The organism is Streptomyces sp. NPDC001717, from assembly GCF_042892775.1.
Classification (GTDB): Bacteria; Actinomycetota; Actinomycetes; order Streptomycetales; family Streptomycetaceae; genus Streptomyces.
In genome coordinates this window covers 1-56,286 of sequence record NZ_JBIAUK010000014.1, presented here as the reverse complement: position 1 = coordinate 56,286, position 56,286 = coordinate 1, and the positions used below count along the sequence as shown (strand labels likewise).

Sequence of the window (56,286 nt, the reverse complement as noted above, 5' to 3'; positions counted from 1 at the left end):
CACGCCGCCGGCCGAGGTCGCGGGGCTCTGTGCGGCGCTGCACGGGGAGCTCCCGGAAACGGTGGCCGGTCAGGCCCGGACCGCAACCGAACCGGAGTCCCCGCTCACCGCCGCGTGGGGCGGCTCGGCGATCGTACTGCGGTGCGGTATCCCCAGGCCCCCGGCGATGGCCGATCCGGAGCAGGAGGGCGTCCAGGTGAACGGCGTCTCCTGGCTGCTGGAGAAGCTCGACGACGGGGGTTTCCGGTTCACCACCGGTATGCGGAAGGCGTACACGGAGGTCGTGGTCGACAAGGAGCATGCCACGGACGCGGGAATGCTGGTGGGGTTGTCCACGGCCGTGGCCAAGACGGTGCCCGAGGGCATCTCCTCGTACTGAACCCGCCGCCGCACCGCCCTCACAGCGACCGCCCGCCGACCGGCCCTTTTCGGGGCGGGTCGGCGGGCGGTCTGCCGTACGGGGTCCGGTGCGGCTAGCGCAGGCCGGTGGAGCGGCGCAGGGCGGCCTGGAGCAGGCGGTCGACCAGCTCCTGGTAGCCGATGCCCGACTCCTGCCACATCAGCGGGTACATCGAGATCGGGGTGAAGCCCGGCATCGTGTTGATCTCGTTGATGACGAACTCGCCGTCCTCGGTGAGGAAGAAGTCGGCGCGCACCAGGCCCTCGCAGGACGCTGCCTCGAAGGCCTCGATCGCCAGGCGCTGGACCTCGGCGGTCTGCTCCGGGGTGAGCGGGGCGGGCACGATCCCGGAGGCGGAGTCGATGTACTTCGCCTCGAAGTCGTAGAAGTCGTGGCTGGAGACCGGCGGGATCTCCGCGGGGGCGCTCGCGCGCGGCCCGTCCTCGAATTCCAGCACGCCGCACTCGATCTCGCGGCCGCGCAGCAGCGCCTCCACGATGAACTTCGGGTCGTGGCGGCGCGCCTCGCGGATCGCCGCGTCGAGACCGGAGGGGTCGTCGACCTTGGTGATGCCGATGGAGGAGCCGGCCCGGGCGGGCTTGATGAACAGCGGCCAGCCGTGCTCGGCGGCGAAGTCCAGGATCCGGCCCTTTGCGGCGGCCTGGTCGGCCTCCCACTCGCGGGGGCGGATGGTCACGTACGGGCCGACGCTCAGCCCGAAGGAGGTGAACACCCGCTTCATGTAGTCCTTGTCCTGGCCGACGGCCGAGGCGAGGACGCCCGAGCCGACGTACGGGATCCCGGAGAGCTCCAGGAGGCCCTGCAGGGTGCCGTCCTCGCCGTACGGGCCGTGGAGGACGGGGAACACCACGTCGACCTCGCCCAGGGCCTTGGGGACGGCGCCGGGCTCGGTGTAGACGACCTGGCGGCTGGCGGGGTCCACCGAGAGGACGACGGAGCCGTCCTCGGAGTCCGCGAGCTCCTCGACGCTCGGGAGCTGCCGGTCTGCGATGGCCATCCGCTCGGGCTCGTCGGCGGTCAGCGCCCACCGGCCGTCCGTGGTGATGCCGATGGGCAGCACCTCGTACTTGGACCGGTCGATGGAGCGCAGGACGGCGCCCGCCGTGACGACCGAGATGGCGTGTTCCGAGCTGCGGCCGCCGAACACGACGGCCACGCGGGGCTTGCGGCCCTGCTGCTCAGGGGTCTGGGGGAGGTTCTCGCTGCTCATATCGCCACGAGGGTACCCGCTCATGCGTGCGGAAGGGTGTCAGCGACGTTCCGGTTTGGCGCTGCGACCCATCAGTTCCTTCAGCGCGACCAGGGTGGGCTTGCCGTGGTGGACGATGTCGACGACGGTGTCGGTGATCGGCATGTCCACCCCGTGCCGGCGCGCCAGATCGGCCACGGACTGGCAGGACTTGACCCCCTCGGCGGTCTGCTTGGTGACCGCGATGGTCTCCTCCAGGGTCATCCCGCGGCCCAGGTTGGTGCCGAAGGTGTGGTTCCTGGAGAGCGGCGAGGAGCAGGTGGCGACCAGGTCGCCGAGGCCCGCGAGGCCGGAGAAGGTGAGCGGGTCTGCGCCCATCGCCACGCCCAGGCGGGTCGCTTCGGCGAGTCCGCGGGTGATGAGCGAGCCCTTGGTGTTGTCGCCGAGGCCCATGCCGTCCGCGATGCCGACGGCGAGGCCGATGACGTTCTTGACGGCGCCGCCCAGTTCGCAGCCGATGACGTCCGTGCTCGTGTACGGGCGGAAGTACGGGGTGTGGCAGGCGGCCTGGAGGCGCTGCGCCACGGCCTCGTCCACGCAGGCGACGACGGAGGCGGCGGGCTGCCGGGCGGCGATCTCGCGGGCCAGGTTGGGGCCGGTGACCACGGCGATGCGCTCGGCGGGGACCTTGGCCACCTCCTCGATGACCTCGCTCATCCGCTTGGCGGTGCCGAGTTCGATGCCCTTCATGAGGGAGACGAGCACCGTGTCGGGGGCCAGCAGCGGCGCCCAGGAGGCGAGGTTGCCGCGCAGCGTCTGGGAGGGGACGGCGAGGACGGTGAAGTCGGCGTCGGCCGCGGCCTCGGCCGGGTCGGTGGTGGCCCGCAGGCCCGCGGGGAGTTCGACTCCGGGGAAGTAGTCCGGGTTGGTCCGGCCGGTGTTGATGGCGTCGACCAGCTCCCGGCGGCGGCCCCACAGGGTCACCTCGCAGCCCGCGTCGGCGAGCACGATGGCGAAGGCCGTGCCCCACGAGCCTGTTCCGAAGACGGCCGCCTTCACGGGACGTGTCACTTCTTGCCCTCCCCCGCGGCCTTGCGCCGCTGTTCCGCCCTGGCCTTGCGATGGTCGTACGGCTGCTCGGGCGCCTTTTCGCCCCGCAGCTCCTCCAGCAGCCCGGTGATGGCCGCCATGATGACCTCGGTGACCTCCTTGAGCACGTCCGGGGTGGGTTCCCGGTCGTAGAAGGCGGAGAGGTCCACCGGCGGTCCGGCGAGCACCTGGAGGGTCTTGCGCGGGAAGAGGCTGACCTTGTTCTCCTTGGCGTAGGGCGGCATGGCGAGATTCGCGCCCCACTGCGCCACGGGAATGACGGGCGCCTTGGTGATCAGTGCGACACGGGCGGCGCCGGTCTTGCCGGCCATCGGCCACATGTCGGGGTCGCGGGTGAGGGTGCCCTCCGGGTAAAAGGCCACGCATTCGCCGCGCTCGATGGCGTCCACGGCGGCCCGGAATGCGTCCAGGGCGTTGGTGCTCTCCCGGTAGACCGGGATCTGCCCGCTGCCGCGCAGGATCGAGCCGACGAAAGGCACCTTGAAGAGGGCGGCCTTCGCGAGCAATCGGGGCACGCGGCCGGTGTTGTACTGGAAGTGCGCGTAGGAGAGCGGGTCCAGATACGAGTTGTGATTGACGGCGGTGATAAATCCGCCCTCGACCGGAATGTGCTCCATTCCCCGCCAGTCCCGCTTGAAGAGCACTACCAACGGCGGTTTTGCGATGACCGCAGCCAGGCGGTACCAGAAGCCGATTCTGCGGCGGGACACTCGGACACCTTCCTCTAGGACCGGTGCGCGGCTTGGGCACCTCGTCGGCCGGACAAGTGTGGCCCCCGGTCCGGTCTCTGTCGAGAACACCGTACGCCCCGCTCGCGACAGGCGGCCCCGGGGTCGCCTCGGCCGAGGTGACAATGGGGGCCGAGTGCGCCGGAGGGAAACCCGAGGGAAGGGGGCGGCCACGAACGCCGTCTGGAGTCTGGTGGTCCCGCTGAAGCCTCTGGCGGTGGCCAAGAGCCGTCTCGCCGCGTCCGTGGGCGCGGCCCGTCCCGGACTCGCCCTCGCCTTCGCCCTGGACACCGTCGCCGGGGCGCTGGCCTGCGCCGCCGTCGCGGATGTGGTGGTCGTCACGGACGACGCGGCGGCCGGGGCGGAACTCGCGGGTCTGGGGGCCCGGATCGTCCCGGACACCCCGGGGGCCGGTCTCAACGCGGCCCTGGCCCATGGGGTCCGGGCGGTGAGGGCGGGGCGGCCCGGGGCTGCGGTGGCCGCGATGAACGCCGATCTGCCCGCGCTGCGACCCCCTGAATTGCTACGCGTGCTCGATACGGCCGCCGCATTTCCCCGGGCATTTCTGGCGGATGCCGCCGGAATCGGGACGACCTTGCTTTCGGCGGCCCCGGACGTGGAATTGGCACCCTCGTTCGGAGGGCCGTCGCGGGCCAGGCATTCGGCCTCGGGGGCGGTGGAAATCGCACTGGCGGGCGTCGACAGCGTGCGGCGCGACGTGGACACGGCGGCGGATCTGCGGACCGCCCTCGCCCTCGGCGTGGGCCGCCACACGGCCCGATACAGTTCCGGTATGCAGGCGACCGCGTACACGTACGATTCCGAGACCCGAAGCGGCAGTGTGCTGCTGGACGACGGCACCCCGGTGCCCTTCGAGACAGCGGCCTTCGACGCGGGGGGCCTGCGGATGCTGAGGCCCGGGCAGCGGGTCCGGATCGAGACGGACGGCGAGGGCCCGGCGTTGCGGATCACCCTGGTCACGCTGCAGACCTTCTGAATTCCGTCCCTCCCACGCTTCCGACCTGCGAGAACCCCGCGGGAACCCGCGGTACGGAAAGCGGCAGGGGCAACGCACCGCGGGCCGGCTCCCCCATGGGGAACCGGCCCGGCGTGTGTGACTCGTACCCCTGATTACTTCTTGCGGGCGGTCGTCTTCTTCGCGGTGGCCTTGCGCGTCGTCGTCTTCTTGGCGGGCGCGGTCGTCTTCGCGGTGGCCTTCTTGGCCGCCGGAGCGGTCTTCTTGGCGGCGGCGGTGGTCTTCTTCGCCGCCGTCGCGGCCTTCTTGACCGCGGTGGCCTTCTTCGCCGGGGTGGCCTTCTTGGCCACGGCGGTCTTGGCGACGGCCTTCTTCGCGGTCGCGGTGGTCTTCTTCGCCACGACCTTCTTTGCGACCGCGGTCTTTGCCGCGGCCTTCTTGGCGGTGGTGGCCTTCTTCGCGGCGGCCTTCTTGACCGTCGCGGAGGCACCGCCGGTGAGGCTGCCCTTGGGCGCCTTCTTCACCGAGACCTCGCCGCCCTTGGGGAGCTTCTTGGTGCCGCTGACCAGGTCCTTGAAGCCCTGGCCCGCGCGGAAGCGGGGCACCGAGGTCTTCTTGACCCGGACGCGCTCACCCGTCTGGGGGTTGCGGGCGTAACGGGCCGGCCGGTCGACTTTCTCGAACGAGCCGAAGCCCGTGACCGAGACCCGGTCGCCCGCGACGGTAGCGCGGACGATCGCGTCCAGTACCGCGTCGACAGCGTCCGCGGCCTGCTGGCGGCCGCCCAGCTTGTCGGCAATCGCTTCTACGAGCTGCGCCTTGTTCACGTCTTCCCCTTCGGAGACTTCGCCAGAACGAATGTGTTCAAGCTTATTTCGCACGTTAGGCGGATATATACCGCAAATCAAACACGAAACGGGCTAATCACCCTAGTGCCGCAACGCCGGAGGACGTTACGGAGTTCCTTCGCATCAGTCGCCTTCAGGGAATCGACCCTCGTCGAGGTCCTTCATCAACCTGTCCAGGCGCCTTGCCGCATCGGCGAGATCGTGCTTCGCCGCGGCCGTGACGACCAACAGCTTCCGGGACAGCGCCATCCTTACGCCCTCCGGGACTTGCAGTGAGCGCACCCGTGTGTGTGCTTCTTTCAATCGGTCCGCGACGAGTTCGTAGAGCTCAAGTTGAGTGTCGCGTTCCATGCACAGATTGTGCCATCTGGGGCGAGTTGTCGCCTCACGGGGCCTCAACACACAGCTGTGCCCCCCACCATCCGGTGGGGGGCACAGTGTTGTCGATGTGATCACCCAAAGGTGAATAAGCGCTGATCAGGCAGGAATCAGGCCTGAACGGTGCGCGGCTTGAAGGCCGGGCGGGCGCTTTCGTACGTGGCGATGTCCGCTTCGTTCTGAAGGGTGAGCGAGATGTCGTCCAGCCCCTCCAGCAGGCGCCAGCGGGCGTTGTCGTCGAGCTCGAACTCCGCTACGACGCCCTCCGCTCGGACCTCGCGGGCGACCAGGTCGACCGTGATCTCGGCGGCCGGGTCGGCCTCGGTCAGCTCCCACAGCTTGTCGACCGTCTCCTGCGGGAGGACCACGGTCAGCAGGCCGTTCTTCAGCGAGTTCCCGCGGAAGATGTCGGCGAAGCGTGCGGAGATGACCGTCTTGAAGCCGAAGTTCTGCAGGGCCCAGACGGCGTGCTCGCGCGAGGAGCCCGTACCGAAGTCGGGACCGGCGACCAGGACGGTCGCGCCGGCGCGCTCCGGACGGTTCGTGACGAACTCCGGGTCCTTGCGCCAGGCCTCGAAGAGCCCGTCCTCGAACCCGTCGCGGGTGATCTTCTTCAGCCAGTGGGCCGGGATGATCTGGTCGGTGTCGACGTTGCTGCGGCGCAGCGGGACGGCCCGGCCGGTGTGGGTGGTGAAGGCTTCCATGGTTCAGACTCCGGCGGTCGCGTCGGCGGCGGACAGGTCGGCGGGCGAGGCCAGGTGGCCCAGCACGGCGGTGGCGGCGGCCACCTGCGGGGAGACCAGGTGGGTGCGTCCACCCTTGCCCTGCCGGCCCTCGAAGTTGCGGTTGGAGGTGGACGCGGAGCGCTCACCGGGCGCCAGTTGGTCGGGGTTCATGCCCAGACACATCGAGCAGCCCGCGTGCCGCCACTCGGCGCCGGCCTCCTTGAAGACCTTGTCCAGGCCCTCTTCCACGGCCTGGAGGGCGACCCGGACCGAGCCCGGGACGACCAGCATCCGTACGCCGTCGGCGACTTTGCGGCCCTCGACGATGCCGGCGACGGCGCGCAGGTCCTCGATGCGGCCGTTGGTGCAGGAACCTACGAAGACGGTGTCGACCTTGATGTCGCGCAGCGGCTGCCCGGCGGTCAACCCCATGTACTCCAGGGCCTTTTCCGCGGCCAGGCGCTCCGAAGCGTCCTCGTACGAAGCCGGGTCGGGGACGTTGGCCGACAGCGGCGCGCCCTGGCCCGGGTTGGTGCCCCAGGTGACGAACGGGGACAGCGAGGCACCGTCGATGACGACCTCGGCGTCGAAGACCGCGTCGTCGTCGGTGCGCAGCGTCCGCCAGTACGCGACGGCGGCGTCCCAGTCCTCGCCCGCGGGGGCGTGGTCGCGGCCCTCGAGGTAGTCGAAGGTGGTCTGGTCGGGGGCGATCATGCCCGCGCGGGCACCGGCCTCGATCGACATGTTGCAGATGGTCATGCGGGCTTCCATCGAGAGCTTCTCGATGGCCTCGCCGCGGTACTCCAGGACGTAGCCCTGGCCGCCGCCGGTGCCGATCTTGGCGATGATGGCCAGGATCAGGTCCTTGGCGGTGACGCCCTCGGCCAGCGCGCCGGTGACGGTGATCGCCATCGTCTTCGGGCGGGCCAGCGGCAGCGTCTGGGTGGCCAGCACGTGCTCGACCTGGCTGGTGCCGATGCCGAAGGCCAGCGCACCGAACGCGCCGTGCGTCGAGGTGTGCGAGTCACCGCAGACCACGGTGGTACCGGGCTGGGTCAGACCCAGCTGCGGGCCCACGACGTGCACGACACCCTGCTCGACATCGCCCAGCGAGTGCAGCCGCACGCCGAACTCGGCGCAGTTCCTGCGCAGCGTCTCCAGCTGAGCCCGGGAGACCGGGTCGGCGATCGGCTTGTCGATGTCCAGGGTGGGGGTGTTGTGGTCCTCGGTCGCGATGGTGAGGTCGAGGCGTCGGACCTTGCGGCCGGCCTGGCGCAGGCCCTCGAAGGCCTGCGGGCTGGTCACCTCGTGCAGCAGGTGCAGATCGATGAAGAGGAGGTCGGGCTCGCCTTCGGCGCGCCGGACGACATGGTCGTCCCAGACCTTCTCCGCGAGTGTCCTACCCATCGCTTTCCCTCCGACCGGCCGGTTGTGCCGGCACTTCATAGAGATCTGTTGCGCCTGATCGCCCGTACCGCACGTCTCGGACAACGGCTCGGACCCAGTGGTTCGTGGACCCGCACATACAGACTCGCTTGTTCTTGGAAAATTTGAACTTGCGTTTCACAGTGTGAGACGCGAATATCGTTTCATGGACAACTCTAGCGGCGTCGGCGTTCTCGACAAGGCAGCTCTCGTATTGAGCGCACTGGAGTCCGGTCCGGCCACCCTCGCCGGGCTGGTCGCGGCGACAGGGCTCGCACGACCCACGGCACACCGGCTGGCCGTGGCACTGGAACACCACCGGATGGTGGCGAGGGACATGCAGGGCCGGTTCATCCTCGGTCCGCGGTTGGCGGAACTCGCCGCCGCGGCCGGCGAGGACCGACTGCTGGCCACGGCGGGACCGGTACTGACACACCTGCGCGACGTGACGGGCGAGAGCGCGCAGCTCTACCGCCGTCAGGGAGACATGCGCATCTGCGTGGCGGCCGCCGAGCGGCTGTCGGGCCTGCGGGACACCGTCCCGGTGGGCTCCACGCTCCCCATGAAGGCCGGCTCGGCCGCGCAGATCCTGATGGCCTGGGAGGAGCCCGAGCGGCTCCACCGCGGCCTCCAGGGCGCGCGTTTCACGGCGACGGCCCTGTCGGGCGTACGACGCCGCGGCTGGGCGCAGTCGATCGGCGAGCGGGAGCCCGGTGTGGCCTCCGTCTCGGCGCCCGTACGCGGGCCGTCGAACCGCGTGGTGGCCTCCGTGTCGGTCTCCGGGCCGATCGAGCGCCTGACCCGCCACCCGGGCCGTATGCACGCCCAGGCCGTCATCGACGCGGCCGCCCGACTGTCGGAGGCCCTGCGCCGCTCCGGCTGACCCCTGCCCTGTTCCCACCCAACCCCCGGGCCCGGGGGCGCGTTCGACGCCGCACACGTCCGAACACGCGCCTCCGGGCCCGTACTTGTAGGCGTGCGGGCCGAGCCCGGACACAGCGAAGAGGCCCTCCGCGATGAACGCGGAGGGCCTCTTCTGTGCGTACCCCCGACCGGATTCGAACCGGCGCTACCGCCTTGAGAGGGCGGCGTGCTAGGCCGCTACACAACGGGGGCTTGCAGGTACTGCGCTGGGCTACCAGGACTCGAACCTAGAACAAAGGAACCAGAAACCTTCGTGTTGCCAATTACACCATAGCCCAAGGGTGGTCTAGACCAGACCACAGTACCCCCGACCGGATTCGAACCGGCGCTACCGCCTTGAGAGGGCGGCGTGCTAGGCCGCTACACAACGGGGGCCCTAGCGATCCTGCATCAAAATGTCCGGGTGCGACCCTGGAGATCTCGCGGGAAGGATCTGTACCCCCGACCGGATTCGAACCGGCGCTACCGCCTTGAGAGGGCGGCGTGCTAGGCCGCTACACAACGGGGGCTAAGCACTGCGTTACTGCTGCACTGCGCTGGGGTACCAGGACTCGAACCTAGAATAAGGGAACCAGAAACCCTCGTGTTGCCAATTACACTATACCCCACCGAAAGTCAACCCCTTGGGGGGCTTTTCTTTCGAGTGGCGCCTCCGTCCGGCCTTTCGGCCCGCTCCGGCGGCGCAGAAAGAACATTACCGGATGCCTGACCGTGCTCCAAAACGGGTATCTGCGGCCAGCAGCTGGGGGAGCCGGTCAAGGCCCTCGATCCTGTGTGCGCCATCGGGTCCCGGGCCCCGACCGCCGTCCCGGTCGAGCCAGAAAGCCATCAGCCCGGCGTCGCGGGCGCCCCGCGCGTCGATCTCGGGCTGGTCCCCCACGTACGCCACTTCGTCCGGAGCCAGGCCCAGCGCCTCGCAGCCGGCGAGGAAGGCCGCCGCCTCGGGCTTGCTCACCCCGAGTTCGACGGCACAGACCAGCACCTCGAAGCGGTCGCGCAGGCCGAGGTCGCGCAGCTTGGGGTCCTGGTTGACGAGGGAGGAGTTGGAGAGCACCCCGTGCCGGTAGTCGACGGCGAGGGCGTCGAGCACGGGCACCACGTCGGGGAAGACCGTCCAGGCCGCCTTGTAGTGGGCGACGTACTGGTCGAACCAGGCGTCGGCCTGGCCGTCGGTCATCACGGGCCGCCCCAGGAACTCCCGCACCCGGTCCCGCCGCTGCCCCTGGAAGGTGCCCTCGCCGGCGGCGAAGCGGGCCCAGTGCCGGTCGGTGATGCGCCGCCAGAGCGCGAGCGCCTCGGCGGGGGTTCCGTACCGCTCGGCGATCCCCTCGACCTCCAGGTGCCGCGCGAGCCCCGCGGCGTCGGCCCCGGTGTAGTCGAACAGGGTGTCGTCGATGTCCCAGAGCACGGCGCGGATCGGCATGGGGCCGAGGCTACGCCGCTTCCGCCTCCGGCGGAGGCACGACGAAGAAGTCCGTGACGAAGCAGGTGATCTCCCCCTCGGCGTCGCGGCCCACCCAGGTCGGGTACGAGCCGTCGCCCCAGCCGGAGGAGAAGGCCACGAGGTCGTGCCCCGCCTCGCCCTCGACGCGGTGGGCGCCGGGGGCGTGGCCCGTCTTCTCGAACGCGTCCCACAACGGCCCCACGTCGCCCTCGCAGTCGGGGAAGGACTCGTCGGCGGCGGCGTCGTAGAAGCAGCCCGTACCGGCGTCCACGCCGTAGCCGAAGTACTCGCCGTCACCGAGCCCGGACGGGTCCTGGCCGCCCCGCAGCGCCAGTTCCCAGGAGGCGGCCGGGGTGTCGCGGATCACCAGCCGGGCGGCGGCGACCCTGTGGTGCCCCTCGCCGGGCGCGGGCTCGGGCTCCCCGGCCGGGGTGAGGGTGGCCATGGCGACCTCCACGCGGTAGCGGCCCGGCTCCACCTGCGCGGTGAAGGCCGCCGGGTCGCCGCCGCCGACGTAGACGAAGGGGTCGCAGGCCACGACGCGGCCGGTGGGCAGCCACAGGGAGCCCCCTTCGGCCACCGCGAGGGTGCCGGTCGACCCATCCTCGTACGAGAAGGTGGCACCGGGGGTGAAGAACCCGGCGAGGTCCGGGGCGGCGAGCGGCATGGCGGGGCCTTTCGTACGGCGCGGGGCTCTGGTCGGTCTTCGAGCGTGGACGACCATAGCGGCGGCCCCCGACAACGCCGCAGGGGGCGGCGGCCGGAGGTCCGGCCGCCGCCCCCTGCGGGACGCGCGGGTGTTACGCGGCGAGCTTCGCCAGGGCCGCGTCGATGCGGGCCAGGGAGCGCTCCTTGCCCAGGATCTCCAGGGACTCGAAGAGCGGCAGGCCGACCGTGCGGCCGGTGACGGCCACGCGGACCGGGGCCTGGGCCTTGCCGAGCTTGAGGCCGTGCGCCTCGCCGGCGGTCAGGACGGCCTGCTTGAGGGACTCCGGGTCGGACCAGTCGGCCGACTCCAGGTTCTCGCGCGCCGTGGTCAGCAGGGCCGCCGGCTCGCCCTTCATCGCCTTGTCCCAGGACGCCTGGTCCTCCACCGGCTCCTTCAGGAACAGGAAGTCGACGTTGGCGGTGATCTCGGAGAGGACCGTCACACGGGTCTGGGCGTACGGCGCGATGCGCTCCCAGGCCTCGGCGTCGAACTCCTCGGGCGCCCAGTTGGCGTGCGGGGCCTGCAGCCACGGGGCGCAGCGGTCCGCGAAGACCTTCGGGTCGAGCAGGCGGATGTGGTCGCCGTTGATCGACTCGGCCTTCTTCAGGTCGAAGCGCGCCGGGTTGGCGTTGACGCCGTCGATGTCGAACTTCGCCACCATCTCCTCGATCGAGAAGACGTCCTGGTCCTTGGAGAAGGACCAGCCGAGCAGCGAGAGGTAGTTCAGCAGGCCCTCGGGGAGGAAGCCGCGCTCGCGGTACAGGTTGAGCGAGGCCTCGGGGTCGCGCTTGGAGAGCTTCTTGTTGCCCTCGCCCATCACGTACGGCAGGTGCCCGAACGCGGGGGTGGTCTTGGCGACGCCCAGCTCGATCAGCGCCTTGTAGAGGGCGATCTGGCGGGGGGTGGAGGAGAGCAGGTCCTCGCCGCGCAGGACGTGCGTGATCTCCATCAGCGCGTCATCGACCGGGTTGACCAGCGTGTACAGCGGGGCGCCGTTGGCCCGGACGATGCCGAAGTCCGGCACGTTGTCCGGGGTGAAGGTGAGCTCGCCGCGGACGAGGTCCGTGAAGGTGATGGGCTCGTCGGGCATCCGGAAGCGGACGATGGAGGTGCGGTGCTCGCCCTCGTACGCCTCGACCTGCACGGTGGTGAGCTCGCGGCAGTGGCCGTCGTACCCGGAGGGCTTGCCGGCGGCGCGGGCGGCCGCGCGGCGGGCGTCGAGCTCCTCGGTGGTGCAGTAGCACCGGTAGGCGTAGCCGCCGTCGAGGAGCTTGGCCGCGACGTCCTTGTAGATGTCCATGCGCTCGGACTGGCGGTAGGGGGCGTGCGGGCCGCCGACCTCGGGGCCCTCGTCCCAGGTGAAGCCGAGCCAGCGCAGCGAGTCGAGCAGCTGGCCGTACGACTCCTCGGAGTCGCGGGCCGCGTCGGTGTCCTCGATGCGGAAGACGAACGTGCCGCCGTGGTGGCGGGCGAACGCCCAGTTGAAGAGGGCGGTTCGGACCAGGCCCACGTGGGGGTTGCCGGTCGGGGAGGGACAGAAACGTACGCGGGGGGTCGCGTTAGCCACGCTTGATCACCTTGTTGGTGAGAGTGCCGATGCCTTCGATGGTGACGGCGACCTCGTCGCCGACGTGTAGGGGGCCGACTCCGGCCGGGGTCCCCGTGAGGATGACGTCGCCCGGGAGCAGCGTCATGGCCTCGCTGATGTGCACGACCAGGTCCTCGATGGAGCGGACCATGTCGCTGGTGCGGCCGAGCTGGCGTTGTTCGCCGTTGACCGTGCACTGGATGGTCAGGTCGCTCGGGTCCAGGTCCGTCTCGATCCAGGGGCCGAGAGGACAGGAGCTGTCGAAGCCCTTGGCCCGCGCCCACTGCTTCTCGCGCTGCTGGACGTCGCGCGCGGTGACGTCGTTGGCGCAGGTGTAGCCGAGGATGACGTCCTTGACGCGCTCGCGCGGGACCTCGCGGCACATGCGACCGATGACCACGGCCAGCTCGGCCTCGTGGTGGACGTCCTGGGAGAAGGAGGGGTACGCGATCGGGTCGCCGGGGCCGACCACCGAGGTGGAGGGCTTGAAGAAGGTGATCGGCGCGTCCGGGACCTCGTTTCCGAGCTCCGCCGCGTGCTCCGCGTAGTTGCGGCCGATGGCCACGACCTTGTTGGGGAGCACGGGCGGCAGCAGCCGGACCTTGCTCAGCGGGACCTTCGTGCCGGAGAGCTCGAAGTCCGCGAACGGGATGCCCTTGATGATGTCGAGGACGAGCTCACCCTCGGACGCCGCGAGGGCTGCGTCGCCCTCGACCGCGCCGAAGGCGACATTTCCGTCGATCGAGAACCTGGCGATGCGCACGTGTTGCGTCTGCCCCTCTGTATTTCCGCCTGCCGGAGTCTGCGGACCCAGGCTAACGCGGTGGGCAGCGGCGCTCCGCGCTGTTTCGCGCGGCCGCTACTGCGCCGGGGTGACGACCGGTGCGTCCATGAGGACCGTGCGGCGCGGGTTGGCCGTCTGGGTCGGCAGCTCGACGGCGTGCTCCGGAGCGGCCGGGGCCGCCTGCAGCTCCTCGGCGTCCTTGAGGTGCGCGAGGGTGGTGCGGCGGGGGTTGGCTATGTTGCGGAACATCGTGGTCGTCTTCATGGGGGTTTCAGGCCTCAGCTGGTCTGTGGGTGCCGGTTGACGCGGCCGTCAACCCTGTAAAGGGCAAGGCTAAACATCCAAATCCCTCGCCGAACCGGTAAGTAATGGCCACGGCTATGTGAGTTTGCTCACCAGGCACCCGGCAATACCGGCATAACGGACAGTCAAAATGAGCCGAAGAAACGGACATTGCGCCACTGAATGTTCCATTCCGCTGCTGATCATCTCGACTGGGACACCTTGACATCCCCGGCGTTTGGGCGGTGTAAGTCCGGTTTCGACCGAAAGGACGTCTACATCGCGTAGTGCCGCAGTCACATGTCGTCACCGACTCTCCGGGCCGACACGCGCACCTTGTTGGAGATCCGCCACTGTGCTGGAATTCGCGGGACCACCGCGGGAATCAACCGGCGCGCAGGTGGCGCGACTGGCGCCGAGCGCGGTGGCAGTCAGTAGGAGACGCGCCGGTCACCGACGACCGCCATGGGGCCGTTAGTGCCCCACGACTCGACACCGTTCCGCCGGTCTCCCGGTGGGACGCCTGGTCCAGAGGTTGCGACGCTAGTGCAGGGACGATTCAAGAGGGACGGCAAGGGGTCTCCCCAGGCCCGCCAGGGCCGTGGCGATGCCGCCGCCGAGCAGGAGCCGCGCGGGACCGACCGTGGCACCTCGCCCCAGCACGCCCAGAACCGCGGGCCGGCTGTCGAAGGCGCCGGCCGCGACGCCTCCGCCACGGTGAAGGCGAAGGGCCGCGGGAAGTCCGCCAAGGCCGGTGAGGCCGAGCCACAGGACACGGCGATACCGAAGGCCCCCAGCGGGCCCGGTTCCCGTCTCGCCATGCAGAACTGGCGAATCAGCACGCGACTGGTGTCGCTGCTGACCCTGCCGGTCGTCGCCGCCACCACCCTCGGTGGCTTCCGCATCAACGACTCGCTCAACGACATCGCGCAGCTCGAGCACATGCAGCTGCTGACGACGATGACCCGGCAGGCCACCCACCTGGCCGCCCAGCTCCAGGAGGAGCGGGACATCTCGGCGGGTCCGCTCACGCTCTCCAAGGGCAAGAGCAACACCACGGTCGACGCGAAGCGCCTGGACACCGACAACGCCGTCAAGGCCTTCGCCGCCGCGACGGAGAAGGTCGACGACGTCGAGGGCAAGGACGACACCCTCAAGTCGATCCGCAACAACATCCTGCAGATCGGCCGTCAGATCGCCAACATCGGCGACATCCGCGAGCACGCGTACGCCAGCGGTGCCCAGCAGACCGTCACCGAGTACAACGCGATCATCGTCTCGCTCCTCTCCCTCTCCCAGGACATGGCGCAGGCCACCTCCAACCCGGAGATGATCAAGCGCACGCGCGCCCTGGCGGCCTTCTCGGCCTCCAAGGAGTACGCCTCCATCCAGCGCGCGATCATCGCCGCCTCGCTCCCCGAGGGCACGGGCGGTCAGGGCTCGCTGAAGGAGAACGACCGCCTCTACGCGCTCTCCGCGCAGCGCGGTGAGGCGCAGGCGAAGAAGACCTTCGAACTCGTCTACCAGGGCCGGTCCGAGGAGCTCCTCGCCGCCCTCGGCGACGGCAACGCCGAAATCGCCAGTGCCGACCACTACGCGCGCCGCGTCCTCGGCAGCGAGACCCAGTTCGCCAAGGAGACGCAGTACCGCTCCTGGCTGGACTGGTACGACGCCGACGGCATCAAGCTCTCGGCCATGAAGCAGATCGAGCTCAGCCTCCTCGAGGACATGGAGCAGAAGGCCCGCGAGCTCAAGCAGGAGTCGCAGCAGGACGCCATCATCAACGGTGCCCTGATCCTCCTGGTGCTCGGCGTCTCGCTCGTCGGCGCCTTCGTCATGGCCCGCTCGATGATCCGCTCGCTGCGCCGTCTCCAGGACACCGCCACCCGCGTCGCCCAGGACCGTCTGCCCGAGCTCGTCAAGCAGCTCTCCGAGTCCGACCCGCAGGACGTCGACACGTCCGTGGAGTCGGTCGGCGTGCACACCCGCGACGAGATCGGCCAGGTGGCCGCGGCATTCGACGACGTGCACCGCGAGGCCGTCCGCCTCGCCGCCGAGCAGGCCCTCCTGCGAGGCAACGTCAACGCGATGTTCACCAACCTCTCGCGGCGTTCGCAGGGCCTCATCCAGCGTCAGCTCTCGCTCATCTCCGAGCTGGAGTCGCGCGAGGCCGACCCGGACCAGCTGTCCTCGCTCTTCAAGCTCGACCACCTCGCGACCCGCATGCGCCGTAACGGCGAAAACCTCCTCGTCCTCGCGGGCGAGGAGCCCGGTCGCCGCTGGACCCGCCCCGTCCCGCTCGTCGACGTGCTCCGCGCCGCCGCGTCCGAGGTGGAGCAGTACGAGCGCATCGAACTGGCCTCGGTGCCGGGCACCGACGTCGCCGGCCGAGTCGTCAACGACCTCGTGCACCTCCTCGCCGAGCTGCTGGAGAACGCCACCTCGTTCTCCTCCCCGCAGACCAAGGTCAGGGTCACCGGTCACGCGCTTCCCGACGGCCGTGTGCTCGTCGAGATCCACGACACCGGCATCGGCCTGTCCCCCGAGGACCTCGCCGCGATCAACGAGCGCCTCGCGGCGCCGCCGACCGTGGACGTCTCCGTCTCCCGCCGCATGGGCCTGTTCGTGGTCGGCCGCCTGTCCCTGCGACACGGCATCCGCATCCAGCTGCGCCCCTCCGACTCGGGTGGTACGACGGCCCTCGTCATGCTTCCGGTGGACGTCGCCCAGGGCGGCAAGAAGCCGGGCGGTCCCGGTGCTCCGGGCGGCCAGGCTCCGGCCGGTGGCCCGGCCGCGGGCGCGCAGGGCTCCGTCCCCGGTCCCGCCGGGCGTCAGCCCGTGGGTGCCCCTCCGCAGCGCGGCCAGGTCGGCGCGGGCGGTCAGCGCGCCGCACTGCCGGGTCGTGACGGCGCCGCCGGTCCGCAGCGTCCGCAGGGCGGCCGGCCCCAGCAGCCGGGCGGCCAGGGCGGCTTCGGCGGCGGTGCTCCGACCGGTCCGACCGGCCAGGGTCAGGGACAGGGCGGCTTCGGCGGCGGTGCTCCGCTGCCGGGTCGCGGCGCGGCCGGCGCGGGCGCCGGCGCCGCGAACTTCGCGGGTGCCGGACTCTCCGGCGGCCCCCAGGCCCGACCGACGGGCGCGCCCTCGGGATTCCAGCAGGGCAACGGCTTCGAGCGCCCGCAGCAGCCGCAGCCGCAGCAGCCGCAGCAGCCCCAGGCCCAGCAGCCCCAGCAGCAGCCGCAGTCCTTCCAGCAGCCGGCCGCCCCCACGGCGCCCGGGCACAACGGCGGGCGGCCGCAGCTCCCGCCGCGCGGCGGCGCCCCGCGTGCGGAGCTTCCCGCCCCGCAGACCACCAGCTGGGGTACCGACCAGGCACGCGGCCACGACGAGCTGTCGGGCCCCGGCTCCACGTCCGAGTTCCCCCGCCCCGACTTCAACGCCCCGCTCCCCCAGGGGAACGGCGGCAACAGCACGACCGGGCAGTTCGAGCGTCCCGACGTACGGAACTACCAGGACCAGTCGACCACCGGCCAGTTCGAGCGCCCGGGCGGTTTCCAGCCCCAGCGTCCGGGCGGCCCGGGGGTGGGCGGGTTCCCCCGTTCGCCGCAGGCCCCGCAGCAGCAGCCGCAGGCTCCGCAGCCCGGCGGCGACTACCTGCCCGTACCGCCTCCGCGCCCCGAGGCCCCGAGCCTGCCGCAGGCCCCGCAGCCCGAGGCCCTGCCTCCGGCGACGGGCCACGGCCAGGACCGCAGCCCGATCTTCGACACGCTGGAGTCGAACTGGTTCCGCGAGGAGGGGCAGCAGCCCCCCGCGCAGGTACCCGCCGTGCCCCAGCAGCCGCAGCAGTCCGCTCCGGCGGCCCCGGCCCCGCAGCAGCACCAGCTGCCGCAGCGCGGCCAGGAGCTCGCGGCCGAGCCCGCCCAGACGACGACCGGCGCCATGCCGACCGTCAGCTGGAAGTCCTCACCGAACGACGAGCTGATGCGCCAGGCCGAGCGCGTGCGCCAGCCCGCCGCCGGCGGCATCACCACCTCGGGTCTGCCCCGCCGGGTTCCGCGGGCCAACCTCGTGGCCGGTACCGCGCAGCAGCAGGCGGACGCACAGGCCGGTCCTCAGGTTTCGCGGGCACCCGATGACGTCCGCGGCCGTCTGACCAACCTCCGACGGGGTATCCAGCAGGGTCGCCAGGCCGGCAACAGTGGTCCGGCGACCGGCAGTTACCACATCGACCCCACTTACCAGCAGGAGCGTTAGTTGAGTTCGATGAGCCAGGCGGCACAGAATCTGAACTGGTTGATCACCAACTTCGTGGACAACACCCCCGGGGTGTCCCACACGGTGGTGGTCTCCGCCGACGGCCTCCTTCTGGCGATGTCCGAAGGTTTCCCGCGCGACCGCGCCGATCAGCTGGCGGCCGTGGCCTCCGGTCTGACCTCGCTGACCGCCGGAGCCTCCCGCATCTTCGAGGGCGGCGCCGTCAACCAGACCGTGGTCGAGATGGACCGGGGATTCCTCTTCCTCATGTCCGTCTCCGACGGATCCTCGCTGGCCGTACTGGCGCACCCCGAGTGTGACATCGGCCTCGTGGGCTACGAGATGGCCCTCCTCGTGGACCGCGCCGGCAGTGTCCTCACCCCGGACCTGCGCGCGGAGCTGCAGGGAAGCCTGCTCATCTGACCGTCCATCTCCCGGTCGGCCGGTACTGCCGGCCGGGAGACCGGGGCTCCCCACCCCGGTACCCAGTACCCCCAACAGGCCGTCATACCGTCCCCCCACCGGCCGCCCCGTCAGACGGCACGCTGACCACTGCTGTCCAGCCCGGAGGATCAATGACCCCGCCCCCCGCCTACCCCGATGCGTACGGAGATTCGTACTCGGAAGGCGAACAGCCGCTGGTGCGTCCGTACGCGATGACCGGCGGCCGCACCCGGCCCCGCTACCAGCTCGCCATCGAGGCCCTGGTCAGCACCACGGCCGATCCGATGCACCTGTCCGGCCTGCTGCCGGAGCACCAGCGCATCTGCACCCTGTGCCGTGAGGTCAAGTCGGTCGCGGAAGTCTCCGCGCTGCTGTCCATGCCGCTCGGTGTGGCCCGGATCCTCGTCGCCGACCTGGCGGAGGCCGGCATGGTGGCCATCCACCAGCCGGGCAATGGAGAGGCCGGCGGCACGCCGGACGTCACGCTGCTGGAAAGGGTGCTCAGTGGACTTCGCAAGCTCTAACGGCGGAGCGGCTCCCGCCCGCTCGACCACCTCGGCGAAGATCGTGGTGGCGGGTGGCTTCGGCGTGGGCAAGACCACGTTCGTCGGCGCCGTGTCCGAGATCAACCCGCTGCGCACCGAAGCCGTCATGACCAGCGCCTCCGCCGGGATCGACGACCTGACCCACACCGGGGACAAGACGACCACCACGGTCGCCATGGACTTCGGCCGCATCACGCTGGACCAGGACCTGATCCTGTACCTCTTCGGTACCCCGGGCCAGGACCGCTTCTGGTTCATGTGGGACGACCTCGTCCGCGGCGCCATCGGCGCGATCGTGCTCGTCGACACCCGCCGCCTCGCGGACTGCTTCCCCGCCGTCGACTACTTCGAGAACAGCGGCCTGCCGTTCGTCGTGGCGCTCAACGGTTTCGAGGGGCACCAGCCGTACACGCCGGAGGAGGTCCGCGAGGCCCTGCAGATCGGTCCGGACGCCCCCATCATCACCACCGACGCCCGCCACCGCGCGGACGCCAAGAGCGCGCTCATCACGCTCGTCGAGCACGCGCTGATGGCGCGGCTCAAGTAAGACCGCTTCAACCACCGCCGGAGGGGCGGGCTGTGTCCTACGACACGGCCCGCCCCTTTGGTTCATAACGTTTCGACAGAGAATTGGCGGCAGTTGGCGACAGGGCGCGTTCGGTCGGTGCCGCTACGCGCACAACTCCCCCTATTTTTGCCGCAGGAAGCTCTTTATGTCCGATTTATGTGAGGCGTAGGTCTCGGGGACTGGCCGGTTTCAACTGTTTGGAACACGGCCGTTAACCGTGCTGGAATTCAACGAACTAGCTAGTAGTACCGCCGAGAGGTTGTTGGTCGAGTGAGGCGAAGCAACGCAAGCCCCGCGGATGAACCCGCGCGCGGCAACTTCACCCCGCCGCCGCGAGCGGCCGCGTCGGTCGACGTTCCCGTGACCCCGCCCGTGAGCAGCGGGAGCACCAGCAGGTTCTCCCCCCGCAACTGGCGCGTGCCGACCCGTCTGAACGCGATCCTGCTCGTACCCGCCCTCGTCGGGCTGGTCATGGGCGGTTTCCAGGTGAAGGGCTCCATCGACACCTGGAACGAGGCCAAGGACGCCGAGAAGATAGCCAGGGTCGTCCAGGCCGCCTCGGAATACAGTCAGGCGCTGCTCAACGAGCGTGACCTCACCGCCGAGCCTCTGCTGAGCGGCGACGCCAAGAACGAAGTCATCACCAAGGTCCGCGGGACGACCGACGCGGCCAAGGTGAAGTTCGACCAGGCCGTCAAGGACCTGCCCGAGAACCAGGGCATGGAACGTCGTCTGGACCTCTTCCGCGCGGAGGAGCCCAAGCTGACGCAGGTCCGCGAGAAGGCCTACCAGCAGGCGCTCGAGACCGCGAAGAAGAACCTCCAGGCCGGCCAGCCGGGTCCCATCCCGACTGAAGAGGGTTACGTGCTCGTCGAGCACTACCTGATGCAGTTCTCGAACGAGCTCGGCCTCGGCACCGGCAACGTGACCTCGTACGGCCGCATGGTCTACGCGATCGAGCTCGCCAAGGCGGCGAACTCGCTGCAGCGCTCCGTCGGCACCCACCTGCTGGTCCGCCCGAACCCCGACGAGAACATACGCAAGGGCCAGATCGTCGCCTTCTCCTCCTACGCCTACCTCGAGGAAATCGCCATCGGCGAGTACGTCGCGGCCGGTACCGAGGAAGACGTGAACCGCCTCAAGCAGGTCATGGCGGAGAAGTCCAAGGCGGGCGAGGCCCGGCTCACCGAGGCCAAGCGCCAGGCCGAGCAGGCGGGCGTCAAGTTCGTGCCGCCGCCGGCGGGGCCCACCGGCTCCCCGCTCGCCGGCATGACCGACGCGATCGCCAGCGGTGCGTCCAAGAAGCAGCTGGCCGAAGGCGGCACCACGCCCGCCGCCTGGCAGGCCGCCGCCACCGCGAAGTTCGACGGCTACGACGAGGTCGAGAAGGAACTCCTCGACAAGGCCGTCAAGGACGCCGTCGCGGTCTCCGACGAAGCCCGCACCGAGGCCATCACCAACGGCGCCATCGTCGTCGTGGCCCTGCTCGCCGCCTTCATCCTCGCGGGCCTCATGGCCCGCCAGATGGGCCGCGCGATGCGCCGCCTGCGCTCCGCCGCCTTCGACATCGCCGAGCAGCGCCTGCCGTCGCTCGTCGACCAGCTCTCGCGCACCGACCCCGGCAAGGTCGACACCCGCGTGCAGCCGATCCCGATCGACTCCGCGGACGAGATCGGCGAGGTCGCCCGGGCCTTCGACCAGGTCCACCGCGAGGCGGTCCGGCTCGCGGCCGAGCAGGCGCTCCTGCGAGGGAACGTCAACGCGATCTTCACGAACCTCTCCATGCGCAACCAGTCGCTGATCGAGGGCCAGCTGACCCTCATCACCGACCTGGAGAACAACGAGGCCGACCCGGACCAGCTGGAGAACCTCTTCCGCCTGGACCACCTGGCCACCCGTATGCGCCGCAACGGCGAGAACCTCCTCATCCTCGCGGGTGAGGAGCCGGGCCGCCGCTGGGACCAGCCGGTGCCCCTCGTCGACGTCCTGCGCGCCGCCTCCTCCGAGGTGGAGCAGTACGAGCGCATCGAGCTCTCCGGCGTCTCGGACGCCGAGATCCACGGCCAGGCCGTGACCGACCTCGTGCACCTCCTCGCGGAGCTGCTGGAGAACGCCACCACGTTCTCCTCCCCGCAGACCAAGGTCCGCGTCACGGCGACCCGTCTGCCGGACGGCCGCGTGATGGTCGAGATCCACGACAAGGGCATCGGCCTCACCGCCGAGGACTTCGCGGACATCAACCACAAGCTCGCCAACCCGCCGACCGTGGACGCCGCGATCTCGCAGCGCATGGGTCTGTTCGTGGTCGGCCGGCTGGCGGACCGCCACAGCATCCGCGTCCAGCTGCGCCCCTCGGGCGAGGCGGCCGGCACCACGTCGCTGATCATGCTCCCGGACGCCATCACCCACGGTGGCGGTGGCGAGGGCATCCCGGACGACGACTTCACCGTCTCCTCGATGATCCCGCAGCAGCAGGCCCAGCAGGCCGCTCCGATGCGCACGGCGGCCGAGCTCGGCTTCGACGACTCGCGCTACGACCAGCCGGGCGCCGAAGGCCGTGACCTCGACCCGGTCGGCCGCTCCCTCGTCCGCGAGGAGCGCCGCGCGGCGCTGGAGGCCCAGGCCCAGGGCGGCTACCCGCAGGACCGGCAGCCGCCGTTCGAGGGCCAGGCCGCACCGGCCGGTCAGGGCGGTTATCCGGAACCCCAGCCGGAACACGGGTACCAGCCGTACCAGGGCTACGAGCAGCAGCCCGAGCAGGGTTTCGAGTCCCCCTACGAGGCACAGCAGCCGCAGCAGGGCTTCGACGCGTACCAGCAGCAGGACTACGGCTATGCGGAAGCCGGCTACCAGGAGCAGCAGCAGGCCGAGCAGCCCTACGACGGCGGCTACGAGGCCCGGTCGGAGCAGGCCGAGTGGCCGGCGCAGAACTCCTACCAGCCCGCATACGAGCAGGACTACGGCACCGAATCGGAATCGCCCGCCGTACCCGAACAGGCCCCGGAGCGCGTAGGCTTCGACCGTTCGGGCACCGCTGCGGACACCGGTCACGCGATGACCGGAGCGGGCCTGCCGCGCCGCGGCAGCCAGCAGCAGTGGCAGCCGGCACAGCAGGAAGCGGAGTCCTCCGGATCCCTCTTCGAGCAGCGGCCGCCGCGTCAGCAGCAGCCCGCGGCTCCGGAGCGGGAAGCGGAGACCACGGATGGCAGCGGCGGCTGGCGCTCGGGCAACGACGAGCGCTGGCAGCAGGCAGCCAAACTCCGTGAGCCGAAGGCGGGCGGGGTCACCCCGTCCGGTCTCCCTCGGCGAGTGCCCAAGGCCAACCTGGTCGAGGGCGCGGCGGAGACGACCCCGCAGGGAGGCCCCCAGGTCTCCCGCGCCCCGGAGGACGTCCGCGGCAGGTTGAGCAACCTGCGGCGGGGTGTCCAGCAGGGACGCAACGCGGGTTCCGAGCAGTCAAGTAACAGCTATGACCAGGAGCGTTAGTGTGAGCGCGATGAGCCAGGCGGCGCAGAACCTGAACTGGTTGATCACCAACTTCGTGGACAACACCCCTGGGGTGTCCCACACTGTGGTGGTCTCCGCCGACGGCCTTCTGCTGGCGATGTCCGACGGATTTCCGCGCGACCGCGCCGATCAGCTGGCGGCCGTGGCCTCCGGTCTGACCTCGCTGACCGCCGGAGCCTCCCGTATCTTCGAGGGCGGCGCCGTCAACCAGACCGTGGTCGAGATGGACCGGGGATTCCTTTTCCTCATGTCCGTCTCCGACGGATCCTCCCTCGCAGTGCTGGCGCACCCCGAGTGCGACATCGGCCTCGTAGGCTACGAGATGGCCCTTCTTGTGGACCGAGCGGGCAGTGTCCTTACCCCGGATCTGCGTGCGGAGCTGCAGGGAAGTCTTCTCAACTAACAGACAGGCAGTGTGTTTCGCGCCATCGCACCGTAGGGTGCGGTGGCGCGGTTCCACAGGGAGTACTGCGTTCTTGGAGTCGGAGGAGGAAACGTGACAACACCCGGAGGACATCCTTATGGCGGCGCTCAGCCGCAGGGTGGGCACGACCAGAACCGCTTCAACTTCCCCTCCGCTCCCAGCCGGCCCGTGCCGGAGCACAACCCGTACCAGCAACAGCCGTACGGGCAGCCCCAGCAGCCTCAGCAGCCCTCCATGCCGGCGCAGCAGCCCCCGCGCGCTTCCCGGCAGCCGGCTCCCAAGGCCCACAACCCGCTGGTGCGTCCGTACGCGATGACCGGCGGCCGTACCCGGCCGCGCTACCAGCTCGCCATCGAGGCGCTGGTCAGTACCACGGCGGATCCCGCGCGTCTGCAAGGGCAGTTGCCCGAGCACCAGCGCATCTGCCGCCTGTGCCAGGAGATCAAATCCGTCGCGGAGATCTCGGCACTTCTCTCCATTCCTCTTGGTGTCGCCCGCATCCTCGTCGCCGACCTGGCTGAGGCGGGCCTTGTCGCCATTCACCAGCCCGGCGGCGACGAGTCTGCCGGCGGCCAGCCAGATGTGACACTGCTCGAAAGGGTGCTCAGTGGACTTCGCAAGCTCTAACGGCGGAGCGGCTCCCGCCCGCTCGACCACCTCGGCGAAGATCGTGGTGGCGGGTGGCTTCGGCGTGGGCAAGACCACGTTCGTCGGCGCGGTCTCCGAGATCAACCCGCTGCGCACCGAAGCCGTCATGACCAGCGCCTCCGCCGGGATCGACGACCTGACCCACACCGGGGACAAGACGACCACCACGGTCGCCATGGACTTCGGCCGCATCACGCTGGACCAGGACCTGATCCTGTACCTCTTCGGTACCCCGGGCCAGGACCGCTTCTGGTTCATGTGGGACGACCTCGTCCGCGGCGCCATCGGCGCCGTCGTGCTCGTCGACACCCGCCGCCTCGCGGACTGCTTCCCCGCCGTCGACTACTTCGAGAACAGCGGCCTGCCGTTCGTGATCGCCCTCAACGGCTTCGACGGCCACCAGCCGTACACGCCGGAGGAGGTCCGCGAGGCCCTGCAGATCGGCCCGGACGCCCCCATCATCACCACCGACGCCCGCCACCGCGCGGACGCCAAGAGCGCGCTCATCACGCTCGTCGAGCACGCGCTGATGGCCCGCCTGCGGTAGCCGCGCCGCCCGAACCGGCCGAAGGCCCCCGTGTCGTACGACACGGGGGCCTTCCGCGTGCCGTACACGGGCCCGTACGCGGGCCGTACACGGGTGCCGTGAGGGTTCTTGTCCACGGCATGCGGAAGGCCCCGCACCCTCCGGGGTGCGGGGCCTTTTCGGCTTCGGGGCTCAGCCCTGCCAGCTGTGCGGGGCGCGGAAGCCCGGGGTGCGCTCCAGACGGCGCCAGCCGGCCTGGGAGCGGGGGGTGGCGGCGGTCTCGGGGGTGGCGGCAGCGCGGGCGAGCAGGATCGCGGTGATCGCGGCCAGCTCCTCGGGGGCGGCGTTGCCCTTTTCGACGCGCAGCAGGGTGTCGGTGCTCATCGGTGGCTTGTCTCCTCTTACTGCGGCGGGTTGCCGTGCTTGCGGGACGGCAGGTCGGCGTGCTTGTTGCGGAGCATCGCGAGGGCGGCCACGAGGGTCTCGCGGGTCTCGGCGGGGTCGATGACGTCGTCGACGAGGCCGCGCTCGGCCGCGTAGTACGGGTGCATCAGCTCGGCCTTGTACTCCTTGACCATGCGGACGCGCATGGCCTCGGGGTCCTCGGCGTCCGCGATCTGCTTGCGGAAGATGACGTTGGCCGCGCCCTCGGCGCCCATGACGGCGATCTCGTTGGTGGGCCAGGCGTAGGTGATGTCGGCGCCGATGGACTGGGAGTCCATGACGATGTACGCGCCGCCGTAGGCCTTGCGCAGGATCAGCGAGATCCGCGGGACGGTGGCGTTGCAGTACGCGTACAGCAGCTTGGCGCCGTGGCGGATGATGCCGCCGTGCTCCTGGTCGACGCCCGGCAGGAAGCCGGGGACGTCGAGCAGGGTGATGATCGGGATGTTGAAGGCGTCGCACATCTGGACGAAGCGCGCGGCCTTCTCGGAGGCCTCGATGTCGAGGACGCCGGCGAGGTGGCCGGGCTGGTTGGCGACGATGCCGACGACCTGTCCGTCCATCCGGGCCAGGGCGCAGATGATGTTGCGGGCCCAGCGCTCGTGGATCTCCAGGACGTCGCCCTCGTCGACGATCTCCTCGATGACCTTGAGCATGTCGTACGGGCGGTTGCCGTCGGCGGGGACCAGGTCCAGCAGGACGTCGCTGCGCCGGTCGGCCGGGTCGCTCGACTCGTGGACGGGCGGGTTCTCGCGGTTGTTGGAGGGCAGCATCGAGATGAGGTAGCGGACCTCGGAGATGCAGGTCTCCTCGTCGTCGTACGCGAAGTGCGCGACGCCCGAGGTCTCGGCGTGCACGTCGGCGCCGCCGAGGCCGTTCTGGGTGATCTCCTCGCCGGTCACCGCGCGGACCACGTCCGGGCCGGTGATGAACATCTGCGAGGTCTCGCGGACCATGAACACGAAGTCCGTGAGGGCCGGGGAGTACGCGGCGCCACCGGCGCACGGGCCCAGCATGACCGAGATCTGCGGGATGACGCCCGAGGCCTTGGTGTTGCGCTGGAAGATGCCGCCGTAGCCGGCGAGGGCGGAGACGCCCTCCTGGATGCGGGCGCCGGCGCCGTCGTTCAGGGAGACCAGCGGGGCACCGGCCGCGATGGCCATGTCCATGATCTTGTGGATCTTGGTGGCGTGGGCCTCGCCCAGGGCGCCGCCGAAGATGCGGAAGTCGTGGGCGTACACGAAGACCGTGCGGCCCTCGACCGTGCCCCAACCGGTGATGACACCGTCGGTGTACGGCTTCTTGGCCTCCAGGCCGAAGCCGGTCGCGCGGTGGCGGCGGAGCTGTTCGACCTCCTTGAAGGAACCTTCGTCGAGCAGCAGCGCGATGCGCTCACGGGCGGTGAGCTTGCCCTTGGCGTGCTGGGTCTCGGTCGCGCGGTCACTGGGGCCGCGCCGCGCCTGCTCGCGCAGGGAGTGCAGCTCGGCCACGCGCCCGCGGGCGTCCGTGGGCTCGCTCGGGGTCTGGTCCACAACGGTCATGTACCGACCTTACGAAGCGGGCCGTCAAAAACCTCCGTTCATTCCGCACAGTCTCCGGAGTGTTCCGCTGTCCGGCCCGCACAGTACGGCGAAGGGATGCATGGACTTCACCAGACGGGACCTTCGTCCTTTGTACGACTCCCACAAAACCGCGTGACACCCCGGCAGAGATGTTGAAATTTGAACGGAATGGGCCTAACGTCGTTCCCGTTGAAGTCGTTGAACATTCAACAGACCCGCGCAGAGCGTGCGGGAACCTACCGAGGAGCAAGTCATGGGTCTCTTCACCCGCCGCAACCAGTCCGCCGCCACCGCCACCGTCACCGCCGCTCCCGCGGTGGACCCGGCGCTCGCCGCCCTCACCGGCGACTACGCCATCGACCCGGCCCACAGCAGCATCGGCTTCACCGTCCGACACGCCATGGTCACCAACGTCCGCGGCGCCTTCGAGGCGTTCGAGGGCAGCCTGCACCTGGACGGCGGCGCGCCCGCCCTGTCCACCGCCTCCATCGACGTGACGATCGGTTCGGTCAACACCGGCATCGCCGACCGCGACGCCCACCTGCTGGGCAGCGACTTCTTCGACGCCGAGCTGTTCCCGAAGATGACCTTCCGCTCCACCTCGGCGGCGCAGCTGGGCGGCGACAAGTACCGCATCACCGGCGAGCTGACCATCAAGGACGTGACGCGGCCGCTCTCCATCGACCTGGAGTTCAACGGCTCCGCCACCGACGTCTACGGCAGCGAGCGCGTGGGCTTCGAGGGCTCCGCCGAGATCCTTCGCTCCGAGTGGGGCCTGACCTGGAACGCAGCGCTGGAGGCCGGCGGCGTGATGGTCAGCGACAAGGTGAAGCTGACCTTCGACATCTCCGCGATCAAGCAGGCCTGACCGGAGCCCGGGGGCGGCTAGAAGCCGCCCCCGCCGTCGAACCCGCCCCCGCCGTCGAAGCCGCCACCGCCACCGAAGTCCCCGCCGCCGAAGTCGGACGGGTTGAAGTCGGCCCCGGACACGTCCCCGCCGTCGAAGCCGCCGTCGAAGCCGTTGCCGCCGCCGAAGTCGGAGGCGTAGGCCGGGCTGGACATCATCGAACCGAGCATCGTGCCCATGAGCAGACCGGGCAGGATTCCGCCGCCGAAGTAGCCGCCGACCCAGGGACCGTACGCCGGGCCGGCGTCGTAGTAGGGGCGCGGCCCGTGCTCGGTGTCGACCGTGCGCACCGCCGGGTCCAGGCCGTCGCGCAGCCGTACGGCGTCCGCCGCGCAGACCGGCACGGTGCGGGCGGCGCCGCCCGCGGGAGCCCAGGTGGCGTCCTCGGTGCTCGGCCCGTGGCGCGGGTCGAAGAAGCACGGCGCACGGCGCTCGGGCAGCGGCCTGCCCTGCCGGCGCGCGTCCAGACGGGCCAGCGCGTACCGGCCGTCCTCCAGGGCCTGCGTGGCCCCCTTGACCTCCTCCGGGTACCGGACCGAGGCCATGATCTGCTTGGCCTTCTCGTACGAGTCGAGCCCCTGCTCGTAGTCCCCCCGCATGGCGTCGTCGGCGCCGGGCTCGCCGGGGTGGAAGTCGAGCCGTTCCAGCTCCTCGCCGAAGGCCGTGATGTCCTCGTCGACGACCACGCCGAGCCGCTCGATCGCCTCGCGCCGGGCCTCTTCCTTCTTCTTCCGGTTGCGCCGCACCAGCGCGTACGCACCGCCGCCGCCGACCGCGGCGACCGCGGCGAGGGTGATCAGCCCGCCGACGGGGGCGCCGGAGTCGGCCCCGGTGCCGCCCCAGGAGGCGGGGGCGCGGCCCTTGGCCTGGCCGAGCGCCTGGTCCACGAAGTTGTCGAGCTGCGTGCTCGCGTCCGGCGACCCCACCTTCACCGCGTCGGTCAGGTTGCGCACGGCGTTCGTGGGCATGACGGCCCGGTCGGCCCCGGCGTTGAAACCGTCGCCGAGCCGGATCGCGTAGAGCCCGGTGATCCCGGTCTCGGCGCGGACCGCGCCGAGCACCTTGTCCGCGGGGTACTCGGCGGTGTTCGGCAGCACGGCGACGAAGACGGGCTTGTCGGCGTCCTTGATCTTCTTCGCCAGCGCGTCCGCCCGGGCCTTCGGCAACTGGGCCTCGGCCCGGGGGTCGACGTAGACGGGCCCGCGCTTGAGGGCCTCCCCCACGGCGGCGACGCCCGTGTCGGCGGACGCCTGCGGGGCGACCAGCAGGGCGGTCGCCGACAGGGCCAACAGCAGACCGGACAGCACCGATCCCATGCGTACGGTTATCAGCCTGGTCCTCATACACATGAAGCTACCCGAATGGGCTAACTCTTGTGTGAATGGGACATAAGCCCGCCCTGGCGGGCGGGCACGGGGACTACTCGGTCGGCTCCACACCCGCGTGGAGCAGGCCGTAGGTGAAGGCGTCCTCCAGGGCCTGCCAGGAGGCGGCGATCACGTTCTCCGCGACGCCGACCGTGGACCACTCGCGGCTGCCGTCCGTCGTGGAGATCAGGACGCGGGTCGTGGACTCCGTGCCGTGCTTGCCCTCCAGGATGCGGACCTTGTAGTCGATCAGCTCGAACTTGGCCAGCTGGGGGTAGAAGCGCTCCAGGGCGACCCGCAGCGCGCGGTCCAGCGCGTTGACGGGGCCGTTGCCCTCCGCCGTGGCGACGATCCGCTCGCCCTTGGCCCACAGCTTGACCGTGGCCTCGTTGGCGTGGGTGCCGTCCGGGCGGTCCTCGACGATCGCGCGCCAGGACTCGACCCGGAAGTACTTGCGGGCCCGGCCCTCGGCCTCCGCGCGCAGCAGCAGCTCGAAGGAGGCGTCGGCCGCCTCGTACGTGTAGCCCTGGAGCTCCCGCTCCTTGACCCGCTCCACGACCCGGGAGATCAGCGCGCGGTCCCCGTTGAGGTCGACGCCGAGCTCCTTGCCCTTGAGCTCGATGGAGGCCCGGCCGGCCATGTCGGAGACCAGCATGCGCATGGTGTTGCCGACCCGCTCGGGGTCGATGTGCTGGTAGAGGTCCGGGTCGACCTTGATGGCCGAGGCGTGCAGGCCGGCCTTGTGCGCGAAGGCGGAGAGGCCGACGTACGGCTGGTGCGTGGAGGGGGTGAGGTTCACGACCTCGGCGATGGCGTGCGAGATACGGGTCATCTCGGCCAGCGCGCCCTCGGGGAGGACCTGGCGCCCGTACTTGATCTCCAGGGCGGCGACGACGGGGAAGAGGTTGGCGTTGCCGACGCGCTCGCCGTAGCCGTTCGCCGTGCACTGGACGTGCGTGGCGCCGGCGTCGACGGCCGCGAGGGTGTTGGCGACGGCGCACCCGGTGTCGTCCTGGGCGTGGATGCCGAGGCGGGCGCCGGTGTCGGCGAGGACGGTGGCGACGGTCGCGGTCACCTGGGCGGGCAGCATGCCGCCGTTGGTGTCGCAGAGGATGACGACGTCGGCGCCGGCCTCGTGGGCGGCACGCACGACGGACTTGGCGTACTCGGCGTTGGCGCGGTAGCCGTCGAAGAAGTGCTCGCAGTCGACGAAGACGCGGCGCCCCTGGCCGACCAGGTAGGAGACGGTGTCGCGGACCATCTCCACGTTCTCGTCGAGGGTGGTGCGCAGGGCGAGCTCGACGTGGCGGTCGTGGGACTTGGCGACGAGGGTGATCACCGGGGCGCCGGATTCCAGCAGCGCCCGAACCTGCGGGTCCGTGGCGGCCGAACCGCCGGCGCGGCGGGTCGCGCCGAAGGCGACGAGCTGGGCGTTCTTGAAGTCGATCTCCGCCTGGGCGCGGGCGAAGAACTCCGTGTCGCGGGGGTTGGCGCCGGGCCAGCCGCCTTCGATGAAGCCCACGCCGAACTCGTCCAGGTGCCGGGCGATCGTCAGCTTGTCCGCGACCGTGAGGTTGATGCCCTCGCGCTGGGCGCCGTCGCGCAGGGTGGTGTCGAAGACGTGGAAGCTGTCGTCCAGGCCCCCGGACAGCACGGCTGCCGCCTCTGGTGTCGTCGTCATGCTGATCTGACTCCTGTCGGATGAGTGGTTCCGGATGTCCGGGATCCACTGCCCCCATCATCGCGCGCGTTCACGTCCCGGCATGGATGAGGCCGGGAAACGAAAAAACCTCTCGCGGGTGCGAGAGGTTTGCGCGCGGGTCTGGGGCACGGTGGCCGCATCCCGCGAAGGTCTTCCACGGTTCAGCGGCCACTGAGGACCGGCGCGCTGCTGGCGATAATCATGAGCTGAGCAGGCACGCTCGCAGTGTGCCATACCGCTCGCCGCGGATGGACAGCGATCTCAGCATGCGGGCACCGGGCTGCCCGCACCCTGACACGCGCCGTCGCCGGGCGCGGGGGCCGATCCGGCCCCGCCGGCCTGAGGCGACGGCGGCGGCTACGGGGTCAGGGCTTCCGTGAGGTATTCGCGGACGTGGTCCAGGATCCCGGCGCGGTCGACCGTCGGCAGACCCACCGCCAGCTGGATGCTGAAGCCGTCCAGCAGCGCCCGGGTGCGCGCCGCGAAGCGATCGGCGTCCACCGGGCGGAACTCGCCGCGCGAGATGCCCTCCGCGAGGAGGGCCACCAGGTCGCGGTGCCAGGCGCCCTCGATGGCCGCCTGCCGGTCGCGTTCCTCGGGTCCGGCGTTCTGGGAGCGGTTCCAGACCTCCAGCCACAGCGTCCAGTGCGGGTCGCGGGCCCGCGTGGGCACGTAGAGGTCCACGTACGCGGCCAGCCGCTCCCGCACCGGGCCGCGCCGGGACAGCAGGGCGCGCCGCTCGGTGCCCAGTTCCGCCTCGCTCCACTCCAGGGTCTGCAGCAGGAGCTCGTCCTTGCTGCGGAAGTAGTAGAGGAGGTGGCCGCTGCTCATGCCGACCTCGCGGCCCAGACCGGCCATGGTCAGGCCTTCCAGCCCGCGCTCGGCGATCGTGGCCATGGCGGCGACGAGTACGTCCTCGCGCGGGGGCGCGTTCTTGCGCGCCGCCCGTACCGGTACTCCACCCGCCGCCATGGTCACTCCTTCGAACGTGGTGCCTCGGGTCAGACCTTCGGCTGCTGCTGGGTGATGCAGTGGATACCGCCACCCCCGGCGAAAATCGTACGTGCGTCGACGAGCGTCACCGTCCGCTCGGGGAACAGTCCGCGGAAGATCTCGGCGGCCTCCTCGTCGCGCGGGTCGTCGAAGGAGCACAGGACCACGCCGTCGTTGCACAGGTAGTGGTTGATGTAGGAGTAGTCCACCCACTCCCCGTCCTCTTCCAGCACGGTCGGCGCCGGGATCTCCACGACCTCCAGCCGCCTGCCCTGCGCGTCCGTGGACGCGCGCAGGATGGCCGCGATGGTCTTGCAGCGCTCGTGGTCCGGGTGGGCCGGGTCGGGCTGGCTGTGGACCATGACGACGCCGGGGCGGGCGAAGGCGGCGACGATGTCGACGTGGCCCTGCGTGCCGTAGGTGCCGTAGTCGCCGGCCAGGCCGTAGGGGAGCCAGATCGCCTTGGTGGTGCCGAGGTGGGCGTGGATCTCGGCCTCGACCTGCTCGCGGGTCCAGTCGGGGTTGCGGCCCTTGCCCAGCTGGACGGTGTCGGTGAGGAGCACGGTGCCCTCGCCGTCCACGTGGATGGCGCCGCCCTCGTTGACGAGCGTGGTGCTGTAGGTACGGGTGCCGACCAGGTCCGAGATGTGCCGGGCGATCTTGGAGTCGTGCTCCCAGCGGGCCCATTCCTGGGCGCCCCAGCCGTTGAAGGTCCAGTCGACGGCCGCCAGCTCGCCCGCGTCGTTGGTGACGAAGGTCGGGCCGATGTCGCGCATCCAGGCGTCGTCGAGGTCCCGCTCCACCAGTTGGATGTCGTCGCCGACGATGGCGCGGGCGCTCTCGGCGTCACCGGGCGAGACGACGAGGGTCACGGGCTCGTACGTGCGTACCGCGCGGGCCACGGCTCCCCAGGCCTCGCGGGCCTCGGCGAGCTCCTGCTCGTTGGTGAAGGTGGGGTTGGGGCTCGGCCAGGCCATCCAGGTGCGCTCGTGGGGCGTCCACTCGGCGGGCATCCGGAATCCGTCGTTCACGGGCTTGTTCGTGGTCATGAGGGGTCCTTACGGGCTTGCTGGCAGGCTGCTCAGAGGAAGTACAGGCGGTTGAGGGAGACCGAATCGGCCGCTTCGGAGCGCAGCGGTTCCCCGTCCAGGGAGACGAGGCCGCTGCGCGCGTCCACATCGACCGCGCCCACCCGGGAGTTGAGGAGCAGGTCCTTGGGGCCGATGCCGCGGGTGCCCCGGACGGCGACCCGGCGCCTGCGGGTCGGCATCTCGTCGCTGCCCAGGGCCGCCGCGGCGGCCGAGACGAAGGCGACGGAGATGTCGGCGGCCGTGGCCCCGTACGAGCCGAACTGCGGTCCGAGGACCAGCGGTTCGCAGGTGTCGGTGGCCGCGTTGGGGTCGCCGGTGACCCCGTACGCCGGGAAGCCGGACTTGAGGACCAGCTGCGGCTTGGCGCCGAAGAACTGGGGGCGCCACAGCACGATGTCGGCGAGCTTGCCGACCTCGATGGAGCCGATCTCGTGGGCGAGGCCGTGGGCGATGGCCGGGTTGATGGTCAGCTTGGCCATGTAGCGCAGCACGCGGGCGTTGTCGTCGCCCTCGCCGTCGCCGTCCAGGGGGCCGAGCTCGCCCTTCATCTTGGCGGCCATGGCGAAGGTCCGACGTACGGTCTCGCCCGCGCGGCCCATGCCCTGGGCGTCGGAGGAGGTGATGCCGATCGCGCCCAGGTCGTGCAGTACGTCCTCGGCGCCCATGGTGCCCGCGCGGATCCGGTCCCGGGCCATGGCGGCGTCGCCGGGGAGGTCCGGCTTGAGGTCGTGGACGGAGACGATCATGCCGTAGTGCTCGGCGACCGCGTCCCGGCCGAAGGGCAGGGTGGGGTTGGTGGAGGAGCCGATGACGTTCGGCACGCCCGCCATCTTGAGCACGTTCGGGACGTGCCCGCCGCCGCAGCCCTCGATGTGGAAGGCGTGGATGGTCCGGCCCTCCAGCACCCGCAAGGTGTCCTCGACGGAGAGGCATTCGTTCAGGCCGTCGCTGTGCAGGGCGACCTGTACGTCGTGCTCCTCGGCCACGCGCAGCGCGGTGTCCAGGGCGCGGGTGTGGGCGCCCATGTCCTCGTGGACCTTGAAGCCGCAGGCGCCGCCCTCGGCGAGGGCCTCGACGAGGGGAGCCGCGTCGGAGGAGGAACCACGGGCGAGGAAGCCGATGTTGACGGGCCAGGCGTCGAAGGCGCCGAAGGCGTGCTTCAGGGCCCACGGGGAGTTCACGCCGACGCCCCAGACCGGGCCGAACTCCTGGCCGATGATCGTGGTGACGCCCGCGGCGAGCGAGGCCTCCATGACGCGCGGGGAGAGCAGGTGCACGTGGGTGTCCACGGCGCCGGCGGTGGCGATGAGGCCCTCTCCGGAGACGATGGACGTGCCCGTGCCGACGACCACGTCGACACCGTCGAGGGTGTCGGGGTTGCCGGCCCGGCCGATCGCGTGGATCCGGCCCTCGCGGATGCCGATGGAGACCTTCCGGATGCCGAGCACCGCGTCGATCACCAGCACGTTGCTGATGACCACGTCGCAGGTCTCGCGGACCGCGGCGGCCTTCAGGTGCAGGCCGTCACGGGCGGTCTTGCCGAAGCCGGCCAGGAACTCGTCCCCGGGCTTCTGCGCGTCGGACTCCACCCGGACGGTGAGGCCGGAGTCGCCGAGCCGCACCCGGTCGCCGGCGCGGGGGCCGAAGACGGAGGCGTACTCGTGGGGGTCGATGTGGCGGCTGCCGGGGGCGCAGTGCGCGCTGTGGTCGGTGTGGGGGGTCTGACGGCTCACGCCTGATCTCCTTCCGGGGCGCCTGCGGTGGTGTCGGCCACGCCCAGGTAGCCGCAGGCGGCGGCCCGGCGCAGGGCCTCGGCCTTGGCGCCGGGGGCGTCGAGCGGGCCGTCGACCAGGCCCGCGAAACCGATCGCGATGCGGTCGCCGCCGATCGGGACCAGGCCGACCTCGCCCTCGCCGTGGGGGTCGAACCGGACGGACGAGCCGGCCGGAACGCACAGCCGCATGCCGTAGGCGGCGGCGCGGTCGAAGTCGAGGCGGGGGTTGGCCTCGAAGAAGTGGAAGTGGGAGGTGACGCTGACCGGCACGGGGGCGGTGTTGCGCACCCGCAGGTTCAGCACCGGTTCCGGCTGGGGGACGCCGGGGCCGGGCACGACCGCGCCGGGGGCGTCGTCGCCGAGCCGCACGGCGCCCTGGATGGGCGACGAGACCACCGCGAGACGCGATCCGTCGTCGAAGACGGCCTCCACGTGCACCTCGGTGACCACGTCGGCCACGCCGGGCAGGACGTCCTCGGGGCCCAGCACGCCGCGGGCCTCCTCGATCGCCTCCGCCAGCCGCTTGCCGTCGCGCGCCGCCTCGCAGACCGTGTCCGCGATCAACGCGGTGGCCTCCGGGACGTTGAGCCGCAGGCCCCGGGCCCGGCGGGCCCTGGCCAGTTCAGCAGCGCTGCGGAGCAGCAGCCGGTCGCGCTCCGTAGGGGTCAGCCGCACGCCGATCCACCACCTTTTGAGTCGATGGGTTAGAGCATCACTCTAACTCTTCATTTCCTCGCAAGGAATCATTGACCTGAGACCAGGGAGTAAGTCACATTGAGTGTCGCTCAAACGAATGCACAACCGCCCCCCGCCCTGCCAAGGGAGTCCCCCCATGCCCATCGAACAGCGCGGAGTCGACACCATCCCGGAGGAGGAACGGACGAGCGGTCCCCGTGACCTGATCTCGATCCTCCTCGGCTCCAACCTCTGCCTCGGTGTGATCGTCTTCGGTTGGCTGCCCCCGTCCTTCGGGCTGGGGCTGTGGCCCTCGGTCACCGCCATCGTGACCGGCACCCTCGTCGGGATCGCCTTCACCGCGCCGTTGGCACTCGTCTCCCTGCGCACCGCCACCAACCTCTCCACCTCCAGCGGCGCCCAGTTCGGTGTCCGCGGCCGGCTGGTCGGCTCGATCGTGGGCCTGCTGCTCGCACTGGGCTATACGGCCCTCACGCTGTGGATCGGCGGCGACGTGATGGTCGGCGTACTGTCCCGGCTGACCGGGCTGCCGAACACCGGCGTCTCCCGGGCCGTGATGTACGGCGTACTGGCCGCGTGTACCGTCGTCGGGGCCGTCTTCGGCTACCGACTGCTGCTGCGCATGAGCAAGGTGCTGTCCATCGGCATGGTGGTCCTGCTGGCCATCGGCATCTACGCGTACGCCCCGGACTTCACCACCGCCGCGCCGCCGGAGACCTCCTACCTGCTGGGCTCCTTCTGGCCGACCTGGCTGCTGGCCGCCGTCGCCGCCGGTCTGAGCGGTCCCGTCGCCTTCATCACCCTGCTCGGCGACTACACCCGCTACATCTCCCCCACCAGGCACAGCTCCCGCAAGGTGTACTGGGCCACCTGCCTCGGCCTGCTCGTCGGCCTGCTGGTGCCGCAGCTCTTCGGCACCTACACCGCGCTCGCCGCGAAGGCCGGTGCCGACTACGCCGGGCCGCTGGTCGACGCCTCGCCGGTCTGGTACCTGCTCCCGCTGTTCGCCGCCGCCGCGGCCGGCTCCGTGGGCAACGCCGGACTGATGCTCTACTCCATGGGCCTCGACCTGGACGCGATCGTCCCCAAGGCCACCCGCACCAAGGCCACCGTGATCGCCGCGTCCGTCGCCACCGCTTTCGTCTTCATCGGCTCCTTCGAGTGGGACGTCCAGTCGGCGATGACCTCGTTCGTGCTGGTGCTGACCGCGATCGGCACCCCCTGGGCCGTGATCACCCTGATCGGTTACGTCCGCTGCCGGGGCCGGTACGACGCCGACGCCCTCCAGGTCTTCAACCGCCGTTCGGTCGGCGGGATCTACTGGTACCGCGGCGGCTGGAACGTCGCCGCCACCGCCTCGTGGGCGATCGGCGCCGTCGCCGGCCTGCTCGCGGTGACCACCCCCTTCTACGAGGGCCCGCTGCTCGCCCTCACCGGCGGCGTGGACTGCTCCTTCGTCCTCTCCGGTCTGGTCGGCGGCCTGGTCTACACGGTCCTGACCGCCCGTACGGCCCCGGCGACCGTCCCCGCACCGGCCGCCGAGGAGCCGGAGCCGGTGGCCGCCGCCGTCTGAGCCCGCCCCGTACACACGAAGGGCCCGCCTCCCGATCGGGAGGCGGGCCCTTCTCGTGTTCCACCGCGGGACTAGCCCAGCGGGTGCATCCAGCCGTGGGCGTCGGAGGCGCGGCCCGTCTGGAGGTCCAGGAGGGCCTTGCGGAGCTTCATGGTGACCTCGCCCGGCTCGCCGTCGCCCTGGATCCAGTTGGCGCGCGCGGACTTGACCGAGCCGACCGGGGTGATCACGGCCGCCGTGCCGCAGGCGAACACCTCGGTGAGGGTGCCGTTCGCGTTGTCGCGCTCCCAGTCCTCGGTGGTCAGGCGGCCCTCCTCGGCGGTGTAGCCGAGGTCGCGGGCGATGGTGAGGAGGGAGTCGCGGGTGATGCCCGGGAGGAGGGAGCCGGTGAGCTCGGGGGTGACGATGCGGTCGCCGTACACGAAGTACAGGTTCATCCCGCCCATTTCCTCGATCCAGCGGTGCTCGACGGCGTCGAGCCAGACCACCTGGTCGCAGCCGTGCGAGGCGGCCTGGGCCTGGGCGACGAGGGACGCCGCGTAGTTGCCGCCGGTCTTGGCCGCGCCGGTGCCGCCCTTCGCCGCCCGGACGTACTCCTCGGAGAGCCAGACGGAGACGGGCTTCACGCCGCCGGGGAAGTACGCGCCGGCGGGCGAGGCGATGACGATGAAGAGGAACTCGTTCGCCGGGCGGACACCGAGCCCGACCTCGGAGGCGAACATGAAGGGCCGCAGGTACAGCGAGGCCTCGCCGGAGTCCGGCACCCAGGCCCGGTCCTGCTGGACGAGGACGTCGCAGGCTTCGATGAACAACTCGGTGGGGAGCTCCGGCATCGCCATGCGGCGCGCGGAGGCCTGGAAGCGCTCGGCGTTGGCCTCGGGGCGGAAGGTGGCGACGGTGCCGTCGGGCTGCTTGTACGCCTTGAGGCCCTCGAAGATGGTCTGCGCGTAGTGCAGGGTCATGTTCGCCGGGTCGATCGACAGCGGCGCGTACGGGACCAGCTCCGCGTCGTGCCAGCCGCGCCCCTCGGTCCACTTGACCGTCACCATGTGGTCGGTGAAGTGGCGGCCGAAGCCGGGGCTGGCCAGGATCGCCTCGCGCTCCGCGTCGGACAGCGGGTGCGAGGAGGGCTTGAGCTCGATCGTGGGCGTCGTCATGAGTGCTTGTCCTTCACCGGTTGTGTATGGCGGACCGCGCTCACGGAGTACTAGGACGTCCGAGCATCCCCGCATTCCGCGGTCTCGCGTTCGATTATCGCGCGAGCGTGGGCTTCGGAGAAGCGGGGACAGCGGCCCAGGGGAGATGGTGGCACCCGTGGCCGCGCAGGAAAAGCCGCCGGGTCGCCTGTGTGACCCGACGGCTTCCTGGAGTGGTGCGGCCGGGTCAGCCGGCTACTCGAGCGGCGAGGGCGTCGCCGATCGCGTCGGTGGAGCGGAAGGTGCCGTCGCGCTCCGCCAGGTCGGCGGAGACCGCGTCCTCGATGCGGACGGCCTGGGCCTCGTAGCCCAGGTGACGCAGCAGGAGGGCCACGGAGAGGATCGTCGCGGTCGGGTCGGCCTTGCCGGTGCCGGCGATGTCCGGGGCAGAGCCGTGGACGGGCTCGAACATGGACGGGAACGCGCCGGTCGGGTTGATGTTCCCGGAGGCGGCGAGGCCGATGCCGCCGGTCACGGCGGCGGCCAGGTCGGTGAGGATGTCACCGAAGAGGTTGTCCGTCACGATGACGTCGAAGCGCTCGGGCTGGGTGACGAAGAAGATCGTCGCGGCGTCGACGTGCAGGTAGTCGGTGGTGACCTCGGGGTACTCCTGGCCGACCTTGTCGAAGATGTTCTTCCACATGTGGCCCGCGTACACGAGGACGTTGTTCTTGTGGACCAGGGTCAGCTTCTTGCGGGGGCGGGCGTTGGCCCGCTCGTACGCGTCACGGACGACGCGCTCGACACCGTACGCGGTGTTGATGCTGACCTCGGTGGCCACCTCGGCGGGGGTGCCGGTGCGCAGGCTGCCGCCGTTGCCGGTGTACGGACCCTCGGTGCCCTCGCGGACCACGACGAAGTCGATCTCCGGACGACCGGCCAGCGGGGTGGCCGTGTTCGGGAAGAGCTTCGACGGGCGCAGGTTGATGAAGTGGTCGAAGGCGAAGCGGAGCTTCAGCAGCAGACCGCGCTCCAGCACGCCGGACGGGACCGAGGGGTCGCCGATGGCGCCCAGCAGGATCGCGTCGTGGTGCTTGAGGGCTTCGAGCTCCGCGTCCGGGAGGGTTTCACCGGTGCGGTGCCAGCGCTGGGCGCCGAGGTCGTATTCCTTGGTCTCCAGCTTCACATCCTGGGGCAGGACCGCGGTAAGGACCTTGAGGCCCTGAGCCACGACTTCCTGGCCGATGCCATCACCGGGGATCACTGCGAGATTGATGCTGGTCGACATGGCAAGACCGTACTCCCTGTCCCAGCCCTCAGACACATTGCGTCCACCATGTGGACGCGTGGCCGCAATATGTCCGATGAGCGGGTTGATCAGTGGCCGGTTGCCCCGCCGTTGTCACGGCGGTCGAGCGCGCGCTGGAGGGCGGCGGCGGCGTTCTTGCGGTCGACGTCGGCCGTGGAGGAGCGGCGGACGCGGCGGGCTGCGGTGGTGACGGTCTTCATGGGTGATCGACTCCTTGAGATCACGGCGTGGCGGGGCCACGGATGAGGGGTTCCTTCAAGGCGCCGGAAGAGGCGGGGGGCGATGCGCCGCAGGGGTTGCCTGCCGGGGCGCGCGCCCTCTACCGCCATTCGCCTGATCGGCGAGACGTTCGGCTCATACAAAGCTAGGGCAGCTCCCGCTGTCTGTCTCCGCAATTACTCGGACTTCCTACTATCTGAGACGCGGAGTCGCCCGGAAGCACGCTCCAGAGGCTCCGTTTTCAGCCGTTTGTGGAGCGAAGTTCCCTGATCAGAGCCCTTACGGCGAGAGTGGCAGCCGATTCCGGTGTGGTGACGTATCCCACGCGTCTCACCGGCCCCTCGGGGCCCAGACAGGTGATGTCGACGGCCTCGGTCGCCTCCCGCAGGGACAGCTCGGGCATGATCGCCATGCCAAGGCCGCGGCCGACCATGGTCAGCACCATCGCGTCGTCCTCGGCCTTGACGGTGGCCCGGGGGATCCAGTCCTGGGCCAGCCACCAGGCCCGGGTGTACGAGCCGCAGTTCTCGTCCCAGTCCATCAGGGGCAGCGCCTTCGGTTCGGGGTGCCCCGCCGGGTGCACCAGCGAGTACGCCTCCTCCACCAGCACCCCGCTCAGCAGACCCGGCGGCAGCCCCGGCGAGGCGCCCAGGGTGGCGATGCCGAGGTCCGCGCGGCCCGCCGCCACCTCCCCCGCCGTGCCGGGCCCGATCTCCCGGACCACCCTGACCTCGGGGCGGATGCCGGGGTGGCGGGCGGTGAGCCGCTCCAGGGCGGGCGGCAGCAGGTGCAGGGCCGCACTGCGGAAGGCGGCGATGCGGAGCACGCCCTCCACCGGGTCCGCGCCTCGGCCCGCGCCGCGCACCTCCGCGCCCATGACCTCGTACAGCCTCAGGATCCGGCGGGCGTGGCCGACCGCCCGTTCCCCGGCCGCGGTGGGCGAGGCTCCGCCGCGGCCGCGCTCGAAGAGGACCGCGCCGAGCCTGGTCTCGCTGCCGCGCACGGAGTGCGAGACGGCCGACTGGGTGAGGCCGAGCACGGCCGCCGCGGCGGAGAAGCCGCCGCTGTCGGCGACGGCGACCAGGACCCGCAGTTCCCTCGGCGCCAACTCGCCGGCTGTCATGGCCGTCACCTCGTTCTATGAGCGCTGTTCATGGATGTGCCGCTTCCATGAACCGAACCCCCTGCCCGGCCCGGTGATTCCTTCCTAGCGTCTGCGTCATGACCACGAACACCACCGCGTACGCCGTCCATCAGATCGCCCGCCCGACCGGCTTCCCCTCCGCCTCCGACTTCGCGTACGTCCGCACCCCCGTGCCCGAGCCGGAGCCCGGTACCGCTCTCGTGCGCAACCTGCTGCTCTCCGTGGACCCGTACCACCGCGGGTTGATGGACGGCGGCGAGGGCGGCTTCGCGCTCGGAGCCCCGCTCGAAGGCCGCTCCGTGGGCCGCGTCATCGCCTCCCGCGATCCGGGCCTGGCCGAGGGCGACCTCGTCTTCCACCGTGCGGGCTGGCGCACGCACGCCCTGGTCACCCAGGGCACGGACGGCACGCGCAGGCTGCGCGGCCACGAGGGCGTCCCCCTGGAGGCGTACCTCTCGATCCTCGGCGGCACCGGCCTGACCGCGTACGCCGCGCTGACCCGGACCGCGGGCCTGCGCGAGGGCGAGGACCTCTTCGTCTCGGCCGCGGCGGGCGGCGTCGGCACGGCCACCGGCCGCATCGCCCGGCTGCTCGGTGCCCGCCGGATCATCGGCAGCGCCGGTTCGGCGGCGAAGGTCCGCCACCTGACCGGAACGCTGGGCTTCGACGCCGCCTTCGACTACCACGACGGGCCGGTCGGCGAGCAGCTCGCGAAGGCCGCCCCCGACGGCATCGACGTCTACGTGGACAACGTCGGCGGGGACCACTTGGAGGGCGCGATCGACGTGCTGCGCGAGCACGGGCGGATCGCCTGGGTCGGCGCCCTCTCGATGTACAACGGCGACCGGTCCCCGGCCGCTCCCCGCAACCTCTTCGAGGTCGTACACAAGTCACTGCGACTGGAAGGGGTATTGGTTCGTCATCACACCAATCTCCAGGAGGAGCTGGAGGACTTCCTCGTCCCGCACCTGCGCAGTGGTCGGATCGGCACGGACACCACCGTTGTACAGGGCTTCGATCACACGGTGGACGCCTTCCTGGGCCTGTTCCGGGGGGACAATCTGGGCAAGATGCTCGTGCGGATCGACGACTGATTCCGGCCACCCGGATGTTCACCGAGTTCTTACCGCACGGATGTAGACCTTTGCATCGACTGCCGCCACTCTTTGCGTCAATGTGCCAACCGGGCACTGGAGTTGGAGGCGAGGACTCAGTGACACCGATCAGCCGCAGAGGTTTCGTGGGAATCGGCGCGGGGCTGGTGGCCGGGGCGGCCCTGCCCCCGCTGCTGCCGACGACGGCGGCCGCGGCCGCCGCGACCGGCACCATCACCGATGTGAAGCACGTCGTGATCCTGATGCAGGAGAACCGCAGCTTCGACCACTACTTCGGCAAGCTGAAGGGTGTCCGCGGCTTCGGCGACCGCGCCGCCGGCAACATCCCGGGCGGCTGGGGCACCTTCAACCAGTACAACTGGGGCGCCCGCCAGTACCCGTTCAAGCTGTCCTCCACCCCTCCGGCCGGCGGGGCCGACAGCGAGACCCTCGCCCAGTGCACCGGCGACCTCCCGCACAGCTGGAGCTCGCAGCACGGAGCCTGGAACAAGGGCCGGATGGACAACTGGGTCACCGCCGTCGGCAAGACCCACACCCTCGGCTACCTCGACCGCGGGGACATCCCCTTCCACTACGGGCTCGCCGACAACTACACGATCTGCGACGCCTACTTCTGCTCCACGCTCAGCGCGACCGGTCCCAACCGCACCTTCCTGTGGAGCGGCAAGGTCGACGCGGGCAGCAAGGACGGCGGCGACGAGTCCGGACTGACCTGGGAGACGTACGCGGAGGCCCTCCAGCGGGCGGGCATGACCTGGAAGGTCTACCAGAACGCCCAGGACAACTACGGGGACAACGGGCTCGCCTACTTCAAGAAGTTCACCGACGCCAAGCCCGGCGACCCGCTGTGGGACCGCGGCATGGGCTCCGTGCCCAAGGTGACCGGCTCCACCCCGGACGACATCGCCGCCGCCATCCGCGCCGACGTCGTTGCCGGAACCCTCCCGCAGGTCTCGTGGGTGGTGGCGAACGAGGCCTTCTCCGAGCACCCGTACGCCCCGCCCGGCGACGGCGCGCACTTCGTCGACCTGGTCTACCGGGCGCTCGCCGCGAACCCGGAGGTCTTCGACTCCACCGTCCTGTTCCTCAACTACGACGAGAACGACGGCTTCTTCGACCACGTGGCGCCGCCGGTCGCCCCGCCGGGCACCCCCGGCGAGTACATCGACGGCATCCCGGTCGGGCTCGGCTTCCGCGTACCCATGATCGTGATGTCGCCGTGGACGCGGGGCGGCTGGGTCAGTTCCGAGGTCTTCGACCACACCTCCGTGCTGCGCTTCATGGAGACGTGGACGGCCGCCCTCGGCACCCCCGCCACCTGCCCGAACATCAGCGCCTGGCGCCGCAAGGTGGTGGGCGACCTGACCGGTGTCTTCGACTTCGCGCACCCGGTCTACGGGGTGCCCGCGGGCCTGCCCGGCACGGCGAAGGTCATCGGCCAGTCGACCTGCGGTCCGCTGCCCAACCCGGCGCCGCAGGACAACGCCCTCCCGGCGCAGGAGCCCGGCACCCGCCCGGCGCGGGCCCTGCCGTACCAGGTGAACGGCAACATGGACCGGCTGGAGTTCGGCGCGGCCGGCAAGATCCTGGCCTGGTTCTCCATGACCAACCAGGGCACCGAGGCGAAGCGGCCGGCGCACTTCTCGATCCACCCGCACCAGTACCGGGACACGGCCGCCTGGCAGTACACGGTCGACCCGGGCGCCACGTCGAGCGACTACTTCAACATCGGGCTCGGCAGCGGCTCCGGCAAGTACGACATCTCGATGTACGGCCCGAACCGCTTCCTGCGCCGCTTCCTCGGCGACGCCACGAAGCCGGGCAAGTCGCTGGAGGTCGCGGCCCGCTTCGCCGTCGAGGCGGGCACGGGCAAGACCGCGATCTGGTTCAAGATGACCAACGCCTCGGCCTCGCCGGTCACCTTCACGATCCGCTCGAACGCCTACCGCACCGACGGCCCGTGGACCTACACCGTCGCCGCGAACTCCTCCACCGAGGACTACTTCAACGCGGTGGCGTACAGCAACGGCTGGTACGACTTCACGATCCTCGCCGACTCCGACGGCACCTGGTCGCGCCGCTACACGGGCCACATCGAGACCGGCGCCCCGAGCATCTCGGGCTCCTGACGCTCCCGGCCCGGCGGGGTCCGGCCGGACCCCGCCGGGCGGCCGGGCGGGCCGCGCCGCGGACGCGGAACGCCGGAGTTCGGCCGCCATGGGGCCGACGGGGCTCTGGCGGTCTGGACCATTGCCTCGGCAGACTCCCTCCATGTCGCCCGATACCGAAGCGTGGACCCCGATCCACGGCCACCCGTACCGTCCCGCCCCCTATCGCCCCGCACGCATGCCCGGAGAGGAATCCCTGGCGCGCGCCGCCGAGTTGCGGGCGCGGATGGACGAGCGCAGGACCGTACGCCACTTCTCCCCCGACCCCGTGCCCGAGCAGGTGGTCCGCGACGCCATCGCGTGCGCCGCGACCGCTCCGTCCGGGGCGCACCAGCAGCCGTGGACCTTCGTCCTGGTCAAGGACCCCGTCGTACGGGAGCGGATCCGCGCCGCCGCCGAGCAGGAGGAGGAGCTCTCCTACGACGGCCGGCTCGGCGACGAATGGCTCGCGGCCCTGCGCCCCCTCGGCACGGACGCCGTGAAGACCCACCTCACGGACGCCCCGGCCCTGATCGTGGTCTTCCAGCAGCGCTACTGGCTCGGCCCCGACGGCACGAAGCGCAAGCACTACTACGTGGACGAGTCGGTCGGCATCGCGGTCGGCATGCTGCTGTCCGCCCTCCACCTGTCGGGCCTGGCCGCGCTGATCCACACGCCGAGCCCGATGCGCTTCCTCTCCCACGTCCTGGACCGACCGGAGAACGAGAAGGCCTTCGCGGTGATCCCGGTGGGCTACCCGGCGGACGACTGCGAGGTCCCGGACCTGGTCCGCAAGTCCCTCGACCAGGTCATCGTGGAGGTGTGACCACCTCGGTGGCGGGCGGCGGCCCCTCGTCGGCGGCCGCCTGCCCGCCCAGGGCCCCGGCCAGCCGCATCCCGATCCGTACCCGGTCCTCGGGCGTGCCCGCATCCATGGCGGCGCGCACCTGCCGCAGGATCAGCCAGTCGCGCACCACCTTGGCGACCCCGAGCACTGCCGCCGTCACGATCGCCGCGGTCAGCATCAGGCCACCCCCCGCGCACGGAGCCTGTCGCCGCCCACCGGACAACGCTGCCGCCGGACGGTGACGAACGCCCCGCCCAGCGCGATCTCCCCGGCGAACCACGGCCGGTCCCGCGGTTGCTCCTGCACGTAAGGGGGCCGGTGCGCCAGTCCGCTGCGGCGCAGTCGCCGTTCCAGCTCGGCCGCCTCCAGGGCGCAGCACCACTCGACGACCAGGTCCATGCTTCCGTGGGTGTAGGTGTTCGCCCACCCGTGCGCGGTGGTGGTCACGCCGAGCAGCTGGGGTCGCCTCAGGACCCGGCTGAGCAGCAGGTCCTGCGCCGCGGCCCGGTCCGGATCGCCGCCCCGGGCGGTCCAGGCGGACAGCTCGGCCGCCTCGGCCGGGTGGGGGCGATGGCGGTTGCGCCGCCACAGCTGCCGCAGCCCGTCGGCGTGCTCCGGCAGCTTCGGCCGCCATTCCCCGTCCGGATGGATCAGTCGTACCGCCGCGTCCCCCTCCGCGCTCCTGACCACCCACTCCCGGCCGTGCGGTGCGAGCCTGAGGCCGGGAACGCCCCGGGTCCCGCCGTAGACCTCGTCCAGGCGCGGAAGGAGGGCACCAAGCACCCGGTCGGCCATGGCCGGGTGCAGGTCGAGTGCCAGGCCGGCCGTACCGGGCACGGCGCGCGTGAAGCCGAGCACGGCCCCTTGACGCTGGTCGTCGCGCAGGGAGTCGGCGAGGACGTGGACCATCTGGGCCTCGAAGGTGCGCTGCCCGGCGCCGCCGGCATCGGGCACCGGCTGCTCCCTGGTGATCAGGCCGGCCGCGGCCCACTTCAGGCAGGTGTGGTGGGCGAGGCCCGTGGCCTCTCGGCAGAGGGTGGCCACACGGTGGCGGTTGTCTGTGCGCCTGGACATACGTCTCCTCGGGCACCGTCCCGGTACGACGCGTAGAGGTCTCGTATCTCCGTGCTGACATCCACCCCGTACGGGAACTCGTGAGAGCCCTGCGCTCCCTCGGGTGTCCGGGCCCGAGTGCGTGGAGCGTGTCGCCGTACGCGACAACTCCGTTCAGGCTAGCACCGCTTGCCCCTTCGGGGAATGGAAACCGCCCCCGCTCCGGACTTGGGGGTACCGGAGCGGGGGCGGGGTTCTGCGGGGCCGGTCAGCCCATGTGCGGGTAGCCGTACTCGGTCGGCGGGACCAGGGTCTCCTTGATGGAGCGGGTCGAGGTCCAGCGCTGGAGGTTGCTCGCCGCGCCGGCCTTGTCGTTGGTGCCCGAGGCGCGGCCGCCGCCGAAGGGCTGCTGGCCGACGACGGCGCCGGTCGACTTGTCGTTGATGTAGAAGTTGCCCGCCGCGAAGCGGAGCTTCTCCATCGCGTCCGCGGCCGCGTAGCGGTCGGCGGCGATGATCGAGCCGGTCAGGGCGTACGCCGAGACGGACTCCATCTGGGCCAGCATCGCGTCGAAGTCGGCGTCCTCGTAGACGTGGATCGCCAGGATCGGGCCGAAGTACTCGGTCGTGAAGACCTCGTTCTCCGGGTCGGTGCACGCGATGACGGTCGGGCGCACGAAGTAGCCCTCGGAGTCGTCGTACGTGCCGCCCGCGATGATCTCGCACGTCGGGTCGGCCTTCGCACGGTCGATCGCGGCCTTGTTCTTCGCGAAGGACCGCTCGTCGATGACGGCGCCGATGAAGTTGGTCAGGTCGCGGACGTCACCCATGGTGATGCCGTCGACCTCGGCCGCGAAGGCCTCCTTGAAGCCGTCGTTCCAGATGGAGGCCGGGACGTAGGCGCGCGAGGACGCCGAGCACTTCTGGCCCTGGAACTCGAAGGAGCCGCGGGTCAGGGCGGTCTTCAGGATGGCGCGGTCCGCGGACGGGTGCGCGACGACGAAGTCCTTGCCGCCGGTCTCGCCGACGAGGCGCGGGTAGGACTTGTACTTCTCGATGTTGTTGCCGACCGTCTTCCACAGGTACTGGAAGGTCTTGGTCGAGCCGGTGAAGTGGATGCCCGCCAGCTCGGGGTGGTTCAGGGCCACCTCGGAGACGGCGATGCCGTCGCCGGTCACCAGGTTGATGACGCCCTTCGGCAGGCCGGCCTCCTCCAGGAGCTCCATGAGGAGGACCGCGGAGTGGGTCTGGGTCGGGGACGGCTTCCACAGGACCACGTTGCCCATGAGGGCGGGGGCGGTCGGCAGGTTGCCGGCGATGGCCGTGAAGTTGAACGGCGTGATCGCGTAGACGAAGCCTTCCAGCGGGCGGTGGTCGCTGCGGTTCCACACGCCGGCGGAGTTCGCGACCGGCTGCTCGGCCAGGATCTGGCGGGCGAAGTGGACGTTGAAGCGCCAGAAGTCGACGAGCTCGCACGGGGTGTCGATCTCGGCCTGCTGCGCGGTCTTGGACTGGCCCAGCATGGTCGAGGCGGCGAGCTTCTCGCGCCACGGGCCGGCCAGCAGCTCGGCGGCGCGCAGGATGATGGCGGCGCGGTCGTCGAACGACATCGCGCGCCAGGCCGGGGCGGCGGCCAGGGCCGCGTCGACGGCCTCCCGGGCGTCGGCCTCGGTGGCGTTGGCGTAGGTGCCGATGACGGACTTGTGGTCGTGGGGCTGGACCACGTCGAAGCGCTCGCCGCCGCCCATCCGCTTGACGCCGTTGATCGTCATCGGGAGGTCGATCGGGTTCTCGGACAGCTGCTTGAGCTGCGCTTCGAGACGCGCGCGCTCGGCGCTGCCCGGGGCGTACGAGTGGACCGGCTCGTTGACCGGAGCGGGGACCTGGGTCACTGCGTCCATGGCTCTGCTAACTCCTTGACCTGGTTCTGGACTAGTTCTTGGTGATCATCGAGCGGAGGAAGAAGAGGAGGTTGGCGGGCTTCTCCGCGAGGCGGCGCATGAAGTAGCCGTACCAGTCCGTCCCGTACGCGGTGTAGACGCGCATCCGGTGGCCTTCGGCGGCGAGGCGCAGGTGCTCCTCGCTGCGGATGCCGTAGAGCATCTGGAACTCGTACTCGTCCTGCTTGCGCCCGGCCGCCCGGGCGAGCTCCTGCGCGATGGCGATCAGGCGCGGGTCGTGCGACCCGATCATCGGGTAGCCCTCGCCCTCCATCAGGATCTTCATGATGCGGACGTACGCCTTGTCGATCTCGGCCTTGTCCTGGTAGGCGACCTCGGCGGGCTCCTTGTAGGCGCCCTTCACGATCCGGACGCGGCTGCCGGCGGCGGCGAGGCGCCGGGCGTCGGCCTCGGTGCGGAAGAGGTACGCCTGGATCACGCAGCCGGTCTCGGGGAAGTCCCGGCGCAGCTCCTCGTGGATGGCGAACATCGAGTCGAGGGTGGTGTGGTCCTCGGCGTCGAGGGTCACGGTGGTGCCGATGGCGGCGGCGGCCTCGACGACCGGGCGGACGTTGGCGAGGGCGAGCTCGTGGCCGCCTTCCAGCGCCTGGCCGAACATCGACAGCTTCACGGACATCTCGACGGTCTCGCCGAGGCCGAGGACGTCGAGGTGCTCGATGAGCCGGAGGTAGGCGTCGCGGGCGGCGTGCGACTGGGCCACCTCGGTGATGTCCTCGCCGACGACGTCGAGGGTGACTTCCAGGCCCTTGCGCGTGAGGTCCTCGACGATCGGGATCACCTGCTCGACCGTCTCACCGGGGATGAACCGGTTCACCACGGGCTTGGTCACCGGGGCGGCAGAGACGATTCGGCGCATCTTGTCGCTGCGCGAAGCGGCGAGGATCACGGGACCCAGCACGGGGGCACCTCCAGCGGGTGGCAGAAGAAAAGCTCAAGTAAAACCTCCGTGAAACCTAAGGATCGCTTCGATGCTCTGCCATCGACAGCTGTCACGCATCCGTGTCCCCGATCTCATACATCTGTCTGAAGAGCCGCCGTGCGAGTGGGAGAATGGCCGCGTGAAGGGCGATTACCAGGACCTGGTGGACGAGATCTCTGCGCTGCTCGGCGCCCCGGCGACGCTGGAGAACCGGGACTTCCGCCTCATCGCCTTCGGCGCGCACGACAGCGAGGACGACTCGGCGATGGATCCGGTCCGGACCAGGTCGATCCTCACGCGTCAGTCGACCGCGGCCGTCCGCTCCTGGTTCGAGGGGTTCGGCATCGCCCGCGCCACCGGGCCCGTCCGGATCCCGGCGGCACCCGACGCGGGGGTCTTCCGGGGGCGGATCTGCCTTCCGGTGCGCTACCGGGGCATCGTGCAGGGGTACGTGTGGCTCCTCGACCAGGAGCCCGGCAAGCCCGGCCGGCCCTCCCCCGGCCGACCCTCCTCCGACGCCGGCCCGAGCGCCGCGGCACTCGACGCCGCCATGGAGGTGGCCGAGCGGATCGGGGTCCTGCTCGCCGAGGAGGCGAAGGCGGGCGCCGACCTCTCGCGGGAGTTCCTGGCGGTACTGACGGCAGGGCGGGGCTGGCAGCAGGACATGGCGGTGTCCGCGCTGCGGCTCGCCCTCGGCGCGGGCGGGGACGGGCTGCACGCGGCGGTGTGCGTGGCGCCGTGGCCCGGGGAGGCCCCGGCGTCGGTGCCGGGCGCGGCGGCGGTGTGCGTGGTCCCGCGCGGGGCGGGCGGAGCCGACGGCACCGCGTCCGGGGGCGGCGACCTGGCGGTGCTGCTGCGGCTGCGCTCGCCCGACGCCCTGGATCCGGCCCTGACGGCGGTGGCCCGGCTGCTCCCGGGAGCCGCGGGAGCCTCCGCACCGGGAGTTCGCCCCGCCACCGCCGGCGTGGCCGAGCCGATCCGGGGTCTGGGGGCGCTGCCCGCCGCCTGGGAACAGGCGGTCGCGGCGGCCCGCGCGGCCGCCGCGCAGCCCCGGCTCGGCCGGGTCGCGCGGTGGTCGGCCATCGGCCCGTACCGGATGCTGGCCGCGCTCGCCGCCGATCCCGTGGGCGATCCGGCGACCCGCGCCCTGCTGGACCCGGCCCACCGCGAACTGGCCCGTACCGCCGAGGTGTTCCTGGACTGCGCGGGGCAGGCGGGGCGCGCGGCCGCGGCGCTGGGGATCCACCGGCAGACCCTGTACTACCGGATCTCGCGGGTGGAGCAGCTGACGGGGCTGGACCTGGACGAGGGCGAGGACCGGCTGCTGCTGCACATGGCCCTCAAGGCGGCCCGGCTGCACGGCTGACGACGCAGGCGGTACGGCCGGTATCGGGGGCGGTCCCTAGGGGCGGTCCCGGATACCGGTACGGCCGCGGGTCCCTTAACGTCGCGAACAATCGACTTGCGGAGGCCAGATGAAGGCGATCGTCCAGGACCGGTACGGCTCATCCGATGTTCTGGAGTTCAGGGAGGTCGACCGCCCGGTCCCCGGGGACGGCGAGGTGCTCGTACGGGTGCGCGCGGCCTCGGTGAACGCCCGTGACTGGCACGTCATGCGCGGCGATCCGTACGTGGCGCGCCTGGCCTTCGGACTGACCAGACCGAGACAGCCGATCCAGGGCACCGACTTCGCGGGCGTGGTGGAGGCCGTCGGCAGCCGCGTGACCGGGCTGCGCCCCGGTGACGAGGTGTACGGCGAGGCCGGCGGGGCGTTCGCCGAGTACGTGTGCGCCCCGCAGGGCGCGGTGGGCGCGAAGCCGGCCAACCTGTCCTTCGAGCAGGCCGCCGCGGTGCCGCTGGCCGGGAACACCGCCCTGATGGGCCTGCGCGATCTGGGGGGCCTGCGGCCGGGGCAGCACGTCCTGGTCAACGGCGCCTCGGGCGGCGTGGGCACCTTCGCCGTGCAGATCGCCAAGGCGCTCGGCGCGGAGGTGACCGGCGTGTGCAGCACCCGGAACGTGGACCTGGTCCGCTCGCTCGGCGCGGACCACGTCGTCGACTACAAGCAGGAGGACTTCACCCGGACGGGACTGCGGTACGACCTCGTCCTCGACCTGGTGGGCAACCGCACGCTGGCCGACCAGCGGCGAGCGCTGACCCGCGCGGGCGCCCTGGTCCTGTCCGGCGGCGGTGTGTCCGACGGCGGCAGCCTGTTCGGCCCGATGGGCCTCATCATCCGCGGGCAGCTCATGCCCCGCTTCGGCGGCCCGAAGATCCACGTCCTGACGGCGAAGCCGAATGCGGACAACCTGGCGGCGCTGCGCGAGCTCGTCGAGCGGGGCGCGGTCACTCCGGCCGTCGACCGCACCTACCCGCTGAGGGAAGGGGCCGAGGCCATCCGCTACCTCGAAGTGGAGCACGCGAGCGCCAAGGTCGTGATCACCTGTTGACGGGGCTTCAGCGGCGCCGGTAACCCTTCTCCAGCGGTGCGCCGCTCTCCGAGTCGATGACGATCCGCTCCCCCACCGGCCGGGTCAGGGTGACGGGGACGTTCTGCTCCAGCATGATCGCGGGGCAGGCCGCGTCGCGGCCCGTCTTCTCGCCGGGCAGGATCCGCCCGGCGAGGACCACGGTGTCCGTGCCTTCGAGGACGTCGACGGCGACCCCGCCGTCGCAGGCTCCATGACCTGCCGTCACCTCGAAGGAGGTCGCGTCCGGGGACGCGGCCGAGTGGCCGGACAGCGGGGCCGTGCCCCCGTCGACGGTGCGCAGCGGCTCGATCGGGGGCTTGGGGAGCTCCTGCGGTCGGATCGCGATCCGGGCGAGCGGCGTGTCATACCCCTCGACGGTGAACAGCCACGCGGGGACCCGGGCCGGGCCCCGGCTGGTGCGCACGGCGGTCTCCCCGAAGACGACGGCCGTGATGGGCAGGGCGTGATCGGGCTGCCCCGCGGGGCCCTTCCCGCGGCCCAGTTGCTCGTACGCCTCCTGCGCGCTCAGCAGGGGCAGGGCGAGCTCGCCGCCCGCGTCCCAGCGGACCGGGGTGGCGGGCGGCGGGTCGGCGGGCAGCCCGGCGCGCAGGACGAAGTTTCCGTTGACCGCGGCGGCCTTGTCCTCGCCCGAGCGGAATCCACCCGTCGGCGCCCAGTCCTGTTCGCCCAACGGGTGGAAGCCGTCCCGCCACTGCTTGAGCGCCGCCGAGCCCTCCCAGGCGGCGGCCACCCGTTCCATGCGCGGCCGGGTGTCCGCGGGAGCGGTCCGCTCGGCTCTTCCCGCTCCCCCGGGCGCCGCTCCACATCCGGCCGTCAGCAACGCCGCCGCCACCATCAGGCCGGACACCACCGCCCCGGCTCCGGTTCTCCCTGCCGCCATCGCAACTCCCCCTCGTCTCGGGCCGATTCGGGGGTGGGACGGAGCCGGCCGGGCGGCGGTTCCGGCTCCGGTCACTCCGCCGCAGATCCCACGGCCCGCGCGGCGGCCATCCGCATGCCTTCGGTGAACTCCTCGGCGCTCGCGGCCGACTTCGGGTCGAACAGCCACTGGATCATGAGGCCGTTCAGGAGTGCCTGGTAGAAGGCTCCGAGCGTCCGCTCCTCCCGTTCGCCGATCTCCTCCTCCGGGGTGTCGGTCATCATCGCGATCAGGCCGCGGCGCCCCTCGCCCTGCGAGGCCGCGATCATGGCGTGCAGGTCCGGCAGCCGGTCGCGGGAGAGCGCGACCTCCAGGCTGGCCGCCCAGACCGGGCCCGCCGCCTCGCGCTGGGCGAGGAAGCCCTCCCAGACCACGCGGAAGCGTTCCAGCGAACCGCCCTCACCTGCCGCACCGTCCTGGAATCCCGCGCCCAGCTCCTGCAACAAGGCGACGAAGGCCTCGGTGAGCAGCGCGTCCTTCGAGCCGTAGTGATAGCCGATGGAGGCCAGGTTCGCGCCCGAGGCCTTCACGATGTCGCGCGCCGTCGTGCGCACGAAACCCTTCTCGACCAGGCACTTCTTGGCACCCTCAAGCAGATCTTCGCGATGTCCCATGGCGTCACCGTAGCAAGACGGGCGTCACAGACGGAAGTTCCAGACGATCGTCATGTACAGACGTCATAGACAAACGTTTATGACGTCTGTACATTCCTTCTCATGACGAACCCCAGCGCCACCGCGCGCCTCGCCGGCCGCCGCGAATGGACCGCCTTCACGGTCCTCCTGCTGCCTCTGCTCCTGGTCTCGATGGACGTCTCCGTCCTCTACTTCGCCATCCCGGCCATCACCGAGCAGCTGGACCCGAGCGCCACCCAGCAGCTGTGGATCTTCGACAGCTACGCCTTCGCCCTCTCCGGCCTGCTGATCACGATGGGATCGCTCGGCGACCGGATCGGCCGCCGCAGGCTGCTGCTGATCGGCGCGACGGCCTTCGGCCTCGCCTCGGCCGGCGCCGCCTACGCCACGAGCGCGGAGATGCTGATCGCGGCCCGTGTACTGCTCGGGATCGGCGGCGCCACCCTGATGCCCTCCACGCTCGCGCTCATCCGCAACCTCTTCCGGGACGACAAGCAGCGCGGCAAGGCCATCGCCATCTGGTCCGGGGCCATGACCGGCGGGATCGCCCTCGGCTCGGTGCTCAGCGGTGTGATGCTGAACCACTTCTGGTGGGGCTCCGTCTTCCTGGTCAACGTGCCCGCGATGCTGCTCCTGCTGGTCCTGGTCCCCGTACTGGTCCCCGAGTTCAAGGACCCGGCCCCCGGTCGCTTCGACCTGCTGTCCGTGCCGCTGTCCACGGCCGCCGTACTGCCGGTCGTCTACGGGCTCAAGGAGATCGCCGCCGAGGGCTTCGAGCCCTTCTACGCGGGCTGCCTGCTCGTCGGCCTGGCCTTCGGGTACGTCTTCGTCCGCCGGCAGCGGACCCGGGAGGACGCGATGGTCGGCCGGGTGCTGTTCCGGGGCCGCGGTTTCGGCGCCGGGGTCGGCCTCAACACGATCGCGGCCTTCGCCATGATGGGCTCGGCCTACTTCACGACCCAGTACCTGCAGTCCGTGCTCGGCATGGGCACCCTGGAAGCCGCACTGTGGAGCCTGGCCCCCTCGGTCGTCATCGGTGCCGCGGCCCCGGTCTCCGCCGCCCTGGCCCAGAAGACGGACCGGGCGTACGTCATCGCCGGCGGGTTCGTCCTCGCCGCCGGCGGATTCGCCCTGATGGCCCTGGTCGGCACCGACTCGCTGTGGCTGCTGCTGACCGGCGCCGGGGTGCTCGCCTCGGGCATCGTCACCGTGATGTCCCTGGTCTCCGACATGGCGCTCGCCTCGGCCCCCGCCGAGAAGGCCGGTTCCGCCGCCTCCCTCCTGGAGACCGGTCAGGAGTTCGGCGGCGCCCTCGGCATGGCGGTCCTGGGCAGCCTGGGCACCGCGGTCTACCGCGGCGACCTCGCCGCCGCCGACCCGGCCGCGCGGGAGACCCTCGGCGGAGCGGTGGCCGTCGCCCACCGGATGGGCGGGGAGGCGGGCGGGCAACTGCTGGCCCTGGCCCGGGAGGCCTTCGTCCACGGAATGCACTCCGCGGCCTGGGGCGGCACCGCACTCCTCGTCGGGGCGGCCCTGCTCGCCGCGACCCTGCTGCGGGGAATCGCGACCCCGGCCCCGACCCCGGCGGACGCATCCGGCCCGGCCGACACCCCTGGCCCGGCCCCCACCCTCAGCCCCGCCGACACCCCCAGCCCCGCCGGCGTTTGAGGCGCGGGGTCCGGGGCGGAGCCCGGGGACACTCCCAGCCCCGCCGGCGTTTGAGGCGCGGGGTCCGGGACGGAGCCCCGGGGAACGGCGGAAGGGCGGGTGGGGGACGAGCCCCGCAGGGACCCGCCCGAGCCGGGGCACGGCTGACGCGGGACGAGGGAAAAGGGAAACGGGAAAGGGCCCGGGGGAAGATCCCCGGGCCCTCTCCCGTTGGTCCGTACCGGTCAGCCGAGGCTGACGGTGCGCGCGGAGACCGCGCCGATCTCGGTGGAGATGTCCGCGAGGACGTTCGCCGGGACCTCCGCGTCGACGGTGAGGATGGCGAGCGCCTCGCCGTGCTCCTCGGCACGGGCGACCTGCATGCCCGCGATGTTCAGACCGGCCTCGCCGAGCAGCTGGCCGACCTTGCCGACCACGCCCGGGCGGTCGGCGTAGCGCAGCACGACCATGAAGTCGGCGAGCGCCAGGTCCACGTCGTACTCGCCGACGCCCACGATCTTCTGAAGGTGCTTCGGGCCCGCGAGCGTGCCGGAGACCGAGACCTCCTGACCGTCCGACAGGGTGCCGCGGACGGTCACCACGTTGCGGTGGTCCGGGGACTCCGAGCTGGTGGTCAGACGCACCTCGACGCCGCGCTCCTGCGCGAACAACGGGGCGTTGACGTAGGAGACCGTCTCGTCGACGACGTCCTCGAAGACACCCTTGAGCGCGGAGAGTTCGAGCACCTTCACGTCGTGCTGGGTGATCTCGCCGCAGACCTCGACGTCGAGTCGGACCGCGACCTCGCCCGCGAGGGCGGTGAAGATGCGGCCGAGCTTCTCGGCGAGCGGCAGGCCCGGACGGACGTCCTCGGCGATGACACCGCCCTGGACGTTGACCGCGTCCGGCACGAGCTCACCGGCGAGCGCGAGGCGCACGGACTTGGCGACCGCGATACCGGCCTTCTCCTGGGCCTCGTCCGTGGACGCGCCGAGGTGCGGGGTGCAGACGACCTGGTCGAGCTCGAAGAGCGGGGAGTCCGTGCAGGGCTCCTTCGCGTACACGTCGAGGCCGGCGCCGGCGACGCGGCCCTCCTTGATGGCCGAGTACAGGGCGGCCTCGTCCACGATCCCGCCGCGCGCGGCGTTGACGATGCGGACGGACGGCTTCACCTTGTGCAGGGCCTCGTCCCCGATGAGACCGAGGGTCTCGGGGGTCTTGGGCAGGTGCACGGTGATGAAGTCGGCGACCTCCAGGAGCTCGTCCAGCGCCAGCATCTTGACGCCCATCTGGGCGGCGCGCGCGGGCTGCACGTAGGGGTCGTACGCGACGATCTTCATGCCGAAGGCCGACATGCGCTGGGCGACCAGGACACCGATGCGGCCGAGGCCGACGACACCGAGGGTCTTCTCGCTGAGCTCGACGCCGGTGTACTTGTTCCGCTTCCACTCGCCGTTCTTCAGGGCGGTGTTGGCCTGCGGGATGTTGCGGGCGGTGGCGACGAGCAGGCCGCAGGCGAGCTCGGCGGCCGTCACGATGTTCGAGGTCGGAGCGTTGACGACCATCACGCCGGCCTTGGTGGCGGCGGAGACGTCCACGTTGTCCAGACCGACGCCGGCGCGGGCGACGACCTTCAGCTTCTTCGCCGCGGCGATGGCCTCGGCGTCGACCTTGGTGGCGGAGCGCACGAGGATCGCGTCGACGTCGGCGATCGCGGGCAGCAGCTCGGCGCGGTCCGCGCCGTTGCAGTGCCGGATCTCGAAGTCCGGGCCGAGCGCCTCGACGGTCGCGGGCGACAGCTCTTCGGCGATGAGTACGACAGGTTTCGAGCTCACGTGGGTCATCCTCACAAGTCCAGTGCGGACGGCCGTCCCGACGGCCGCAGGCGGTGGAGGGGGTAGCCGCGTGGAAGACGCACGACACTGTGGGCCTGACGCGTATGTGTTGAGCAGTGTAGTGGCGGCAGCGGACCGGATTTCCGCCTGTACGGAAGGATCACCCGTCCGTGGTTGGCCGCGTTGGACAAGCCGGGCCCTCGCGGGCCGTCCGGTGATGCGCGGCGGGGGGGGGGGGGGGCGGGGGCCCCCCCCCCCCCCCCCCCCCCCCCCCCCCCGCCCGCCCCCCCCCCCCCACCCCCGTGGGCGCGGGTCGGGGCGGGGGGGGGCTCCCCCGGGGGGCGCGGGGCCAGCTT

49 protein-coding genes, 5 tRNA genes and 1 pseudogene (1 of these 55 only partly in view) are annotated in these 56,286 nt (G+C 71.0%); 19 read left to right on the top strand and 36 right to left on the bottom strand.

The annotated features are described in order from the left end of the window. Positions 1–379, top strand: the 3' portion of a protein-coding gene (locus tag ACFYZL_RS22605; protein WP_384756190.1) for a DUF3515 family protein. It extends 125 nt beyond the left edge of the window; the window shows 379 of its 504 coding nt (coding positions 126–504); its start codon lies off the left edge, out of view; its stop codon occupies positions 377–379. Positions 380–473: 94 nt separating this feature from the next. Here ACFYZL_RS22605 and ACFYZL_RS22600 read toward each other — a convergent pair whose 3' ends face one another. From ACFYZL_RS22600 to ACFYZL_RS22590, 3 genes are read right to left on the bottom strand one after another with little or no spacing between them, the layout of a single operon-like run. Beyond that, the gene (locus ACFYZL_RS22600; RefSeq protein ID WP_384756193.1) at positions 474–1,631 is read right to left on the bottom strand and encodes a D-alanine--D-alanine ligase family protein; all 1,158 of its coding nucleotides are present in this window, start codon (positions 1,629–1,631) and stop codon (positions 474–476) included. Between the two features lie 39 nt (positions 1,632–1,670). Continuing rightward, positions 1,671–2,681 carry an NAD(P)H-dependent glycerol-3-phosphate dehydrogenase gene (locus ACFYZL_RS22595; RefSeq protein WP_384756196.1) on the bottom strand — a complete coding sequence of 337 codons (1,011 nt, stop codon included), beginning with the start codon at positions 2,679–2,681 and terminating at the stop codon, positions 1,671–1,673. Continuing rightward, positions 2,678–3,430, bottom strand: coding sequence for a lysophospholipid acyltransferase family protein (locus tag ACFYZL_RS22590; protein ID WP_384756198.1), 753 nt, complete (start codon positions 3,428–3,430; stop codon positions 2,678–2,680). Before ACFYZL_RS22590 ends, ACFYZL_RS22595 begins: the two co-directional genes overlap by 4 nt. A 154-nt stretch (positions 3,431–3,584) precedes the next feature. On the opposite strand from ACFYZL_RS22590, the pseudogene cofC reads away from it, so the two are divergent. Beyond that, positions 3,585–4,241, top strand: a pseudogene (gene cofC / locus ACFYZL_RS22585) (2-phospho-L-lactate guanylyltransferase); the annotation flags it as partial. A 338-nt stretch (positions 4,242–4,579) separates the two neighbouring features. On the opposite strand, the gene ACFYZL_RS22580 reads toward cofC, so the two are convergent. The 4 genes from ACFYZL_RS22580 to leuC all read right to left on the bottom strand — a co-directional run bounded on the left by ACFYZL_RS22580 (position 4,580) and on the right by leuC (position 7,782). Beyond that, on the bottom strand, positions 4,580–5,251 hold the full coding sequence (locus ACFYZL_RS22580; protein ID WP_384590586.1) for an HU family DNA-binding protein: 672 nt from the start codon (positions 5,249–5,251) through the stop codon (positions 4,580–4,582). A 144-nt stretch (positions 5,252–5,395) separates the two neighbouring features. Next, entirely contained in the window at positions 5,396–5,623 is a 228-nt protein-coding gene (locus ACFYZL_RS22575; protein WP_384756201.1) for a hypothetical protein, read from the bottom strand. A gap of 137 nt (positions 5,624–5,760) precedes the next feature. Beyond that, positions 5,761–6,354 (bottom strand): 3-isopropylmalate dehydratase small subunit, encoded by a 594-nt coding sequence (gene leuD, locus ACFYZL_RS22570; RefSeq protein ID WP_384756204.1) that lies wholly within the window; start codon positions 6,352–6,354, stop codon positions 5,761–5,763. A gap of 3 nt (positions 6,355–6,357) precedes the next feature. Continuing rightward, positions 6,358–7,782 carry a 3-isopropylmalate dehydratase large subunit gene (leuC, locus tag ACFYZL_RS22565; protein WP_384756206.1) on the bottom strand — a complete coding sequence of 475 codons (1,425 nt, stop codon included), beginning with the start codon at positions 7,780–7,782 and terminating at the stop codon, positions 6,358–6,360. A 184-nt stretch (positions 7,783–7,966) separates the two neighbouring features. Here leuC and ndgR point away from each other — a divergent pair, with 184 nt between their 5' ends. Then, positions 7,967–8,683 carry an IclR family transcriptional regulator NdgR gene (gene ndgR / locus ACFYZL_RS22560; protein ID WP_073911130.1) on the top strand — a complete coding sequence of 239 codons (717 nt, stop codon included), beginning with the start codon at positions 7,967–7,969 and terminating at the stop codon, positions 8,681–8,683. A 160-nt stretch (positions 8,684–8,843) separates the two neighbouring features. Here ndgR and ACFYZL_RS22555 read toward each other — a convergent pair. From ACFYZL_RS22555 to ACFYZL_RS22510, 10 genes are all read right to left on the bottom strand, one after another. Beyond that, a tRNA-Glu gene (locus ACFYZL_RS22555) sits at positions 8,844–8,916 on the bottom strand. A gap of 14 nt (positions 8,917–8,930) precedes the next feature. Next, a tRNA-Gln gene (locus ACFYZL_RS22550) sits at positions 8,931–9,002 on the bottom strand. A gap of 24 nt (positions 9,003–9,026) precedes the next feature. Next, positions 9,027–9,099: transfer RNA gene (locus ACFYZL_RS22545), tRNA-Glu, on the bottom strand. Between the two features lie 61 nt (positions 9,100–9,160). Beyond that, positions 9,161–9,233: transfer RNA gene (locus ACFYZL_RS22540), tRNA-Glu, on the bottom strand. A 27-nt stretch (positions 9,234–9,260) separates the two neighbouring features. Further along, a tRNA-Gln gene (locus ACFYZL_RS22535) sits at positions 9,261–9,332 on the bottom strand. A gap of 86 nt (positions 9,333–9,418) precedes the next feature. Next, on the bottom strand, positions 9,419–10,147 hold the full coding sequence (locus ACFYZL_RS22530; RefSeq protein ID WP_388681192.1) for an HAD family hydrolase: 729 nt from the start codon (positions 10,145–10,147) through the stop codon (positions 9,419–9,421). Positions 10,148–10,157: 10 nt separating this feature from the next. Next, positions 10,158–10,835: a DUF4241 domain-containing protein gene (locus ACFYZL_RS22525; RefSeq protein ID WP_388681189.1), complete on the bottom strand. Its 678-nt coding sequence runs from the start codon at positions 10,833–10,835 to the stop codon at positions 10,158–10,160. A gap of 133 nt (positions 10,836–10,968) precedes the next feature. After that, positions 10,969–12,444 (bottom strand): glutamate--tRNA ligase, encoded by a 1,476-nt coding sequence (gene gltX, locus ACFYZL_RS22520; RefSeq protein ID WP_388681186.1) that lies wholly within the window; start codon positions 12,442–12,444, stop codon positions 10,969–10,971. Continuing rightward, positions 12,437–13,228, bottom strand: a complete 792-nt coding sequence (locus ACFYZL_RS22515) for a fumarylacetoacetate hydrolase family protein (RefSeq protein WP_384756292.1) — start codon at positions 13,226–13,228, stop codon at positions 12,437–12,439. The genes gltX and ACFYZL_RS22515 overlap by 8 nt, the downstream gene beginning before the upstream one ends. Before the next feature lie 96 nt (positions 13,229–13,324). Beyond that, the gene (locus tag ACFYZL_RS22510) at positions 13,325–13,513 is read right to left on the bottom strand and encodes a hypothetical protein (protein WP_384756289.1); all 189 of its coding nucleotides are present in this window, start codon (positions 13,511–13,513) and stop codon (positions 13,325–13,327) included. Between the two features lie 564 nt (positions 13,514–14,077). On the opposite strand from ACFYZL_RS22510, the gene ACFYZL_RS22505 reads away from it, so the two are divergent. From ACFYZL_RS22505 to ACFYZL_RS22470, 8 genes are all read left to right on the top strand, one after another. After that, entirely contained in the window at positions 14,078–17,782 is a 3,705-nt protein-coding gene (locus ACFYZL_RS22505; protein ID WP_388681182.1) for a nitrate- and nitrite sensing domain-containing protein, read from the top strand. A gap of 9 nt (positions 17,783–17,791) precedes the next feature. After that, positions 17,792–18,205, top strand: coding sequence for a roadblock/LC7 domain-containing protein (locus ACFYZL_RS22500; protein ID WP_008739864.1), 414 nt, complete (start codon positions 17,792–17,794; stop codon positions 18,203–18,205). Positions 18,206–18,357: 152 nt separating this feature from the next. Next, a complete protein-coding gene (locus ACFYZL_RS22495) occupies positions 18,358–18,750 on the top strand; it encodes a DUF742 domain-containing protein (RefSeq protein ID WP_365166228.1) in 393 nt (130 codons plus the stop codon). Next, positions 18,731–19,318 (top strand): ATP/GTP-binding protein, encoded by a 588-nt coding sequence (locus tag ACFYZL_RS22490; protein WP_254385735.1) that lies wholly within the window; start codon positions 18,731–18,733, stop codon positions 19,316–19,318. Before ACFYZL_RS22495 ends, ACFYZL_RS22490 begins: the two co-directional genes overlap by 20 nt. A gap of 291 nt (positions 19,319–19,609) precedes the next feature. Continuing rightward, complete coding sequence (locus ACFYZL_RS22485) at positions 19,610–22,825, top strand: nitrate- and nitrite sensing domain-containing protein (RefSeq protein WP_384756281.1); 3,216 nt, start codon at positions 19,610–19,612, stop codon at positions 22,823–22,825. Between the two features lie 10 nt (positions 22,826–22,835). After that, positions 22,836–23,249: a roadblock/LC7 domain-containing protein gene (locus ACFYZL_RS22480; protein ID WP_030037347.1), complete on the top strand. Its 414-nt coding sequence runs from the start codon at positions 22,836–22,838 to the stop codon at positions 23,247–23,249. Positions 23,250–23,342: 93 nt separating this feature from the next. Beyond that, positions 23,343–23,897: a DUF742 domain-containing protein gene (locus ACFYZL_RS22475; RefSeq protein WP_384756278.1), complete on the top strand. Its 555-nt coding sequence runs from the start codon at positions 23,343–23,345 to the stop codon at positions 23,895–23,897. Continuing rightward, entirely contained in the window at positions 23,878–24,465 is a 588-nt protein-coding gene (locus tag ACFYZL_RS22470) for an ATP/GTP-binding protein (RefSeq protein WP_073911148.1), read from the top strand. Before ACFYZL_RS22475 ends, ACFYZL_RS22470 begins: the two co-directional genes overlap by 20 nt. Positions 24,466–24,636: 171 nt before the next feature. Here the strand turns inward: ACFYZL_RS22470 and ACFYZL_RS22465 are convergent, their stop codons facing one another. Continuing rightward, a complete protein-coding gene (locus ACFYZL_RS22465; protein WP_376656562.1) occupies positions 24,637–24,828 on the bottom strand; it encodes an acyl-CoA carboxylase subunit epsilon in 192 nt (63 codons plus the stop codon). 17 nt (positions 24,829–24,845) lie between these two features. Further along, a complete protein-coding gene (locus tag ACFYZL_RS22460) occupies positions 24,846–26,429 on the bottom strand; it encodes an acyl-CoA carboxylase subunit beta (RefSeq protein ID WP_384756658.1) in 1,584 nt (527 codons plus the stop codon). Positions 26,430–26,703: 274 nt separating this feature from the next. On the opposite strand from ACFYZL_RS22460, the gene ACFYZL_RS22455 reads away from it, so the two are divergent. Then, complete coding sequence (locus ACFYZL_RS22455; protein ID WP_388681175.1) at positions 26,704–27,318, top strand: YceI family protein; 615 nt, start codon at positions 26,704–26,706, stop codon at positions 27,316–27,318. 17 nt (positions 27,319–27,335) lie between these two features. On the opposite strand, the gene ACFYZL_RS22450 is transcribed toward ACFYZL_RS22455, so the two are convergent. The 6 genes from ACFYZL_RS22450 to ureA form a co-directional block, all read right to left on the bottom strand. Then, positions 27,336–28,700, bottom strand: a complete 1,365-nt coding sequence (locus tag ACFYZL_RS22450) for a hypothetical protein (RefSeq protein ID WP_388681173.1) — start codon at positions 28,698–28,700, stop codon at positions 27,336–27,338. Positions 28,701–28,776: 76 nt separating this feature from the next. Beyond that, positions 28,777–30,405 carry a citramalate synthase gene (gene cimA / locus ACFYZL_RS22445; protein WP_384756650.1) on the bottom strand — a complete coding sequence of 543 codons (1,629 nt, stop codon included), beginning with the start codon at positions 30,403–30,405 and terminating at the stop codon, positions 28,777–28,779. A 378-nt stretch (positions 30,406–30,783) separates the two neighbouring features. Beyond that, on the bottom strand, positions 30,784–31,398 hold the full coding sequence (locus ACFYZL_RS22440; protein WP_384756648.1) for a TetR/AcrR family transcriptional regulator: 615 nt from the start codon (positions 31,396–31,398) through the stop codon (positions 30,784–30,786). Positions 31,399–31,427: 29 nt separating this feature from the next. Beyond that, the gene (locus ACFYZL_RS22435) at positions 31,428–32,468 is read right to left on the bottom strand and encodes an agmatine/peptidylarginine deiminase (protein WP_384756645.1); all 1,041 of its coding nucleotides are present in this window, start codon (positions 32,466–32,468) and stop codon (positions 31,428–31,430) included. 32 nt (positions 32,469–32,500) lie between these two features. Next, positions 32,501–34,183 carry an urease subunit alpha gene (locus tag ACFYZL_RS22430; RefSeq protein ID WP_388681356.1) on the bottom strand — a complete coding sequence of 561 codons (1,683 nt, stop codon included), beginning with the start codon at positions 34,181–34,183 and terminating at the stop codon, positions 32,501–32,503. Between the two features lie 56 nt (positions 34,184–34,239). Beyond that, positions 34,240–34,959, bottom strand: a complete 720-nt coding sequence (ureA, locus tag ACFYZL_RS22425) for an urease subunit gamma (protein ID WP_388681168.1) — start codon at positions 34,957–34,959, stop codon at positions 34,240–34,242. Positions 34,960–35,116: 157 nt separating this feature from the next. On the opposite strand from ureA, the gene ACFYZL_RS22420 reads away from it, so the two are divergent. Then, positions 35,117–36,553, top strand: a complete 1,437-nt coding sequence (locus ACFYZL_RS22420; protein ID WP_388681165.1) for a cytosine permease — start codon at positions 35,117–35,119, stop codon at positions 36,551–36,553. Positions 36,554–36,624: 71 nt separating this feature from the next. On the opposite strand, the gene ACFYZL_RS22415 is transcribed toward ACFYZL_RS22420, so the two are convergent. The 4 genes from ACFYZL_RS22415 to ACFYZL_RS22400 all read right to left on the bottom strand — a co-directional run bounded on the left by ACFYZL_RS22415 (position 36,625) and on the right by ACFYZL_RS22400 (position 40,340). Next, the gene (locus ACFYZL_RS22415) at positions 36,625–37,710 is read right to left on the bottom strand and encodes a branched-chain amino acid aminotransferase (protein WP_384754007.1); all 1,086 of its coding nucleotides are present in this window, start codon (positions 37,708–37,710) and stop codon (positions 36,625–36,627) included. 226 nt (positions 37,711–37,936) lie between these two features. Beyond that, the gene (locus tag ACFYZL_RS22410) at positions 37,937–38,977 is read right to left on the bottom strand and encodes a 3-isopropylmalate dehydrogenase (RefSeq protein ID WP_384754010.1); all 1,041 of its coding nucleotides are present in this window, start codon (positions 38,975–38,977) and stop codon (positions 37,937–37,939) included. 89 nt (positions 38,978–39,066) lie between these two features. Further along, the gene (locus ACFYZL_RS22405) at positions 39,067–39,198 is read right to left on the bottom strand and encodes a hypothetical protein (RefSeq protein ID WP_384754013.1); all 132 of its coding nucleotides are present in this window, start codon (positions 39,196–39,198) and stop codon (positions 39,067–39,069) included. 260 nt (positions 39,199–39,458) lie between these two features. Further along, complete coding sequence (locus ACFYZL_RS22400; protein ID WP_384754016.1) at positions 39,459–40,340, bottom strand: LysR family transcriptional regulator; 882 nt, start codon at positions 40,338–40,340, stop codon at positions 39,459–39,461. Positions 40,341–40,438: 98 nt separating this feature from the next. Between ACFYZL_RS22400 and ACFYZL_RS22395 the strand changes: the two genes are divergently transcribed. The 3 genes from ACFYZL_RS22395 to ACFYZL_RS22385 all read left to right on the top strand — a co-directional run bounded on the left by ACFYZL_RS22395 (position 40,439) and on the right by ACFYZL_RS22385 (position 44,449). Next, positions 40,439–41,455, top strand: coding sequence for an NADP-dependent oxidoreductase (locus ACFYZL_RS22395; protein ID WP_384754019.1), 1,017 nt, complete (start codon positions 40,439–40,441; stop codon positions 41,453–41,455). Between the two features lie 119 nt (positions 41,456–41,574). After that, the gene (locus ACFYZL_RS22390) at positions 41,575–43,605 is read left to right on the top strand and encodes a phosphocholine-specific phospholipase C (RefSeq protein WP_384754022.1); all 2,031 of its coding nucleotides are present in this window, start codon (positions 41,575–41,577) and stop codon (positions 43,603–43,605) included. 142 nt (positions 43,606–43,747) lie between these two features. Then, positions 43,748–44,449: a nitroreductase family protein gene (locus ACFYZL_RS22385; RefSeq protein WP_384754025.1), complete on the top strand. Its 702-nt coding sequence runs from the start codon at positions 43,748–43,750 to the stop codon at positions 44,447–44,449. Here ACFYZL_RS22385 and ACFYZL_RS22380 read toward each other — a convergent pair. The 4 genes from ACFYZL_RS22380 to ACFYZL_RS22365 all read right to left on the bottom strand — a co-directional run bounded on the left by ACFYZL_RS22380 (position 44,433) and on the right by ACFYZL_RS22365 (position 48,381). Next, entirely contained in the window at positions 44,433–44,648 is a 216-nt protein-coding gene (locus tag ACFYZL_RS22380) for a hypothetical protein (protein ID WP_384754027.1), read from the bottom strand. The genes ACFYZL_RS22385 and ACFYZL_RS22380 overlap by 17 nt on opposite strands. Beyond that, the gene (locus tag ACFYZL_RS22375) at positions 44,648–45,544 is read right to left on the bottom strand and encodes a hypothetical protein (RefSeq protein WP_384754030.1); all 897 of its coding nucleotides are present in this window, start codon (positions 45,542–45,544) and stop codon (positions 44,648–44,650) included. The genes ACFYZL_RS22380 and ACFYZL_RS22375 overlap by 1 nt, the downstream gene beginning before the upstream one ends. Positions 45,545–45,791: 247 nt before the next feature. Beyond that, entirely contained in the window at positions 45,792–47,423 is a 1,632-nt protein-coding gene (gene pruA, locus ACFYZL_RS22370; protein ID WP_384754033.1) for an L-glutamate gamma-semialdehyde dehydrogenase, read from the bottom strand. A 31-nt stretch (positions 47,424–47,454) separates the two neighbouring features. Then, positions 47,455–48,381: a proline dehydrogenase family protein gene (locus ACFYZL_RS22365; protein WP_384754036.1), complete on the bottom strand. Its 927-nt coding sequence runs from the start codon at positions 48,379–48,381 to the stop codon at positions 47,455–47,457. 160 nt (positions 48,382–48,541) lie between these two features. Here ACFYZL_RS22365 and ACFYZL_RS22360 point away from each other — a divergent pair, with 160 nt between their 5' ends. Together ACFYZL_RS22360 and ACFYZL_RS22355 are read left to right on the top strand one after the other, a co-directional pair. Continuing rightward, positions 48,542–49,768, top strand: coding sequence for a PucR family transcriptional regulator (locus ACFYZL_RS22360; RefSeq protein WP_384754039.1), 1,227 nt, complete (start codon positions 48,542–48,544; stop codon positions 49,766–49,768). Positions 49,769–49,877: 109 nt separating this feature from the next. After that, positions 49,878–50,852: an NAD(P)-dependent alcohol dehydrogenase gene (locus tag ACFYZL_RS22355; protein ID WP_384754041.1), complete on the top strand. Its 975-nt coding sequence runs from the start codon at positions 49,878–49,880 to the stop codon at positions 50,850–50,852. A 7-nt stretch (positions 50,853–50,859) separates the two neighbouring features. Here ACFYZL_RS22355 and ACFYZL_RS22350 read toward each other — a convergent pair whose 3' ends face one another. Both ACFYZL_RS22350 and ACFYZL_RS22345 read right to left on the bottom strand, forming a co-directional pair. Further along, the gene (locus tag ACFYZL_RS22350) at positions 50,860–51,774 is read right to left on the bottom strand and encodes a hypothetical protein (RefSeq protein WP_388681155.1); all 915 of its coding nucleotides are present in this window, start codon (positions 51,772–51,774) and stop codon (positions 50,860–50,862) included. A gap of 71 nt (positions 51,775–51,845) precedes the next feature. Continuing rightward, complete coding sequence (locus tag ACFYZL_RS22345; protein ID WP_384754047.1) at positions 51,846–52,427, bottom strand: TetR/AcrR family transcriptional regulator; 582 nt, start codon at positions 52,425–52,427, stop codon at positions 51,846–51,848. A gap of 102 nt (positions 52,428–52,529) precedes the next feature. On the opposite strand from ACFYZL_RS22345, the gene ACFYZL_RS22340 reads away from it, so the two are divergent. Beyond that, the gene (locus ACFYZL_RS22340) at positions 52,530–54,116 is read left to right on the top strand and encodes an MFS transporter (RefSeq protein ID WP_384754050.1); all 1,587 of its coding nucleotides are present in this window, start codon (positions 52,530–52,532) and stop codon (positions 54,114–54,116) included. 224 nt (positions 54,117–54,340) lie between these two features. Here ACFYZL_RS22340 and serA read toward each other — a convergent pair whose 3' ends face one another. Beyond that, a complete protein-coding gene (serA, locus tag ACFYZL_RS22335; RefSeq protein ID WP_384751387.1) occupies positions 54,341–55,930 on the bottom strand; it encodes a phosphoglycerate dehydrogenase in 1,590 nt (529 codons plus the stop codon). Between the last annotated feature and the right edge of the window lie 356 nt (positions 55,931–56,286).

Excerpts from the sequence above, each read along its gene's own strand:
- ACFYZL_RS22600 (WP_384756193.1), bottom strand. The coding sequence starts at position 1,631 with ATGAGCAGCGAGAACCTCCCCCAGACCCCTGAGCAGCAGGGCCGCAAG.
- ACFYZL_RS22575 (WP_384756201.1), bottom strand. The coding sequence starts at position 5,623 with ATGGAACGCGACACTCAACTTGAGCTCTACGAACTCGTCGCGGACCGA.
- leuD (WP_384756204.1), bottom strand. The coding sequence starts at position 6,354 with ATGGAAGCCTTCACCACCCACACCGGCCGGGCCGTCCCGCTGCGCCGC.
- leuC (WP_384756206.1), bottom strand. The coding sequence starts at position 7,782 with ATGGGTAGGACACTCGCGGAGAAGGTCTGGGACGACCATGTCGTCCGG.
- ndgR (WP_073911130.1), top strand. The coding sequence starts at position 7,967 with ATGGACAACTCTAGCGGCGTCGGCGTTCTCGACAAGGCAGCTCTCGTA.
- ACFYZL_RS22530 (WP_388681192.1), bottom strand. The coding sequence starts at position 10,147 with ATGCCGATCCGCGCCGTGCTCTGGGACATCGACGACACCCTGTTCGAC.
- ACFYZL_RS22525 (WP_388681189.1), bottom strand. The coding sequence starts at position 10,835 with ATGCCGCTCGCCGCCCCGGACCTCGCCGGGTTCTTCACCCCCGGTGCC.
- ACFYZL_RS22510 (WP_384756289.1), bottom strand. The coding sequence starts at position 13,513 with ATGAAGACGACCACGATGTTCCGCAACATAGCCAACCCCCGCCGCACC.
- ACFYZL_RS22500 (WP_008739864.1), top strand. The coding sequence starts at position 17,792 with ATGAGCCAGGCGGCACAGAATCTGAACTGGTTGATCACCAACTTCGTG.
- ACFYZL_RS22495 (WP_365166228.1), top strand. The coding sequence starts at position 18,358 with ATGACCCCGCCCCCCGCCTACCCCGATGCGTACGGAGATTCGTACTCG.
- ACFYZL_RS22480 (WP_030037347.1), top strand. The coding sequence starts at position 22,836 with ATGAGCCAGGCGGCGCAGAACCTGAACTGGTTGATCACCAACTTCGTG.
- ACFYZL_RS22465 (WP_376656562.1), bottom strand. The coding sequence starts at position 24,828 with ATGAGCACCGACACCCTGCTGCGCGTCGAAAAGGGCAACGCCGCCCCC.
- ACFYZL_RS22460 (WP_384756658.1), bottom strand. The coding sequence starts at position 26,429 with ATGACCGTTGTGGACCAGACCCCGAGCGAGCCCACGGACGCCCGCGGG.
- ACFYZL_RS22455 (WP_388681175.1), top strand. The coding sequence starts at position 26,704 with ATGGGTCTCTTCACCCGCCGCAACCAGTCCGCCGCCACCGCCACCGTC.
- ACFYZL_RS22450 (WP_388681173.1), bottom strand. The coding sequence starts at position 28,700 with ATGAGGACCAGGCTGATAACCGTACGCATGGGATCGGTGCTGTCCGGT.
- cimA (WP_384756650.1), bottom strand. The coding sequence starts at position 30,405 with ATGACGACGACACCAGAGGCGGCAGCCGTGCTGTCCGGGGGCCTGGAC.
- ACFYZL_RS22440 (WP_384756648.1), bottom strand. The coding sequence starts at position 31,398 with ATGGCGGCGGGTGGAGTACCGGTACGGGCGGCGCGCAAGAACGCGCCC.
- ACFYZL_RS22435 (WP_384756645.1), bottom strand. The coding sequence starts at position 32,468 with ATGACCACGAACAAGCCCGTGAACGACGGATTCCGGATGCCCGCCGAG.
- ACFYZL_RS22420 (WP_388681165.1), top strand. The coding sequence starts at position 35,117 with ATGCCCATCGAACAGCGCGGAGTCGACACCATCCCGGAGGAGGAACGG.
- ACFYZL_RS22415 (WP_384754007.1), bottom strand. The coding sequence starts at position 37,710 with ATGACGACGCCCACGATCGAGCTCAAGCCCTCCTCGCACCCGCTGTCC.
- ACFYZL_RS22410 (WP_384754010.1), bottom strand. The coding sequence starts at position 38,977 with ATGTCGACCAGCATCAATCTCGCAGTGATCCCCGGTGATGGCATCGGC.
- ACFYZL_RS22405 (WP_384754013.1), bottom strand. The coding sequence starts at position 39,198 with ATGAAGACCGTCACCACCGCAGCCCGCCGCGTCCGCCGCTCCTCCACG.
- ACFYZL_RS22400 (WP_384754016.1), bottom strand. The coding sequence starts at position 40,340 with ATGACAGCCGGCGAGTTGGCGCCGAGGGAACTGCGGGTCCTGGTCGCC.
- ACFYZL_RS22395 (WP_384754019.1), top strand. The coding sequence starts at position 40,439 with ATGACCACGAACACCACCGCGTACGCCGTCCATCAGATCGCCCGCCCG.
- ACFYZL_RS22385 (WP_384754025.1), top strand. The coding sequence starts at position 43,748 with ATGTCGCCCGATACCGAAGCGTGGACCCCGATCCACGGCCACCCGTAC.
- ACFYZL_RS22380 (WP_384754027.1), bottom strand. The coding sequence starts at position 44,648 with ATGCTGACCGCGGCGATCGTGACGGCGGCAGTGCTCGGGGTCGCCAAG.
- ACFYZL_RS22375 (WP_384754030.1), bottom strand. The coding sequence starts at position 45,544 with ATGTCCAGGCGCACAGACAACCGCCACCGTGTGGCCACCCTCTGCCGA.
- pruA (WP_384754033.1), bottom strand. The coding sequence starts at position 47,423 with ATGGACGCAGTGACCCAGGTCCCCGCTCCGGTCAACGAGCCGGTCCAC.
- ACFYZL_RS22355 (WP_384754041.1), top strand. The coding sequence starts at position 49,878 with ATGAAGGCGATCGTCCAGGACCGGTACGGCTCATCCGATGTTCTGGAG.
- ACFYZL_RS22350 (WP_388681155.1), bottom strand. The coding sequence starts at position 51,774 with ATGGCGGCAGGGAGAACCGGAGCCGGGGCGGTGGTGTCCGGCCTGATG.
- ACFYZL_RS22345 (WP_384754047.1), bottom strand. The coding sequence starts at position 52,427 with ATGGGACATCGCGAAGATCTGCTTGAGGGTGCCAAGAAGTGCCTGGTC.
- ACFYZL_RS22340 (WP_384754050.1), top strand. The coding sequence starts at position 52,530 with ATGACGAACCCCAGCGCCACCGCGCGCCTCGCCGGCCGCCGCGAATGG.